Here is a 57,671-nt window from a genome sequence, read left to right on the forward strand (position 1 = left end):
GCTCTTCTCCCCATCATCCTGATGGTGGACGACCAGCGTCTTCATCCGCTCTTCCACCACGGAATCCCCGGAGATGAGGATGGGTAGGGAGGTACGGGGACGGATTAGGACGCGTTCGCCGCGCACCGCAATCTGATAGCTTGGATCCAGCCCCAATCGCGGCGTCGATTCGCCGGGTAGCCCCCGGTGAAAGGAATGGCGGAGCAGCCATTCCAGATCCGAACTCTGCAGACGCTCAGCGCCCAGTGCCGTACGGACGGATTGTGCTATAAGTGCCTCTGCGCCAAGGGCGTCCTCCAATACCCGGCGGTCCACCTCGCCGGATGGTGTGGCGAGGAACTGTTGTTCGAGAGCGCGCCCAAACCCCGTCACCCAGTCACGAATCGACATCAGGGTTTGACCGGGACCGGTGAGGCGGATGTCCGGCGGTGTAAAGCGAGAGCGGGGTAACTTCACGAGGAGAAAGAGTGAACGTCGCCAGGGATGGGTGTCTGCGACCTTTTGAATGACCGCATCTCGATACCGCTCAAACTCTTTACCTTGCGCCCCTTCCTTTGCAAAGAACCCCGTGGGGCGAATCTCGTCGGTCAGGGACAGGAGATGGCAGGCCCCGCGATACGTGTGCAGAAATTCGCGAAGACCATCGACGATCGCCCGCTTCTTGGCGGTGGATTGAAACGCGTAGGGCTGCTGAGGAATCCGGTACGCCGCCCATGTCTGAAGCCGCGCGTCGAAGACCACATTTTGCTCATAGTAGAGGACGGGACATCTCATCCGTCACCGCTCCTTTTATGCAGATGCGCGGCCGCGTCCGATGCGTGTAGGGTGATGTCTGCTGGTGCCGTCATGGTCCACATCCACCAACCTCGTCTATGCTTGGAGCGGATGTCGTCTACGTTCGTGTGGACATGGGCGGGTAGAGGGACGAGGGAGAAACGGTGTGTGCGTTCGTGCCAGTGCAGTTTCGACGGTGGGTATACACGAAGCACGGAACCCGGCTCCAGTGTGCCGTCAAGGGATTCGGTCATGAAGAATTTGATCCGAATTCCCGTCGCGACATCGACCACGTGGTACCTGCGTACTGTGAGGGGCCAGTGAACCATCCGCCTGGTGTGCGGTGGGGAGATACGCTCGAATCGGCGAAAGTATTTCTTGTTCAACAGATACCGAAGGATGTCTCGGAGGTAGGCAGAGGTTGATTTGCCGGCAGGGTCTAATTTGTGGAGGATGTAAGCGAGTCCTGCCGGACCGAGGCTAAGCGTGAGCGCCGGACCGAAGGGGGAGAACCAGGCTAGGATCGGGATCACGTGGTAGAACACCCAAAAAAGGAGAAAGGCCTGCAGCCAGAGCAGGATGAGATCGCGGTCAATCGGCATCCAAAGTCGAATGTCCCCAATCTGGTAGAGGACCGTCTTGACTCGAAAAAGAGAGCGATAGGCGGTGTATCGCGTCTCAAGAGCGCCCGCCTTTTCCACGGTGTATCACACTCCTTTCTCGATAGGCTCGATTAGCTGCCCACGTTGATGCCGAGCTTTTGTAACAGGTATGTCGCGAGAAACTCGGCGATTTTCGGGAAGAACACGAAAATGGCGAGAATGCACGAGAGGATGATGTGCGACCATAGGTGATTGTGCTCGCCCCTGGCGTACAGTTTCACGCCGCGATAGACCGCGATGCAGAGGAAGACCGCTTGAAGCACATGTTCCGCCCAATTGATCCCCGTGGTGATAAAGTCCACGAAACTCACCTCCTTGTCCTACTTCCAAGTAGCTGTCCACAAATGGGCAGGTACGTCCTATCCGTCAGTGCATACGCCAACGAGGGGTTTCAATCGGTTGAGAACGCCTGCGGTGAGGTTGCTTCACTCTTGAAATTTCTGATAACGGTTTCTGCGGGATTCAGGGCGCAAGCGAGGAGATAAACCACTTGCCGCTGTTCTGGATCATGCTCAGGGCGTACGTCTGTGAGATCTCCACCTTTGCGGCCGGGTCCAACACTTCGATGCTGACGATCGCGGTATACGGGCCGTGGCCAAGCACCTGCAGGTCCGTGAGTGACTTCCATGTGAAGAGGCCACCCAAGGGTTCGATGTTTGTGCCGGGTGCGACGAAATTCGTGAGATCTGCAGACGTTTGGCCAGACAGATACGCCTGCAGAAAAGAGACGACGACAGGGCGAAGTGCGGCCGACACGGCATCCGGTGCGGAAGACGCAGTTGGTGCTGTGTTGATCGCGCCCGCGTGGGACACGGGTTTTACAATCGGGGGATTGATGACGGCCGGATGCCCGGCAGTGTCAAAACTGACGGGTACGGTGAGGTGGATGAGCGGGTGCAGGTTGGTTTCGGCGTAGACGTCGACGAGAAATTCCTTCGGGCCGCGCCTGGTCAGTCGAATTGGAAACACGGCTTCCACTACTTGCGTTGTCTTTCCTTGGGACACCGGCCCCGGAAAACTACTGCCAAGCACGGAGGAGGCGACAAAAGGCTGCATTTGCGATTGCCACTCTTGGGCTGTTTCGCCAACAGGCCACGTCAGCCAGGCGCGGGTAAATGCAGCGGCGAATTCCGATGCGCTCTGATCCTGCAACACAGTGGATTCACGAAGTCCTGGACGGCTCGGTTTCGGGTGAACGGGATGGGTCAGAAAGCCGATAGAACCCATGGTCGACACGATCAGCATGGGCCAGAGGAGCGCGCGGGTCAGGAGGATGCGTGCCTGGATCATCGTTCCGTGCCGCCTTTTACTCGGTTTGGAAACGGTCGCTCACGTATCTGTTTGCCGAGTGGGACCGGACCATCTTGGTTTCCTTTCAGCCGCGGAAAATCACGCCATGCAACCAGTCCGTCTTCTATCCCGCTCCAGACCGGTGCGAACACGCCATGTCGTTCAAGGTCGGCTTCAGTGGCCGTCCACATCGTGGGGATCGGTTGGTGACGGAGCGCGTCCGAGCGCAGGTCTTCCCAAAGTTCAAGAATGCGTGAGGAGCGGTGTTCATCTCTCGTCACAAACAGCACATTGGCCAGCGTCATGTCCGTCCAAAACTTGGCGAGGACATCGGTGTATTGCCAAAGCTTGTGGTGTAGAACCCAGATATGCTCGCTCCCCGTGTCGTACTCGACGTGGAACACAAGCTCGCCGCCCTCCGCGAAACGGTAGGTGCCAAGGCCATCTGGACGCAAGGGAATGCTGCGTTTCCCTTTCGAGTCCACGAGCGCGTATCGTTCACCCGCGTCGCGCATGCCAATCCATTCAATGAGCCCTTCCCGCATGGGTCGAGAGAGGCTTTCGCGAATGAGAGCGGCAAAGAAACGATGGACGCCGTAGAGGTGGGGAACCTGACCTGCTAGGACGCCCTTTTGCCGAAGCAGCCCGGCGTGATACTCCTTGGTCAGCCCGAAGGCTACCTCGATCCCGTCCTTCGTCAGGACCCACCCCCTGGCATTGCGACGGATGAAGTCAAGCGATAGGGATTCCATCCAGCCTTTGGCACGAAGAGATTGAAATGCCTTGTAGAGGGTATCGGTTTCGTAGTTTAGGAGCAGACTGATTTGTTCTGTCGTCAGCATACTGTAACGATACAGTGAGATGAGGATCTCGCTTTCAATGTGGCGAGGTACGTGCATATGAGGACTCCTCCTTTCTCTCGGGGGGCGGATGTGGAACTATGTCCCGCTTCAGCGATCCCGGCGAGCCGCGCCGGACGCGGGATCTGAGGCGCGCAACGGGAGTGACGGTGGGACGCAACCTTGTGCGAAATCCTGTTCGAAACGGTGTGCGTAACCCTGTGCGACGCCTGGAAGGCTTCAGATGCGGTAATCGAAGGGATCCTCCTGAAACGACGCCCTGCCCACCTTCACCTGTCCGGGTTTCGAGACAGCGGGTGACCCACCGTACATGGCCTCGATTTCCCGATCCACGTCCTCGGCGAGGCGGCCGTCGACGCGATCGGAGCGCTCAAGGATTTGTCGCGCCCAATCGGGGTGACCGCTTTGAGCCAAAGGATTCTTCAGGGTAAAGAGCTCCGTGACGCCGCCGTCAAGTTTCGCGCGCACGAGTGCGTTCAGTTCGGGTAGGGTCATCAGCTCGCGGGACGTCACATCGGGCTTCAGCCAGCGCGTTAAACGGTCCGCATCCGGACCGCCGAGTTGCAGCAGCATGAGCGTACCGACATTACCCAGGATCCCGGCCAACACGGGATCGGGCAGTTGGTCGAGGTACTGCGTAGCAAGAAACAGGGAGAGGCCGAATTTGCGGTCTTCAGCGAGAATCTTCTGTAGCACATTGACCGCGTACAAATGACTCTCATCGCCGAAAAACACGTGTAGCCGCGAACGGTGTTCTGGTCGGCGCTTGCAGGTGAAGTGGAGGTCAATCAGGTAGAGTCCGGCGATGATTTTGACGGCGTCCGCAGTGCAACCGGATCCATCGATGAGCACGATGTGTCCTTCGTCCATCACGGTACGCGTGTCGATGGCACTCTTTGTCTGGCCGAGGATACGCCGGAGGGATGGGTAGGTGGTCAGTGCACCGAGCTTGTTCCAGATGGGCCCTAGGTGGTCAGCGATGTTTCGGATTTCTGCAAATTCGCCTGTCCAGAACTGCTGCAAATGCGGTGGGAGTTTGGGCAACAGTTTCTTACGGAACCGTTCGTTTGCAAACAGGTACGAAATCCCGAGCACCGTTTGTGGCGGGTTTTGCAGCAGGGACAGGACGTTGTTTCGCAAGTAGTGCTCGGAACGTGGCCGGGACCCTGGCCACAGTTCCTGCAGCGTGTTGATGAATTCCCCGGTAATCGCTTCGGCATCCGTTTGGTGGTCCATCCGAAACAAGTTGAGACCGCGCGGATAATCGGTTGGACCGAGCGGGATTACGTGCACCTTCTCGTGCAGGCTTGGCGGAATGTGGGCGAGCAGGCGCTCGACCGCGCCGCCGTGTGGGTCAAAAAACGTGAAACCGGACGCGGTGTCAGGGCGCTTCTGCATCTCGTCGATGAGCCCAAGCATGATCTGCAAAAGGGCGGTCGTTTTCCCAGAGCCAGTTGCCCCGGCGAGGAACGTATGCTTCGCGGCTTGGTTCAGCGGAATGCGAATCTCCTCATCTTCCGAGCCTGGGAAGTTGGACCACCCGAGTCGAATCCCATCCCGGGATGAGGCCGGCGGTGGGAGGATGAGTCCGGTCGTTGCCACCACATGACGGAAGCAGGGCTGCCCGCTGTCCGGCAGATGAACGAGGGAGCAGAGTTCCCCGGACGTCCACCACATGGGACGGGTTGGCGTCCCGCGCTCGATTGCCTTCGCAAGTCTGCGCTTGGAAATATGGATTGGGGTGAGCCACCCCTGCTTACGGAGTTGACCCATGGCGGCAAGGACCGCCGGAAGGTGCGCTCTCGCTACGGTGGAACCGTCTGCGAATAAACGGACAGATACCTGAAACGGGCGCTGATTGGGGGCAAGTCGGGATCGAATGGACTGTTTGTGTTCATGGTCTCGTTCACCTAGGGTTTGCATTGGTGAGTTTGGGGGTGCCTGTTTGCCGAATACCCCGGCCAAAATCTCGGCTGGTGAGAAATACTCAGACCTCTTCCTTTCTCCAGACACACGGGATTTTTGCAGGAGCGTACGCCGGAACCGTGCATCCCGGAGTGGCTTCATCCAGACCTCGAACACCCATCGACTGTGATGATCCGATCCGATGGTGGTGAGGATTCCGCTGAGAGGGTCATCCATGTTGCTAACGTGTTCTGGGGCAAGTGGCAGCCACGGTTCGAGTCCGTGTCCCCCTTTGCGCATCGAGAGGGCAACGGTTGGGCGGGTGGTCGAAAGATGGGCAGTGGGCGCATCGGCTGCCGGGATTAGGTGGACATTCGGATACGTCGAAGCAAAGGCAGAACGAAACGCAGGGGCACGGTCTCTCGCGACCCCAAAATAGAGACGGACGTTCGTTTGCTTGACTTCTTTCACCGCCAGGAACCGGATTGGGAGTGCCGTTCGCCATCCCCATTTATGTCGGTGCCAACCGAGGGTAGCTAAGGACTGTACCAACGTGTACGCCTGTGTCGGTGTGAAAGAACAGTCCGTCGGGAGGGCGACTCGGAAGTAGGTGAGGGAATGGCGCGGTGGACGCTTGCATGTTGGTTGTGGAAGGTCGTTGTTCATTCGGTACGTACCTCGTCGCCGAGTGTGTAATTTCGAATGAGGAGTTCGCCGGACTTTTTTCCGGTTTTCTGTCGGCTGATGGAGTAGTGAACGTCGATGGATTCCATGTGAAAGTCGATGTACCATGCTCGGACATCCGGATGGTCGTTGATGCTAAGCAGCCACTTGCCTTCGATAGAGGCGAGCGTATCTCGCAGCTTCAGGTGATCTTCGCGCGTGAATGGATGTTGGTGGTACCCGGTCAGATTGTAGTACGGGGGATCGCAGTAGAAAAACGTGTCCGGACCATCATATCGGGGAATCACGTCATCAAAGGGGCGATTTTCGATATACACTCCGCAAAGCCGTTTGTGGGCCGCTTCGATTCGGGGGCGGATGGCCGAGAAATCAAACGCCGGTTTGCCGCGGCCGTAGCCCCAGTCATAGGAATCGTTGTACTTGCCACCGAAATGTGACTGCACCCGGTAGTAAAAGTCGTATGCTCGGAGTAGCGGGTCGCGCTCGGTGTGTCGTCGGTCCATGATGCGAACGAACTCTTCCCGGGAATAGAGCGTCCAGTCGAACTGGTGCAAAAAGCCCTCCAGGTCATGTTTCACAACTTGGTAGAAATTGACGAGTTCCGTGTTGACGTCTGCAATCACCTCCGCTTTGGACCTTGGCTTCGCGAAAAAGACCCATCCGGCACCGAAGAATGGTTCCACATAACAGGTATGCTCGGGAATGAGCGGGAGGATGACCCGACGCAACCGAGCCTTACCCCCTTGCCATTTGATTGGGCTTTGGAGCATGAACACACCTCCTTGTTAGCGACAAAAAAGACAGCGATGGGATCGCTGCCTGTACGTCTGAGCTTTCTTTCTGTGATAGCAGAATAACTCTTGAAAACAGGGGCTTGGGTGCGCGACGAGTGCCACCAGTGTCTTCAGGGCTTATTATCCTGACACAAGGTGGTGAATGGGTAGGGCATGACAACACGACACAAACGCGTGCTCTATCGGTCTATCTCATCAGTATCACCTGCTTTCGTTCGAAACAGTGTGCAGGGCGTAAATTCGCGTTCGATGAGAGGTTGGATTTGTGTACTTGCATGATACCTCGGGAAGTCGGGGGTTGCGGTGCCGTGAGGGTGCCGAAACTGGATCAGATATGACTTGCTGACGTTTGAAACAAGAGGTAATCTTGGACAAACCTAAGCGGGAGATGGTGTCCATGTGTGAACTCGCAAGCCGACTTTTGGGCGAGAAACTGATCGATGACTTCTATGAAGCAGATGGTACGAGGATTCAGGTAGAGCCGACAACAGATAGTCTGACCGAAGAGTTGAAAATACTTCTTCCAACAGACGCACATGCACTTTTGTTTCGGTGGGAAGCGCAGTGTACCGAGGCATGCGAGGCAGAGCTACGGCGGTTTGCTCGGTTTGTGGCGGATACCCTATTGGCAGGCAGCGACTACATGGCGGGTGTTCGATCTCGATCTGAATCGCCCGGTGGAGAGTGATGCGTTCCAGACATCATGTTGGGCGCTGGGGGCCTCGTGCACCCGGCGCCAAATCGCAAGTAATGTGCGAATTCCCGGGCCTCCGCTTCCCACACGGAAGGGCCGGGTTCGTCGAGTTCAATGAACAGTGAACTGTATTGCCGGTGCAAGAGGTAGTGACCGAGCCCGTGTGCAATGTATTCGCTCTGCTGGGTTGCGGAGGCGGTGATGTCGTAACTGAAGAAAGCCTCCTCTGCATAACAGACAAAAACACCCCATAACCCGGACGGCGTTCGGCTTGGTATGAGATGAAGATTGAGTTTCTGACTGAGTTGATATGGATCACTCGTTCCGTATGTATGGACAATGTGAGCCACAATTTGTTGAATATCCCCCATTTTCACCATCACCCATCCCACAAGGTAATCTCTGAATCGGTGTCGGTTTTCTATGTTCTCTCTATCGACTGATGGTTCGGAAGCGGTTATCTGATATTTCGAACAGCGAATGGTATAAAAAGTATATCACTTGCAGCCGAATTTGAACCTTAAGATTCATGAAGGTATGAACCCTCAGCCGTCTGTTTGGGTCCTTGTTGGTTGCACGAGTCTTCGCACCAATACCTCGTTGCATAGCTACATGCGGCGGCGCTGCTAAAGTTGTTCAAATTGACAGGATATTTCCAATGGACGGCGAATATGAAAACTAAAATGGGTTGTTCGACAGGGGGTATAGCTAAAGTGTTTATCTACCCTGATCTAACAGAATCACTACAGCAACTGTGGGCGTTAGGTTTGGTGATCAGTCCTTGGTTGGCCGACGTCGATGGGGATGGTCGGTTCGACCCGCTCATCCACGAACTGCTAAACCTCCGGGCCAGGGAATGCGCATACACGTACTGGACGGAGAACGAACGGGCATACGTCTTGAACGATTTGGCGGCGCCGGAGCGGATGGCGCAAGTAGCCGTTTATGAAATTGCGGCATCGACAGCCGTATATATGGCCCATGAAACCACCGGCCAATTGGAGGTCGATAAAACGCTGGTACTAGAAGCCATGAATCGCGTGGAATCCTTTATCGAGCAACATCGATTCGGGACTCTTTTGCAACTCTATATGCTGGTGACGAGTTGGGAAAACCACAATGCCCTACGCTATTATGGCGAAATACCCGAACGCGATTTTGTTCGTGGTACCTGGCATCGACCGTGGGTGGACTACAGTCTTGGTGAGGAACTGATGTTTGCGACGCTCGTCGGTAATATCCGTCTTGAACGCCGCGGTGATCGGCGGTTTGTACGAATGACAGACGAAGGACAGGAAGTGTTGGAACGAACGACAGCGATATTGGAAACGGCCGGTTATTTTCGTCAGCGTCTGAATATGCTTCGCGTTTCGCAGTTCAACTTGTTCGACAGATATGAACAGTTGGCCCATGAAATCTGGCCCTATGCTATGAAACAGCGTCAAGAGTTCTTGCAATGGGTAGGGATACAGCCGGACATGCAGGTGCTCGAACTTGGCTGTGCAAACGGTGTACTTACTTTCGATGGAGGACTCGTGGCTAGAGTGGGGCCGTCCGGTTTTGTGGTGGCGGTCGATCCTGCGGTGGGTATGTTGGCCCGTGCACGGTTGAAGCAGAAGCAACTTGGGGTAGGGTGGGTATCTTTTCGTCAAGGAAGGGCTGAGGAACTGCCGATCGAGGGCGAACAATTCGACGTAGCAGTTGGAACTGGTTTTTTACATTTCACGGATCGACGACAAGCGCTGTCGGAAATGAAGCGAGGGGTACGTCCGGGGGGGACCATTGCCAGCATGCATCCTCTCAAAGCCAGCCTGAATGCTCCATTTTTTCAGGAGTGGTTCAAACCCATTTTGGAACTGGCAGCAAAACGCCAGGATCAACCAAAGGATTATCTGCTCGACTCGGAGATGGTCCGTAAGGACTTTGCGGATGCTGGACTGACGGATATAGAAGAACTAGAATTGCAGCTCGAGTCCGTTTTTTTCGATCCTGTAAAAGTCGTTGAACACTTCATCCGTGGAGTCGGCTGGTTCGGAGAGGAACTATCGCCTCTACCTTGGCAGGCGAGAGAAGACCTCATTCAAGAACTCATCGACCGTGGTCAGTCCGTCTGTGAACGATATTCCAAGAGTGAACGGATTTTTCGTTTTCCCATGCAGGCAATTAAGGCTCGGGTTCCGACGGGCGGATCCAACACAACCTGAACATCGTCGGAGCTAAAGACTAATTGAATAAAAGATGGGCAAACCCTGCGAAAGTAGGGGACGCAAAGCTACAGGGACTAAGGGACCGGAATCGGTCTACTGTCAGCCAGTTGCCACATTATTATCCGTGAAGCCTTGCCTCCCCGGTTCACTGTTACAGAAACGAGGGGGGCTTGGGTGATGAATCGCGAAATGGAAAGTCGCATCTCACTTGGCGACGATTGCTATCTGAATTTAAACGGTGCAGTGCTTGTCAAAGACGGAGAGGTCAGGTACCTGACTCCGATTGCATTTCGCTTGCTTCGTCATTTGGCCGAGCACATCGGGGAAGTCGTCTCCAGCGACGAGTTGTTTCTTCGGGGGTGGGGAGAGAATAGTATGGCCCAGCGAGACGAACTATATGTTTTTATCCGGCAGATTCGGATGCAACTTGAGGACAATCCCAATACACCGACATGCCTGAAAACGCTTCGGCGACGCGGTTACATACTATGCGCACGCCAATTACAAGGGAGTTCTTGTGCGCCATAGTCATATAATCATTGGAATGGGACGATGTGACGGTGTTACTTTGGGGCGGCGTATGCGTGAAATTTGAATGATGAGCTTCTTGAATATCCGCCCCTGGTTTGTCCTGTAAAAAGACAACGATTGCTGCCAGAGTGCCGAACTATATTGTGGTTCACCGGTGAAGATCCCGCTAAAGGTGGTTATATCTAAGTTGGTCCGCATCTACTTGGACTCCAAGTCCAAAGCAGATGACCTTACGGAGGGTCTACCACCTTCTTACACCCACTCCACATCCGCTTGTCGCGCCACTAGTGGCGTGCTAGCCACTGCCATATGCGCGACAGTAGACCACTTTTTTTCCGCTCAGCCACCGACTGGTCTGGGACATCCACCTGTTCTCTGGTTCGCCCCTCGTAGTAGGCTCTGAGTGCGCCGGAATCGCGCTCTCGGCCTGCCTCAATCTCCTCTTGCGTCCATTTCTCCGCCCAACGAATTTCATTGTTCCGAATCCAGTAGTGAGATCGGCAAGGAAATTGCCAACTTCCAACTGAGGGCGATAGCGAGACCGAATCCCCGTCGAAACAGAGGTGCCACCGAGCCGATTTAATTGGTGTGACAACCTTGTTTCCGCACCCGCAAGGGCATTGGTGGACAGCCGTTCTATATCGAATGGAAATATACAGAATTCCTTCATCAGGATTAGCAGGGATTACATCGACAAACTGGTGCGTGACAAAGGATCGCCTCATTCTGTGCACTCCCCGCTAAGCATCTGGTTACGGCCGATCGTGTATGTACTATGATACTCATCTTTACGATCAGCATAAAAGCCGAATAGTTTCTTCCACTTTAGAACGACCATGGCAGCATTCAGCATGTTTAGGTCTGCGGTTTGAATATTCCAGTCGTATTCGTCTTCGTCCTGGTCGGCAAACGAAACCCGCCGGTCGATATGTGAACTATGCCCACTTGTACCAGTCGTAACGCGGACAATACCGCCAAGTGAATCTCCCGTCCGATAGATTCCGACTCCGCTATCTATGAATGGGACTCCATATAACTGGAGGCCCTCAATGATGTGCTGCTTCGCCGGACCACTGTCTATTGCGATGAAGACGAAGCTCATGTCCCGTAGCTGCTCAACATTGGTTTGGCCGATTCTTACAGGGTGCACAAAGATGTTGCGGCGCATTGAGTCGTATTTCTGAAAGAGATAATCGACCTTCCTGGGCATCTGCTCCAACTCCACGATGGACGCAGCGCCTGGGGTGCGGAACGCATTGTGCGCATACAGAGTGTCGTCGTCATATAGATGAATCTCTTGAACTGGAGTCTTGGCCACGAGGTCCAATATGTAGGATCCAGTTCCACCTAGCCCAATAATAGCTATCTTGTCGAGCCTCAGCTTTGCCGTTATGGCGCTGATTCCTGCACGACTCGAGGCAGCATCAAGGTAGCGGAAGACCGACTCGTCAATGGTCGTCTCATGAGATGGATAGACTCTTGCTGTGATTGTGGGGTCAATGGCCTTGGCAAATCCAGAAAGAATACGGACATACGACGCCATTTTGTCGTAGTAGTTCTCGTAAAAACCCGACAATGGCTTACTCGAAAACGAGCAACTAGCAACGAGGCCGTCACCGAAGTTCATTTGTGTCCTCTGATGGATAATACTGTTTAGTTCCTGCCCGTGGTTGTCACAAGGGTAGTTGCCCACAAACCATACCACGTGGTTTCGCGGTCGAATGGTAACCGTCCCGTTCGTTGAGAGCTCCGACACGAGAGTTCCATAGGCAAGAGTGCTTTGAGCCGTCACGTACGGGACATGCTTAATTAGCAGGTTGCTATCACGGATTTCTAAGTGATAGCCCTCTGCCTCAAGTCGATTCAAGTCAACGCTATGATTTAGTAGTGGGTGTGACATCGAACTCCGTTCCTTCCTTGATTGTCACGGACTGACCCGCCACCAGTTCTCCCTCGTGCGGATCCTTGGCTTTCTCATAGCTAACGGTATATATCGTATTGGGGGCAGGGGGAGTCGGGTACGCGAGCAGAACCACGGCGTCATACGAGATCACATCCGATTCTACAATCTTTTTTTCTCCATTAACGATGATTCGATAATCGTGGTCGTGCTTTTCATTGTTGCGGGCTGGGTTATTTAGTTGGTCACTCATGAAAGCTTTCCTCCTTTTGCTATTAGTTTTTTACCGATTTGTTTGATTATACCATGGACAGCCCTAAGTTTATATGAAACAATAGTTCGCACTTCAGTCCGCTGTCGGGCTTCCGGACCACGCATCCGTCCAGTAATCGGTGGATGGACAATGGTTAATGCTGCTACCCGTTTATGACAGGCGCATAACATACGGCGAACGATTAACAGCGAGCAACGTTCAAAATCGCAGGCCGGAATAGTATCGTTGAAATTGAGTACGGTCGACAAGAGAACTCAGGTGGTCTCTTTGTCCTGGTTTGAATCAGAAGACGATGGGGTTGAAGCGGAAAGATGCAGGACTTTACGGATGAGGTCATGAACAAAGTCTCTCTGGTCTGGCGTCAGAGGAATACCGTTGTAAGATACGTTTTCTTGCTCCAGCAGTGCTCCAAGATCCAATGCGGCGACCTCTGGGCGATCCACTAATCCAAGCAGGTAATCGGGCGTAACCTGAAGGTGAGTCGCCAAGCGTTCAAGAGACTTGCGACTGGGGAGTTGGTCGGGGCCGGTTTCCCATCGCTGAATGGTCTTTGGGGTCAATCCACACGCAGCCGCCAACTCCGCTATATCCATCTCGCGCTCCATACGGACGCTCCGCAGTCGATGGGCAAACAGAAGGTTACGATCGTCCAAATACCCCGCTGCTCGCAACATTTCGCCGTATGGCACACCGATCGCCAAGGCCAAGGGAGTGAGCGACTCCACCTTGGGCTTTCGTTTCCCGTTCTCCAGTAGCGAAAGGTGGCCAATCCCCATCTTCGCTCGTGCTGCGACGGTGCGCAGCGTTAAGCGTTTCTCTTTTCGCTGTTCACGCAGCCATGCTCCAAACCCCTGGTCCATCGTAGCTCGTCCACACCCTTCATGTTCTGTGCCGATGATACCACCCCTCGTGAAGAAAGTACACTATAAAGTTATCAAAAGTGAACAAAGTTGTGATTGCCAATGGGAAGATTCAGGAATTATGATGGGGTTACACAAATGTAGATGGGGAGGCGGTATCGTGTCGAAACGGATCGGGCGCATTCGGGTGAAATCGCTTGCATTTACACGTGCTCGTGTCTTGAAAGGATTGTCTCAACGAGATCTCGCCGAAGCCGTGGATTACAGTGTCGGATATGTCAGTCAAGTGGAACGAGGCATCAGTCATCCGAGTCCACAAGCAGCCCAACAGTTTTGTCGTGCGTTGGACAAGCCGTTTGACGCTCTTTTTTATCTCGATAATGTTTACAAAAGTGAACATGCGAGAACGGAGGTGTTGAGTGATGGAGAAGAAGAAACCGTATCCAAACACGGATGATGCGAAGAAAGAGGTTGAAGCGAAGCGACGCTATCCGACAGAGCAATACGAATACGAGAAACTCATGCGTCAAGACTCATTTCGACGGGTGCATCGGCGATTGCGCCAGACAAAGTGGGCGGATCGTACATGATGAAGGTGCAAATGCAGGAAATCGAAACGTGGTTGTATGCCTATCCCATGTGGCAGCGGAAACTGAGTAGCCTGCGCGTTCAACTGAAGGATTATCCACACATGCGCTATGAGTTTGTGGCGGTGGCCTCGTTCGCGAAAGGTAAACAAAGCGATACCACCTACGACGCCGTCGAGAGACGGATGGAGATTGAGGAGGAGAAAATTCAGCCGCTTGAGTTCAAGATCCGCCTGCTCGAGAACGCCCTATCTGTATTGACCGAGGAAGAGATGGCCTTCGTACGGCTCAAATACTTTGAAAAGAAGAACAACGCCATTGCATGGGAAACCCTTTTCCTCTCTCGGCGGGCGTTCTTTCGCAAACGGGTGACTGTGCTTGAAAAAGTGTACGAAGCGCTTGGGGGAGACGGGGCACCGATCTGGGACACAGGAACACAAGTCACGATGCATCACTGAGGAGACACTTCGGTTTCGTTCTTGGCTTCTGACGAATCATCCAGTAAGTTCAGGAGAATTTCATGCAAGGTATTTGTGAAATTCTCGACGGCAGTAGTCGAGGGGCGGTTGCAAGAAACTGAAAGTACGACGGAATCAAGATGCATCGTGAAGGTTTTGGTAGGACTGGAACCATCGTCCTCCCGTTGCCGCGGTTGTGCTGATGGGGGAAGCAGAATCATTGGGGGTTCACCTCCTTGTCGAGGGGATGATAACGAAATGAATATTGGCTCCGGGTCCGCATTATGGATGGGCTTTCCTTACTGAAAGCGTGGAGGGAATCTCTTCCTAACGGATGAGGAGCATCTTGGTAATTCCATCATATGGACTGGACTGATGCACATGGTGCCGTGGGCGTGACAAACGAGTGCCGACAGTGAAAGATGGCCGTAGTGGGAAGAGGAACTCGGGGCATATACGTGGCACTCAGATGGCACTTGAGGGCTCGATTTACATGCTAGGCTTGCCATAACGAAAATGGGAGGTGAAGGAGTTGAAAAAACAGAAATCAGAGGAGGCATCATGCAAAATGAAGCGACTGCCAACCGCAGTCCTGATTCTGTTTCTTAGCGTGGGGCTTTTAACGGCATGTGATTCAGCAAGTACGAATCATGCGCTTGTAGATTCTACGACGCCTGCAAATGTGACCAACAGGACCACGAATAGGACGGACTCGGTTATCCCGAGTTGGAACACAACAGCGATGGAAAGCAGGTCTTCCGAGGCGGGCCAACCGAGCTCTAGAACTGGCAACCAGTTGAAAAAAGATAGTCATTCAAGCCATACCAATTCGTCCACGAAGGGCCTCACGACGGGCGGTGCGTCGACGTCCAAAGGCAAAACGTCCAAGGCAAATGCGACGAGTACGAATTCGAAAAGTCACAATGGCGTCCATGGAATTACATCCACGGCGCCTTCATCAACATCCAGCACTGCGTCTGCCCAGCATTCGACAAGTTCGGGAAGTAGTCATGCGCTAACGACCTCGACACGTCCGTCGGGAATGGACACGACCTGGACCGATCGTCTGAACAGCCCGTATGCGGATCAGAATTATACCGGACCGAATCGTTCCTTGTTTGATGGCCTTGTCGAACAGGTCGCAGAAGGCAAAGTAACGCCCGGTGCTGCGAAAGCGAGCATTCTGGATTTGCCACCCTGGAACGCGGTGTGGACGACGGCGAACAACGGGGACGGCAAGACGTACTCGTATCACGTAAACGACGTTGGCGTATTTGCATTTCAAACAAAGGTGCTGAGCGATGACGTGATAGCCCGGGAATGGCAAGCGCATGGCCAAGCGGTCTTAGACGACAGTTTCTATAGCCGATGGGCGGTTACCTGGGACACCTCAACGGAAGGCTACACTGTCGCGTTTCTGGACGTTGGTTTTCAACTTTACTCAAACCCCGCTTCTTAAAACACCTGAAAAGGAGGCAGGGCACATCATTCCACGCGCTCTGAGCGTGGTTTTTTTGTGTCCGCAATCCAGTGGACATGACGAAACGCATCCTCAAGTGCCTTTTCATCGTCGCCACAGTTGCAGCAACGATGGTCGCGCCCAACAGTGGCCTGATCGCCAGCGCGAGCACCACCAAAACCGTCACGCTCACCAGCTACAGTACCGAGGAGTGGGTTCCATCGGCATCGGAGACCCATTTCCCGGCCACCACAACTGTCACTTATTACGATTCTGCCTCAGGCCAGACCTATACCTTCAGCATACCGAAACACGGTTCACCCCAACCTATTGCATCCCAAGTGCAGACGATTACTTCCATTTCCAACGGGGCCAACGTCAATTATGATCCGGTGGATCATACGCGGCTCGGCTACATGTCGAACAACACCACAACCTACTGGAATGGCGCGTATGGATACGCGGACCCACCGCGCAGGCCGTCGGACTACTATGGACCGAATCCGGACAAGACGGGATGGACGTTGGTCGCGATTCATTGGGCGGACAGTCATCCCCAGCCAGCGTCGGATTATCCGTGGTTAACCAAAACACCAAGAGGATACTACTGGGTATCGGATGGAACGGACGGGCAGCCCGTGGAGTACAACATTGATCGGAAGGGTGTGTGGTTGGAGTATAAGAAAACCGTTAAAACGTTTGAGTGGCAACAGGAATACCAAGGCACCGTGCACATCCCCACGGGTAAGACCCCACCCCCTCCACCGCCACCTCCACCCCCAGGGGGCTCAACGTGTCCGCCGCCGACCATTCCACCAAAGCCACCGAACTGGGTTCTCTCGTACAACTGGTCTCCGGATGGTTCGGGCGGCCAGATGCTCACGTGGACGGATACCAACTGGGTATTACAACAAGGCACCGATGGAAACGGGTGTACAACAGAGACGTGGGTCGATGAACCCAGGACCTATACACACGACTATCCCCTCCATCTGAGCCGCTTTCAGGTCACCGGTCTCTTTTACGATCCAGGCCAACCAGGGAATGTCTGGTCCCCGACGAACCCCTCGGCTTCCCAAGGGAATAACGATGCGGGTGTGGACGGATCCACCGTGGGTGGAAACCCGGCCTTGCCCACGTTTGGGAATCCGGCTCGCTCACCTGCGGTGTATGTTCGCGTAGGTGGGGGGCTCTCCTTTCGGCTGCAATGGACAGGGTCGCCACACGACATGCCAGCGGATGCCGTGGTTGCCTTCGAACTGACCAACCCGAACCGGGAAGTGAACACATGGACAAAAGGGTTTGCCTTGTTGCCAGCGACGGTTTTCAACCAGGGAGATGTACCGGTCTGGGATCCCTCGGGGCACGGATACCCGCCGCCCGCCACGGAGTACGGTTTTGTCTACACATCCATTCCGAAGTACGCCACGACCGGCACACCGGATTCCTTTTCGCAACTGACAGCATGGAACCTGACGGGGGACCCGGCAACCGCCGCAAGGCTAGCCGCTACGGTTACCTTTACAACGTCAAGTGGTTCCTTGGTTACGTGGACAAACTCGGATCTCGCCCAAATGCTCGGCAATCCGACGTGGTACTTTCTTCACCAGATCCCGGATGCCTCCGCCAGCTACGAACAAACACAGCCAAATTGGAATGAACCCTATACAGTTGCGCCTCTTCCGCAGCTTGGCTCGAATGGACAAATCACTTTGCAAACCGTGATTCCCAGATCGTAGCGCGGTGTAGAAGAACAGGGGAGCGTTCCGGGCGATGATCCGGTGCTGGCACTCGCGTGGCACCAAGCGTCCTCTTTGCCGTGATACCTTGGCCGTAATAGGAGGTGGGTACTTCATCAACGAGCTCATATTGTTGGACCCTCGTCAATCCAAGCAGGAAAGGAGAATGGACTTTGCTGTATTTAGCTTTTCCTATCGATCTCAGGGATCGCTTCAAAGCCAGCGTTTGGCTCGCATACGTGGGCAAGATTCAGGAAACTGAGTTTCGCACCGACGATACCCTCGTCGTAGGCGAGTGGATGTTTCCACAGCGCGATACGCTTTTACAAACGCTGGGGCGTGTGCGTCAATCGGGTGCGCGTGTTGTGTTCATCGGGCAGGTGGAACACGAATCGGACGATTTTAAGCGGGAGCTTTGCCTTCTGGGTATCTACGACTTTTTGTTTGTTGGAGACGAGTTGGTGCTACAAGAACTCGACACATTGCTCGCACATGGCCGGTCAGAGGGGGACGTGGCGGCGTATCTGCACCGTGATGAAGGCCCAATTGGAGATCCACCTAAGCTCATTGATGTGTTCGAGGGAGCAGATGAACCGATTGTCTGGCAACCCCTCGTAGAAGGTGACGATGCGAAACTGGCCCGTTTTGATACCTTTCTCCAGCCGGGTGTGAGCGGAACCTCACAAACGGACCGAGCCGATAACCGGTATTCTCGTCCTGTGCGCCGGTTTGTTTGGCCGGATCCCATGCCGCTGCGGGTCCGTATCCTCGGTGATCCGGGATGCGGGAAGAGTTTTGTCGCCTTGCAACTGGCGAGTCTTTGCCATGGTCGGGAACTTCCTGCAGCGGTGGTGGAGGACAATGTGGCCACCATCAAGCGCTGGTGCGAGGAGTCCCTATCCTCCCACATCTTTGCAATCGATCCTCCGAAGGGTTATCGCGTGATTCTCGACACGAGGCTAGACGGGGACACGCCACTGTCAGACATTGATCTCATCCTGGTCGTAACATGGCCTGATGCGGATCGCATCGCGGAAACCCTGCGACCCCTGCAAAACCAGGCCGGTCTCCTCGACCGTGTGCTGTGTATCGTGAATCACGACTCGGCGGGCGTCGTTCCTACCCATGTTTCTCCGCTGCCGATGGTCCGCATTCCCCATGAACCACGCCAGTTTCACGCCATGCGGATGCGCACTTCGCTCGTGGATCTCGATCCATATTTCGCAAACCTGTTTCTTCCGATGGTCGAGCGGATCTCGACGAGCTTCATGGACCCGAACCGGCAGAGAGTGGATGGAGGTGATCGGCATGATCTTGTTGCTGGAGCTTGATCGCATCAAACAGGCGGCGTCCCGTTCGGCAGCCGAACGAGCGGGTCTTTTGCTCCATGCGGTGGATCACGAGGACCAATTGGCGCAGGTGGATCTGAGTGCGGTGAACCTGGTGGTTGTCGGCCGCGATTGGCCCGAATATCTACTGAACCAGTTGCGGGCGTCCGGTCTTCACTGCCCCTGCATTTACGCGACTTCCACAGCAGAGCACGATTCCGCATACCGGATCGCGAAGGAACGGGGCTGGGTGGATGTGGTTACGTACCCCCTTCCCATGGAATACCTGAGACGATGGATTCGAGCCGAAGAACCAGAAGGGACACAGGTCGATCCATCTCCGCCGTTGACCCCTCTAGAGGCGATTCTCAAGCGGAACGGTCCCCGAAAACAGGATGTCGAAGTGGTACAAAAGGAGTCCGACCAACCTCCTGACGACCCGGAAGCGGCGATGCGTGGACGGGTCGTTTGCATTCATAGTGCACGGGGCGGTGTGGGCAAGTCCACCTTGACGGCGCTCTTGGCCCGATCCCTGTCCAAGCAAGGCGTGTCGGTCGGTGTGATCGATCTCGATCCGAAAGGGAATCTGCTCGCCATTCATCACCAGTCAGCCACGATGACCACGGATGATTTCACCCGACTGCCCGCGCAAATGGATGAGACCGCGTTCAAGGAATCCCTCGTTGCGGTCGAGGACTGGTATCTACTGCCGAGTGGTCGGGTGCGGGATGGACTAGATGACAGGACGCTTCGTCAGGTGGTTCACCAGTTTTGTCGGTACTTCGATTTCACGCTCATCGATACCAGTCCATCCGCCGTTTCTACTTACACGGCGCTCGGACTCGCAGACCGTGCCGTGTTTGTCATGACACCGGAGTGGATGGCGTTCAAACGATTCCTGGAGGAGTACGAGTTGGTCCGGCACATGAAGACGCCGGAGCGCGTGGTCGTGGCAGTAAACCGGATCCGGAAAAAGGTTTCCGAACACAGGCGTGCGATTCGGTTGCTCGACGAAGCGCACCTTCCGTCGGATCGGGTATACATTCCGGAAGACCACAGATTGTACCGCGACCTGATGACCGCATCGCCGCTTGCCGGGAGCAAGAAGGTATCCGATGCGATGGACCATCTGCTCGGTGCGCTCCGGATTTCCCCGACACCAAAACGTCCGCGGCCAAAGTTGAGGATCGGTCAGATCCGGGAGGTGATGTCAAAGTGAGAAAAAGTACGTTTTCGTTCGGGCTCGGGGTGCTGTGCGCGGTGCTGGCCGGTGTCATTGGATCGCTGGCGCTTCACCGTGCACTGAACACGGAAACGGTCGTGGTCGCGACCCAAACGTTATACCCGTATACACGGATTTCAAAGGCCGATGTCACGACCGTGACGGTGCCGAAAACCAGTGGCATCGCAGGACTGGCCACCCACGAATCGACGGTGGTCGGCCACTACCTTTCCTATTCCGTCCCGAAAGGCGATCCGGTCACGGCCGGGGACCTAAACCCATCTGGCGGCAGTTTTTCGACCTTTTTGACGCAGTACACCGAGCGTACTGGCCAGACGGGCATGCTGATGTCGCTCCCTGTCCAGACGCCATTGGCGTCGGTGGTCAATCCTGGGGAGCAGATTGCGCTCTTGGTGCCAGAGCAAAACGGGGATTCGAAAACACTGACGACGATCGAACCGGTCCCTGTGCTGAACGTCCTTGTGCCCGCCAAAGGGGGAACGCCGACGGCACTGCTCATCTTTGTCAGTGAAAAGAACTACCGGATACTGGCTCCAGCGGTTCTGAACAACAGCGTGCAGGTGGCCCTGATTCCGCAAAACGACTCGTTCTCGGCACCCGGTTCCATCCCGCTCTCCGCGCCCCTTTCACTCCCTGATTCACCCACGTCCGGCACCTCGACTCCCGCCACGTACGTGACCACATCCCCGCCTAAGACCAGTGCCTCGAACGGCGCGGCCAAGACGCAACAAGGGGGTGGTCATTGATGCATGACACAGTGGATCGATACATCGAACAGTTGAAGACCGTTGTAGTGCACCATTCAAGGCTGCGACAACCAGGCATGACGCGCACGGACATGTACGCGTTTTTGTATCGCCTGTGCGCCGAACCAGATACGTTTGTGCCGGTGGAATCTCGGGAAAAGGTCATTACGATTTTACTCAATACCTGGTTTCGGTTTGATGTCCTGCAGTCGGTGATGGAGGACCCGCTGGTCACGGATGTGCATGTCATCGGCACAACGACCCTGGTGCAGCGAAACGGTCGCAAGTTTGAAGTTCCGGATGCGCACTTTGCATCAGAATTCTCACTCGGCGAATTCATCGACCGACAATTGGACGGTACGCCGTACCTGTATTCACAATCCGATCCGCTCACGGATGCCATTCTTCGTGGGGGCTACCGCATGAACGTCGTGGGTGGCCCGGGTACGCGTTATACCATCCGGGACGATGAAGGTCGGATCGTGACGGTACCACGAACGATTGTGAGTATCCGAAAGCCCATTTATCCATTCAACTTGGATGATCTCGTGAGCCTTGGCCTGTTGAATGCGGACACGCGGGCCTTCGTCCGACTGATGATGCAACTCGGGGACAGCTTCATTGTATCTGGCGGTGTGGGATCCGGAAAGACAACCTTGATGAACGCGATGACGGGCGACATCCCGAACGGGCAATTGAACCTGATCATCGAGGAACTCCCGGAAATGGCGCCGCTTTGCGAATGGGCCATCCGGCTTACTGACCGTGCGGAGAACCACGAGGGGAAGGGCCGGATCGATATGGCCCGAAACCTCATCAACTCACTGCGAATGAACGCGGACAACGAGTATATCGGGGAAGTGCGCTACGCCGACATTGCGTATCTGTTCCTGCGCATGAGCCTGATTGTTCGTAGGCAAACAGGGACGACGTTTCACAGTCACGTGGGATTGCACTCGGGGGTCGAAGGTGTCTTGACCCGGTTCCTGCTAGAGGCGGCAGATGGTGCCAAATCCCGGGCGTCGTATCTCAACATGGCTGGCATGATGGGCGATAAGATCCGGTTCGTGTTCACGCTCCGAGACACGCGCTTTGGCAAACGCATCACAGAGATCGGTGAAATTCTCGGGTTCGATTTTACGGAGCGCGCGCTGCGTTGGCAGCCGATCATGACCTATGATGCGACGACCGACACATTCCACTTTCACGGTGTTACGGACGCGATGCGGGAACGGGCGGGTGTGGAGGGCATCGAAGTAACGTTACCCAGAAACCAGGAAGCGGTGCGTTTGTATCGCATCGCTTCGTAAAGAGGTGGTATTTATGAACGGGCTACTCTATACCCGACTGTTTGGGTTATCCGTGGCGCTCGCTGTCGTGTTCTGGCTGTTCGGGCGGGAACTACGAAACGTGGAATGGCGGGCGCGATTCAGGGATGTGATGGCGGACGGCGCCACGAAACGCAAGAAGCGAAGCCTCTTAGAGGGGTATTTCAACCGGATTGTCGCGTATTACCGGATCCTCGACAAATCGTATACGGAACGAACCGCGCTTGTCCATGTCGCGGTTCTTTTTTTGGCCTGTTTCGCGATCACTTGGTTGCTCCATTACTTCATCCTGTTCGCGGTCTCGCTGAGTATCGGTGTTTCCCTGTTCTTGTATGAACGCTACTGGGCACGCTTGGCACGTCGCCGTCGGGAAGAAATCCTGAACGCGTTTCTTCGCCAGGGGGTGGAGCGCGGGGTGCATGTCCTCTCCGCAACTGGTCGTCTGGACGATGCGCTGGCACGGATGGCTGAAGCGGTTCGTTATGCGCCCCTTCGTACCCGGCTCATGAACCTTTGTCACCTGATGGCATCGCCTCAGTTCGCGACACCCGAAGACGCGTTCGTCCACTGGGCAAATGGACTTGGCATCGAGGACATCGCGCATTTTGCACTCGCAACACGTGAAGCAAAAAAGTACAACGTACCAATCGACCAACTCTGGCTCGACATGGCGGAGATCCAGGGAAAAGAACTTGAATATCTCCGCCGCATCCGGGCGGAGACGGCCCATCAACGAACAGGTGGGTATTGGTTCTATGGCATGTTGGCGGGCAGTTTTCTTGTGGCGTATCCGTTTGCCGCACCGTACATGAACGAGGTTACACGGTTTTTCTTCTGGGTCACGCTCGCGGTGATGACGACGGGGCTGTACCTCATCACCAGCCGTAGCCAGGTTATCGAAGCATAGGAGGGGAGGATGAATGAATCTGACTTGGATGTCTGCCGGGTTCGGCACACTCGTCACCCTATCGTGGTTTTGTTTTTGGCAGTGGCGCACCCGCGCCTGGCAGGAATTTCGTCAGCGCGTTCTGCGCGACGCTCCAGTGAAATCAAGGCGCACAAGGGCACGTTCCTATAGGACGTTGCTCACGAGAGAGGCGGCAGCGCTCGGCACCCCCGATCAGGCCGTACTCTGGCAACGGGTGGTCATCCTCACCTCGGCCGTCGTCACTGCCGGCGCGCTTCTCTTGCGAGTGTGGGCCCTCTTGTTTCTCATCCCGGCCATATTTGCGACTCCACTACTCTACTCCCGGTTATCCGCTCGTGCCCATATTCGCAAATTGACGAAGCAAACGCGGGTCACGGAGATGCTGATCGCCTTTCTCATGCGGGCGGGAGCGACCCTGTCCGACACTTTCGCGACCTTGGCAGAGCGCCTCGACGCACCCATACGGGACAAGCTCCGTGAGGTGAATGCCCAGAAACGAGTGGCCACCTTGCCGGGCGCGCTCGAAGCGTTGGCCGATTCAACGGGTGTGTCGCAACTCCGTGAACTGTCCTCTTTGGTCTCGGAATCGGAACGAAACGGCACTCCGGTCGCCGACGCGCTCTTTCGCAGCATTCAACTCGATATGAAAATGCGGGACGCAATTGCTGCCGAACGCTACGGAAAGGTGCAACTCGAGGTCGCCATGTACGCCACCCTACTTATTGCGATGCCGGGCTTTGGATTTGCGATCTACGCCATGCTCACGTTTGCTCTGCACCTGTTTAGCGCATGGAGCCTTGGCTAATCGCTGGCACCCGCCTGGCACCCACGCGGTGTGTCTGTGAGCGATGCTTGGAGGGGAGGTGATTTGCGTGTGACAAACGTCCTGAGGCAGGTTTGGCGTTTTCTGCAGGTAGATGATGGAGGCATCATGGACGAATACGTGACCATGGTCGGGTTCTGGATCTTTTCAACGGTCGTGGTACTCGTTGCGGCAGGGCTCATTTGGGCAGCGCTGTCCGGGGACTTGCAAGCCATGGTCAAAGACTTAACCAACCTTTTTTGAATCATCGGGAGGCGAATTGTCGATGAACAAGTGGAAACGAGCGATAACGTGGATGATGGCCACAGACGCCAATACGGCGGAAGAGAATACGAACCGTGGTCTGTGGTGGCTGGTCGGCATCATTGCCGTGACGCTCATCGCGGGGATTGCCTATTTCATGATCGGGCACCTGTTGACACAGGCCCAAGGCGGGGTCACGACAGCCTCGACCAGCCTGTCCTCGCAAAGTGGCTTGACCCAACTGGCGCAACAAGCGGAGAGCGGAACACTCCAAGTGGGAACGTCTTCCGTGGGAAGCGGCGGTTACAAGGCACCTTAATGTAAAACAGTGATTTTGGGGGCAGGCGAAAATGGTCTGCCCCTCAGTTCTCTTCTTGGGGGTGAATCTCTTTGCCGAGCAACCTGATTACCACACTGTTTGCCATCTGCGTCAGTTTTGCTGTGGCCGTCATGGTGATGCTCGCGCCGCCTCTTGTCAGTACCAAGCTGAAAATGGACGCCATCGCACAAGACGTGGCCCGGGTGTACGCCATTACGGGAAGTATCAACGCGGTACAAAACGAAGTTAATGCAGACCTGGCTGCAGAACACGTCCCGACTTCGTGGAACGGGCAAACCCTCGTGTCAGTTTCCGTGACCCCAGACGGGAGTCAGCAAGTCGGGGTAGCGATCAATGCGACGCCGACGTCCTCAAACTCCGATGTGGTGATTCAATACAACGCCCCTGTCCCTTTTGATCGGGCACTCACTTTGTTCGGCGGGCCGGTGCTTCAGGCAACCATCCCCATGACCGCATCGGCATCCTTATGGAATGAAGTACAGTACACGGGGGTGGGATCCGGATGAAGGCTACGGGTCGAGTTTCGACATGGTTGTCGCGAGAAGACGCCTACACGTTCAGTCTCAATTTTGCGTTTCTAACCGTGACGGTGGGCATGATCCTGCTTCTCATCCTCGCTTGGATCGCGTCCGGCCTTGCAGCCGGGACGGAACTTCGCAGAGCCACGACCGCCGCTGCACTTGCTGCACAGGACAACGTGACGCAGTCTGTCACCGCCTCAGGAACGGGCTTTTTGACGTCCGCGGGATGGACATTCGATGGGTCCTATGCATCTGCGGCAGAGCAGACGTTTGCCATGGAAGTAGCGGATATGCACCTGAACAACGTGTTCGAGAACCTCAATTGCCAGACATCTGTGACAGGAAACCGCGTGACAGTGATCGGGACAGGATTGTTTCTGCCGGTTTTTCTAGAGGGCGCGGCGGAGCGCGTTCCGGGTCTACAGGCAGTCTCTGTACCCATGAGTGTCACGGTGCCAGTGGAATACAAGGTTGTGGGAGAGGGGGGATCTTGAGATGGAAAGGGAAACACGCATGCTACTTTGGGCACTGTTTGGCATTGGGGTTCTGACGGTCGCATTTCTTCCGGCGGCGTGGACAAGCCTCAATCACAATACGTCAACCGGGGTCAAATCAAATGCCAAGATGGCGCAGGTGCTATGGGGACAGTCGCCGTCCGTCACACCGTACGTTTCAGGATGGGCGAATGATACGAACGTCCCGATTATTCCTGGTGCAGTCGATCCGCATATCACGTCTTTGTCTTGGAAGACGTCAACGTGGGGTCCGCAGCTCGTCATCTCCGGGTATGGATTCGGCAACCCACCGGCGCCCGGGAACGCATCAACCACGATTGCGGATGCCATGCGCGGATGGGTCGCAGGCGACGCCAGTCAATACGGCGTACAGCCCATCGTCTCGCTCTGGCGCAATGACCGGATTGAGATCAGTGGGTTTGCCGGATATGGGCAGTCGGATGTGAGTCATTGGTCGGATGGAAACGGGAGCTGGGTATTTGCGTCAGGCGACGCGTTAACGATCCAGGTGACCAACCCACAAACCGGTGATACAGGAAACTATCAGGTCCTTTATCCACCGAGTGCTCCGTTGCCATCGTTGACGCTGAACCCGCTCTCGGACCTTGTCGCAGGTGCACAGACAACGATCACCGGACAAGTCACCTTTACCGGACAGCCGCTGGCCAATCAAGCGGTGAATGTCTCCGTGACCTCTGGTCAGCTCGGTGGCACAGCGTATACGGACAACCCGAACGAACATGTGGTGTACACAGACCCAACGGGGCATTTCTCCATTCCCTGTACGGCAAACACAAGTGGCATCGTGTCGGTTACCGTCATGGCAGATGGCGTAACTGAACACATGACGTTCACAGTGGAAAACCCGCACTTGGTACTCCAGGTGAACGTACCGACGCCAAACTTGAGTTTACCAAGTGGCGCGGTGAACCCATGGAATGGCGATGTGACAGACTTTCCGTTCTACGCCTTCTCCCAGCTTCCCATCAACATGAACTTCCCTTACCCGGCGCAAGCTGTGTCCGGTGGCACACACACGCTTTGGAACAAAGACTCGGCGATGAATTTTTGGGTGGGGCAAAACCCGGACTTTCCAAACGGCGTGCAGTTTGACCACACCACGGTCACCGTACCCACTTCGGAAACCGCCCAAATCAGCCTTCCGGACGCTGTATCTGACGGATGGGTGGATGATTTTGAAGTCATCTACGTGAACGGCAGACCTGTCGCGATGTCCAACGGGTCTTACGGGGCGAGCGCTTCCGAGTTTGCAGGGGTTCCAATGTTTTCAAGTAACACCGAACAGATCCCGGTTCAACTGAAACCTGGGCAAAACGACGTCGTGATCGAAGGCCTGAACACGGATGGATTTGCTGGGGCTGGCTTGCAACCCGCGTTTATGGACCTGAAGATGACAGATCCGAGTGGGAAGGTCCTTGCGTCTACAGCGGATCCGTCAGCGTGGCAGAGTACAGGGTATATAGAGTCCACTCCCTCATCGTGGAACACGGCTGCAACGGAATACATCCTACAAGAGGGAACTGCAGAACCCGTTTATGAGCAACAGACGAGTGCAGCACTTGTCGGTCAGCATTATCCGGTACAGGGTCGGCTCACCTCGAACGGACAGCCGGTGGCGGATCAAACGGTGAGGCTTACGGTAACGGGAGGTACGATACAGCCTACGGTGGTCCAAACCGACGCGTCGGGGAACTTTACCGCAACCTTTACAGCACCGGGTACTCCCGGTATCTACAAGATCACCGCAACGGGAGCAGGGTCATCCACGACGACGACCGTACCTGTCGTAAGCAACCAATTGGTGAGCGGTCCCATCATGAACGGCATGCCCTCACAGTGGAGTGGGGATTGGGCTTCGCATATGTATCTCACCTCTCTTCCGCAAAACGCGCAGATTCTGGCCAGTAATGGTTCACAGCCAACGGCAGCCTATTTCCGGTATGGAGACGGACAGGTACTGGTCGACACGCAGACGGTCGAGTTTTATTACGGCACGGATAGTTGGGCAACAACAGAGTGGAACAACATGATCCACGATTTTCTCGAACCTGCCAAAAAGCCGATCTTACTACTCTACGACGGCGTAAATTGGGGCAGCAACGCACAGGCGGTGAACGCCATCAAACAGGCGGTGCCAAGTGCGGCGGTGAGTACCCTTTCCACACCGAATATCCCGGATATGAACCAGTATGGAACGATTGTGGTGGATGCGGTGCAGGCAGGTTGGTTTGAGCAGAACCTCGAACAGGTCATGCCGCAGATCGATACCTGGATTCAGAACGGTGGGACGCTCATCTTTGACTCGACAGAACAGCAGAACATTCAGTGGAGTGCAGGGCCAGACGGAATATCTAATGTTTGGGATCTCTCACCGGTGAATGACCTCGTGGGCAATCTGCAGTAGACGCAACATTGACGCGCCGCAGCGATGAACACCGTCGAATCGATACGTCTTAGCGGCACCACAAGGGAGGTGGGAGCTTGGTCTCGAAGATTGTTTTGCAGGCACTGTTCGGTAGTTCGACGATGATAGAGAATCCATGGACACTTCACGCTCAGGTGATTTGGCTGACGCTGCTTGTCTTCACGGTTCTCGCTGCATGGTTTGACATAAGAGAACGCCGCATCCCCAACACGTGGAATCTCGCGGGTTTGGTGGTTTTGCTAGGATTACAAGTTTGGTTTTGGGCATACATCAGTGCATTTGTTGCCGTGTTTCTCACGGGACTCGTGATGCTCTTGCCCACAGTCTATCAGGCATGGGGACAGGGCGACTGGAAAATGGCAATGGTCTATGGGGCAGCACTGGGCGTGCTGCCCACGCTTGTGATTTGGTGGCTGGCCATGCTGGTGGCCAAGGTCTACAGCACCATCATAAAGAAGATCGGGGTTCGGCGGCTACAAATGGATGCCAAAGCGGGCCTGCCCGTGGCTGTCTTCGTTCTGATGGCGTCGATTCTCTTCTTTGCTGCCTTGTCTCTCATATAAAGGAACAATGCGGCCTATCGTTGATTGCGTCTCTGAAGGAGGCTTCTTCTCGATTGTCTGATGCGTCAAGCCGCTATCTAGCCCTCCGCGCACAGGAGGGTTTTTTGCCCTACACCATCCGGGCTTACCAGGTTCAACACAATCTATTGATTCGAGACATCGGCGATGTCGAAGATGGACCTCATCACATTAGAACGTCTACGGGGACATGAACAGGAGCACATGCATATGAAGCCAAGCAGTCTCCGGCATAAGGTACGGGCCATTAAGATCCTATTCAAGTGACCGTTAGAAGAGGATCTCCTTGTGCGCGATCCAACGGTGAAGCTGAAGGAATCAAAGCTTGGCAAGCATGTACCAAAGGCGCTCATGATGGATGAACTTGAACTGCTGCGGGATTCCTGCACCAGTATCTTGAAGCAGGCGCTGATGGAGTTTTTCTTTACCATAGGATGTCGGGTGGGGAAGGTCCAAAAGCTGAATCGCAGTGCCATCGACGGGCAGCGCGGCTGTGTGAACGTCATCGGGAAGGGCAACAAGGAGCGGGAGGTGTACTTTGGCTCAAAGGCCCACATATGGCTACAGAGGTATCTCAATTTTCGAGGCGATATGGATGCGGCCCTGTTTGTCACCGAACGTTACTCGGTTTGGCAGCCTTTCGCATTTGTCATAGATAATGTCTGAAGGGTTCCTTCATAATGATGGGGCCGCGATCTAATTCTTCTGTATTCATATAACTTACTTTTCGTACCTCCTTCTTGACACTACATATTTAAATATTAAAATATTAAAATATGTAACAGAGGAGTGATATTCAGTGAAACCATCGCAAGAAGAGCAGACCGGTCTCGGAACCTGGTTGGTGCTGGGTATACCGGCTTTTCTATTGATTGCATGTTGTGCCCTGCCGGTGCTCTTGATTGGAATCGGTCTAACCGCGACGGGAGCATTTTTGATCGGCATGAAAGATTGGATTATCGGGATTATCATCGTTGCAGCAGGGGTATTTTTACTCGTACGAACCAATCTTCGAAAAAAGAGCGACTCTGAGAAGTCTTGCTGTATGACTTCGACACTAGATCGGAAAGGGTGACCCTCTTGCAACTTTTTCTTTCAGGGGATGAGAATCTTCAAACAGAACTTTACGCGAAGTTCTTTCATGGATTATCCAATGCAATTCGGTATAAGATCACGGAAATTCTCTTGGATGGAGAACGTAGTGTTGGAGAATTGGTTGAACTACTGGGGATTTCTCAAGGACAAGTTTCAAACCATTTAGCCTGTCTAAAGTGGTGCGGGTATGTTTCCTCTCGGCAGGACGGCAAGCATGTCATCTATCGAGTTTCGGACGAACGGGTAAGAACCTTGATGGAATTAGCAAAATCTATTGTAGCTGATAATGCAGAGCGAATCCGCAGTTGTACACGGATGTAAGGAGTGATTCGTTTGAGTAAGTTTCGTTTAGGGCTTCTGGCCACTGCTCTGGTTGCACTTTTGTCCGGGTGTGGTGCTCCCTCTCCACAGTCGCCCCAACCTAAAGCAACTACCCCTATTTCTACAGGTACATCTTCCAGTCATTTGAACTTGATGACGATTACAGGAAAGCCGATTGCGATTAACCCCAATCAGAAGACGCTTCTGTATTTTATGGCGCTTGGCTGTTCGTCTTGTGTCACAGGGGAGATGAAGCTCGTCAAAAACCTACCACACATTCATGCCAACGTTATCTCTGTGGATGTGCAGCCTCAAGATACTCCGTCGGAATTAGAAGGATTTATGAAACAGACCGGCGCAACTTGGCCACATGTGATCGACAAAAATCAGTCACTGATTCAAAAATACCAGATATCCTACTTGGATACGGTAGTGATTCTCTTTCACAACAAGGTAATTTATAAAGGAATCGCCCCCTCCGCACAAACGATTGAGACGGAGCTATCCTCATGAGCGGCCTTCCTTTAGTGTTGACAGCGGGAGTGCTTGCGGCATTTAATCCATGTGGAGTTGCGATGCTCCCTTCGTATGTAGTGTATCTGCTCGGAGGAGAGAAACGACGTTCCGTGGATGGTCTATGGGCCGGACTACTCATGACCTTAGGATTCCTAATGATTTTCACCGTTGCTGGTCTTGTTTCCATGGTGTTCGCGAATGTTCTTGGACAGGCCATTGCTTGGATTGCCTTTTTTGTCGGGATCTTTTTTACGGTGGTAGGCATTTTAATGATGTTCGGGAAGAACCTCCTCGCATTTCATCTCGGAGGCAACCGGCAGCTACGTAAGGGATCAAAGGTCTCCTTTGTGCTGTATGGCATCCTCTTCGCACTTGGTTCCTTAGGATGTGCTTTACCTCTATTTGCGATATTGGTGCTCTCGTCTTTCCATGCGGGTGGATTTGGGAAAGGTATGTGGGATTTTATCCTTTACGCCCTGGGTATGGGAATCGTCGTGACGGCGATTTCGATTGGTGCGACCCTATCCCAGCAAGTGGTGATGAAATGGGTGCGCTCCGGAGCACGGTGGATGGGACGACTCAGTGGTCTCATTACGTTGGCTACTGGGATTTACTTGATTGCGTATTGGTTTCCGTTTTTATCAAACTAAGGGGGGTTCATCTTGACACACTATCGTATGAAGATCGAAGGCATGACGTGTACGAGTTGTGAACGCCATGTAGAGAATGAGTTGAAATCGGTGGGTGCCCGCGATGTGAGCGCAGATTTTCGGAAAAATCAAGCGGTGCTTGAAGCACCCGATGCTCTTCAGCTGGATGTTTTGTTTCAGGGGGTTCGGGACGCAGGATATCGCCCCGTGGGCATTGAAATTCTCTCTGAAGAGAATTCCTCGGAGTTATACGCCACTCCTACGGATGAATCCGTCGATTACGATCTGGTCGTTCTAGGTTCCGGAAGTGCCGCCTTCTCAGCTGCCATCCAGGCCGTTTCATATGGAGCTAAAGTGGCCATGGTGGAACGAGGCACGATTGGCGGTACGTGCGTGAATATCGGCTGCGTACCATCGAAAGCCCTGCTCAGAGCCGGAGAGATTTATCACCTGACGAAAGAGAACCCGTTTCCAGGTCTGCAGACATCGGTCGGTTCGGTGGATTTATCGGGACTTGTTACGCAGAAAAACCGGCTAGTGGCCAAGTTGCGGCAACAGAAATACGTTGATTTGATTGAGGAATATGGTTTTGAACTGATTTCCGGCGAAGCCAGGTTCATTGACGAGAAAACAGTAGAAGTCGGAAGTCGTAGAATTACGGCTAGGAACTTCCTCATTGCAACCGGAGCCTCACCTGCCATCCCGGATATTCCAGGATTACGTGACGTGGATTATCTCACGAGTACTATGGCGCTTGAGCTTTCAAAGCTACCCAAACGCCTCGCAGTCATTGGTTCTGGCTATATTGCCATGGAATTGGGGCAATTCTTTCACAATCTCGGGGCCGAAGTCACCTTGATGCAGCGAAGTGCTCGGCTGCTCAAGAACTCGGATCCAGAGATTTCGGAGGCGGTGACACAGGCGCTGACGGAACAAGGGATTCAACTGGTTACAGGAGCAATGTTCCACAAAATCGAACAAGACAGTAGTAGTACGAAACGAGTCTATGTGACAATCGATGGAGAGGAACAGGTGTTCCTGGCCGAAGAACTACTCATTGCCACTGGACGTCAGCCGAACACAAGCTCACTTCATCTCGAAACGGCCAACGTAAAACTTGGAGCACATGGGGAGGTACTCGTTGACGAATATCTTCGAACTTCCAATCCAAGGATATATGCGGCGGGCGATGTGACGATGGGGCCGCAGTTTGTTTATGTCGCGGCGCATGAAGGATGGGTCGTTGCAGAGAATGCGGTGGGCGGTGCCAACCAGAAACGTGACTTAAGTGTTGTACCCGGCGTTACCTTTACCAACCCATCCATTGCAACGGTCGGTCTGACGGAAGAACAGGCCAAGGCACAAGGATACGACGTGATTTCTTCCGTACTGCCTCTGGATGTCGTTCCACGCGCCCTTGTGAACCGAGAGACAACCGGTGTGTTCAAACTGGTTGCAGATGCAAAGACCCGCAAAATTCTTGGCGCACATCTTGTGGCGGAAAATGCGGGTGACGTGATTTATGCAGCCGTACTCGCCATCAAATTCGATCTAACCATTGAAGACCTCCGTGGGACCTTGGCCCCTTACCTCACCATGGCGGAAGGTCTCAAATTGACTGCCTTGACGTTCGATAAGGATGTATTCAAGTTTTCATGCTGCGCAGGTTGAGACCGGACAGATGAATAAGGAGAATGTTCAACGATCATTTCGGAGTATCACGGGGGTGGGGTGGCCGGAACTTGATGAGGCTATCCCGATATTTCCATGTCGTTCTTCTGGGAACTGAAAAAAGGTAAGCATTATGGCGTTTCGTGATCCGTGATGTTCCAAATTGAGGGTATTACGTACAAATGAAGGTGAAACGACGACCGATGATATCCTGGTTGGGACAACAGAGACTGTCATTGGAGGATGGGCCATCTAATCTTTGTTCCAGCGGACCACCATAAATCCAGATCCAGGTTCCTGTTGAGTTGGATTACGTTGTTTTTCCAAGGCCCATGCAGAACTTTCATCTTTGAACTCGTCGGGAGACACGTACAGCCCGAATTGGACCTCGTATGGAGGATTCGGTCCAATCTGTTTGATGTCATCATAAGAAAAGAATCTTGCGCTATGATAAACGCTGGTTGGGGCTTCCTGACCCCGTTTCGAATATTTCACGGCCCATGGACCGAGCTTTGCAATCAGTCCCACCACAAGTCGACCTCCGGGTTTTAGAACTCGTATTCCTTCTTTCAAAACGGCTGTGGGGTCTTGGACAAACTCCAGCGTCACATTGCAAATGGCGAAATCAAACTGTCCAGAGGGAAAGGGCAGATGCGATAAATCGGCCCGGATGAACTTGACTCGGTCGGATGCTTTACGACGCGCTACTGCGAGCATCTTTTCGGAGAGGTCAACTCCAGTGACAGACAAACCTTGTTCCTGTAACCAGACGGAGTAGGCCCCCGTTCCGCAGCCAAGGTCCACTGCGATTTCCCCTGAACGAGGTTGCGCCACTTTGCCTAGAATATCGTGTTCCACCATATCGATGAAATGACCCAATGGGGTCCTACAAAAATCATCGTACGTTTCCGCCTTCGCGTCAAACAAAGCCATATTGATTTCCCCTCGCAATGAAAAGTTATTCTATAAGTTCATTATAGGCTTCCATTGTGTGTTTTCATCTTGACAAATTTCCAACGCTGAAGCAAAGTATAAACATCTGACAATCAACATATCCGCATTTATGGATTTATAAATTTAAAGCTCGTGGAAAGGGGAATGCTTATGGGACCAACCATTCAAACGCGTTTGCGTAACGTGATCGACTTGGATCTCGTGTTTAAAGCTCTCGCAGATCCATTGAGACGCTCTTTGTTGGAAACGTTAAGTCAGAAGCAATATTTTTGCACGCTCGACGGAGAAGCGGTAGATGGAATCTGTGTTCAAGACCTGACGTCCATTTTAGACGTACCGCAATCCACCATTTCAAGACACCTAGCTTTGCTGCGTCAAGCCGGATTGGTCGGCCACCAGCAACGCGGGCCGTGGCATTACTACTTTTGTAATCCGGACGCACTTCAAGCGGTCAATAGCTGGATTGACTCACTTCAAAGCACGGTGGCCGAAAAAACATGTTAAGAACAATTTCTGCGGATGAATTAAAGAGTATGCATGAAAAGGATGCCGATCTGGAGTTGTTAGACCTGCGTCCTGTGTCCGAATTCATGCAAGGCTCCATTGAGGGGGCGCTAGATTTACCCCAAGATGAACCTGACTTCTTGACCAATCTCAAAAAAATATGGCCTAATCCGGGACCCGTGGTCCTGATTCCCGCAACCCATGACGTTCCGGGAGCTATTCTTTCCGCCATCGGTGCAATAGGTGGGAATGTGATGGGAACCGTACAGATCCACGAATGGGTGGCAAAGAACTATCCGGTGACGAAGATCACCCCGATCAGTCTCAATGAGGCTTTGCAGGACAATGACGAATTCAGATTGGTGGATGTCCGAACTCCAGAAGAATGGCAAAAGCGCCATATCCCGGGTTCCGTGAATCTATCCCTATCAGAGATGGGGATGGCTCCCCCTATTCTGGATCCGAATCGAGAGAACGTGGTTTTTTGTGCCGGAGTATACCGGGGTCTCGCTGGTACCGCAAAGTTCGCATCCATGGGGTTTCCGTGAGATACCTTGCTGCGGGAGTGAGCGCTTGGTACGAGCAGGTGTCACAAATTGAAATTCAGAGCCATGACGTGGACGAAAGGGGGATATAGGTGTTGGCCTTGATTTAGCTTCCATGGGTACCCTTGTTGCGGTGTATCCTGGTAGATAGGTTTGCAACTAGTTACCGGTCCCTTAAAAGGTCGTTTCCACAATTGGATTTGAACGCCGCTTTAATCTGGCCGTGCAACCCAGATCAAAAGAAGAATTCGTCCGATTCATGCTCGAAGACTTACCGAGCAAACCGATGAACTTCGATTTGATCCGAGCCTACAACCTCGGAACCATACATGAAAAACCTGCGGTTGAATGAAGAGATACATGGTTTGGGGAACAGCTCTCGTTCCCCACCGCACTTTTTGAGGAAGGTGGAGCAGCATGAAGGAAAGACAGCTGGTCCTGGGTCTTAGGCCCAATTTGGGTCAATTTATTCTGTTAGCTATAAACAATGCGTTTGTCGGAACGATGGTGGGGCTGGAAAGAACGGTACTCCCCATGTTGGGAAAACAAACCTTTCATCTTGCTTCGCTATCGCTGTTACTCTCTTTTATCGTTTCGTTTGGTGTGGTCAAAGGTACTTTGAACCTCGTGGCTGGAAAATTGGCCGATCATTGGGGGAGGAAACCAGTTTTACTCCTGGGTTGGGTGTTAGGCGTTCCCGTTCCACTTCTGGTCATCTACGCGCCGAATTGGGCTTGGATTGTGGTCGCGAATGTTCTACTCGGGGCCAATCAGGGGTTTGCTTGGTCGATGACCGTCAGTAGTAAAGTGGATCTCGTGGGGCCTCAAAAACGCGGGTTAGCTCTTGGAATCAACGAGTTTTCCGGCTACATTGGGGTCGCCCTGACGAGTGTCTTCACGGGCTACCTGGCAAGTCGGTTTGGACCTCGCCCGGTTCCGTTTTGGTTCGGAGAAGCGGTGGCCATTGTCGGACTGTTCATGGCGTGGTTCATGATTCGAGAGACCCTTCCGTATGCGAAACTGGAAGCCTCGTTATCCAAGCCCTCAAGTCAGAACTCATTGCTTGAGGAGAAGTTGACCCTAAGACAAGTCTTTGCCAAAGTGAGCTTTCACGATCGAACGTTGTTGAGTTGCAGCCAAGCGGGGCTGATTAACAAGTTGAGTGATACGGCGGTATGGGGACTAGTTCCGATTCTGATGGCCGAAGAACATTTCTCCATCGCGACCATCGGATTCGTTGGGAGTATCTACGCCACCTCGTGGGGAGTGTTGCAGCTGGTGTCAGGTGCGTGGAGCGACCGAGTGGGTCGAAAGTTACCGATTGCCCTCGGTCAATGGATAAATGGCTTAGGCGTCGCGCTTATCTTGTTCTCTCATTCTCTTTGGTTGTGGATCCTGTCTGCGTTTCTCATGGGGATGGGAACGGCGTTCATTTATCCAGTTCTCCTATCCGCTGTAGGGGATGCTGCTCATCCTGGGTGGAGAAGTTCTGCCCTTGGCGTGTATCGGATGTGGAGAGACGGCGGATACGCCATTGGGGGCATTCTGCTCGGGTTTGGGGCCGATTTTTTCGGACTACGTCAGGTTTTTGGCGTCTTGGCCATGCTCGTGATGTTATCAGGACTCCTCGTAACCTTTTTGATGCGGGAAACGTTGCGTCGAGCTTGAGTGATTTTTTACTCACGCTGATCTACTCAAGCCTAGGATGAGATGCACAAAAAATGTTCGAAAAATGGTTTGTCGATTGGAGAACGTTCAGACATAGGACGTTACATCGCCTCATTGACCGCCGTCATTAATGTCTGTTCGACTTCCTCCGCCACGGCTTTCAGGGACGGATCCTGAATGACTTCCATCAGCATCGAGGGTCTGGGGAAGCCCATCCTAACGGTTCCGTCTTCCTCATAAACGACGATTTTGCAAGGTAAGAAAGTACCCCACCGATGAATTTTGTCCAAGAACCTCCTTGGCTTTGGATGGATTGCAGACTCCAAGAACCCGGTAGGGTTGTGAAAAATCCACGCCCTTACTTTGTAAAGTTGAAGGAATATCCAAGTCCCACAGAATTCCAAGTTATGGGTTTTTAAACTCTTGGATAGAGATTCGATGGCCTCGTCGAGGGTCTTTTTCGTTTCTACCGTGTAATGAAACACTGTCCACACTCCCCTTTGTATAAATGACGTCTCCATGAATGCTCGTCACAAATGACTTGCAAAATAGGGAGAATTAGTCATAGTATTCAATCGAGCGTTGGTTTATCAGGTTGGAAAGGTATGACTCGTCGCATTAAGCGTAAAATTCTTCGTCCTGCAGATAAGCTCTTTCTGTCTTGTGCTGTGTTTGCAGGAGTGGTATGTATCGCCGAAGTCCCACTTGGAATTTGGGCACTTGTCCATTCCGTAAGAATCCCCCTTTGGGAACACGCGATTCAAATTGAAGTTTGGGCTTTTAGCGATGTCTTTGTGATTGGAGCCGTTTTTGGTTGGGGGAAGCGTTCTTTGAAGAGGATTCTATCCCTTCAACGATTTTCAAAAAGAGAACCATCCATGAAAATACCATGGTTCATGTTAAGCTTTTGGTTCGTCTTGCAACTTGCCGTAGGTCTTGGGTTGATTCCTTGACGGTCCTGTCCAGCGCGCCTCGTGTATCTAAAGTACAGGTGGGTGTGGGGACAGGAGGGGCCCGTCAAGGAAACATGTTATTTAGCGTTGGAAGGTGAATGGCATTCCCCAAGCATTGGAAAACAGGAGATCCTCCAGATTTTGACGTCGACCCCAGCCGACGCTTTCCAAAACGGGTTTATCTTGAAATGCAGCGGTGTACCCCATGGAAATGAGTGCAACAGGGTCAATGTGGGCGGGGATGCCAAGAAGCTGACGAACATTTTCTTTTTTATAAAAGGAAACCCATCCGACTCCCAATCCTTCGGCACGAGCGGCTAACCAGAGATTTTCAATCGCACAAACCACAGAATAAACATCCGTTTCGGGAATCGTATTGCGACCTAAAACATGAGTTTCATCGCGGGTCGGATCATTCGTCACGCATAGCGTAATCGGGGCTTCCAAGATCCCTTGAACTTTGAGTTTGGGATAGAGTTCAGCGCGATGTCCCTCAAAATAGGTTCCCGCGATTTGGACCTCTTTCGCAACCATGTCGTGCAGTTGTTGTTTGATGGAATCCGACTGTACAAGGATAAAGTTCCAAGGTTGCATAAACCCAACGGAAGGGGCATGGTGTGCGGCATCCAGGATTCTGCGCAGTTTTTCCTCCTCGATGGGATGTTTTAAAAAGGAACGGATGTCCCTGCGTTCATAGATGGCCTTATAGACCCCTTCCTTATGGAACGATTGAAATTCGTGACGTTTTGGCACGGGAGGTACGGACGAGATCGACTGAAGTTCGGCAGAGGCCCCCTGAACACTTCCATCGAGCGCCCCCGAAATCTGTGCGCTTTCAAACGTGGACATTTCTTTTGGAATCAAAGTGGCCGCACGAAGAATGGGTAACGCCAAAGCCGCGCCACTCCCTTCACCGAGTCGCAAATGGAGACGAAGGAGGGGGCGAATTCCGAGTAAACGATTGACGATCTTGTGACCGGGTTCTACGGATTCATGTGAACCGATTAAATACTGCGCAGAGAGAGGTGCCAGTTTGGTGGCAATCAGCGCAGCCACGGCGGTGATAAATCCATCTACGAGGACAGGCACACGTGAAGCTGCCGCCTCCAAAACAATCCCAGTCAAACCCGCGATCTCGAATCCGCCAACTTTTGATAGTACATCGATGGGGTCGAAGGCATTCGGTTGATTGACGGCAATGGCTTTTTTTATGATAGAAATTTTGCGTTCCCGAATGTTGTCACTGATCCCAGTCCCGACTCCAACCACATCTTCGACGGGAATTTGTCCGAGTACAGCTAAAATGGCGCTGCTGGCTGTGGTATTTCCGATTCCCATTTCTCCTAAGGCCAACAATTTGGCTCCCTGGGTAACCGCATCGTGGGCAATTTCGATTCCAGTTTCGATGGCGCGAATCGCTTCATCGTAAGACATGGCCGGTCCATTTGTCATGTTGCTCGTTCCCATCAGTATCTTGCGGGAAATCAGCCCGGGGATCGACAAGTCTGCGTTAATACCCATGTCGATCACTTGAACTCGGGCTAGAGAGGCCCGAGAGAGAACATTGATGGCTGCACCTTGGGATAGGAAGTTTTGTACCATCTGTTGAGTCACGTCCGCAGGAAAGGCAGAAACCCCCTCAGCAGTTACCCCATGGTCTGCGGCCAGCAGGAGAACCACTGCCGGATCGATGGTGGGTTCCGTCGAGCCGGTCATGCCTGCAAGTTGCACCGCGAGGTCCTCGACATCCCCTAAACTGCCAAGGGGTTTGGTCAACGAGTTGAGTTTTCTTTCCATTTGCCGTTGTGCGGACCGGTTGGCCTCTGAAATACGATGGATGACGCTCGATAATAACATAAAGCTTCCTCCTTTTGTGGGATACCCGCCCACGGAAACACCCCCAACTCAAATGAGTTGAGGGTTAGCCATTCCTCAAGTTTGTGTATGAAACTCTTCAGGCAGGTCTCCTGGCTCCGATTCCTCGCGTACTACAGCCTTCCCAGTTTCCCAGTGGCTTTGTAGCTGCTCCTCGATTACAGTGGCGGGTACCGCGTTCTTTTTGGATTGAACTTCCCTATTCTCCCAAACGGGCACCTGAAGAGATGATAGATTGATAGCAGTGAATATAGCATAAGTTTTGGCTGTTGTCACGGGGGCCAGCGGTTGGACGCCAAATGTCCATAGGTTGAGCGTCACCATCTTTGAAGCTTGGTATAGCCGTTTCTGTGGCTATTCGCGGAGTCAGGGAAACTACCATCACAGACGGGAGGAACGGAAAAATTCTTGAAAAATGTAGAATAATGTAGCATTATGTAGGCAAGGAGATTTTGAAAATCGAGTAGAGCAAAGTGTCTCAGGGCAAACCAGTGGAAACACTGGGACGCAAAGCTACGGGTCTAAGGGTACGGAAGTACCTAGGATCGCCGGGTTGCCACAAGAGATGTTGGTATAACGAGGGCGGCCCGATAAATCAAAGGGCCGCCTTTGTGCTATTTTGGGGAGAAAGGGAGAGAAACAATGAGGCAGGCAAAGACAAATTATACAAAAATGGAAAAAATCACCTCTGGGGGTATTATTACCCTAATTACCCAATAATTACCAATTTACTACAAACTTTCGCAGATAGGCTGGAACGACTGGATGTCGTGTATCAACCCATTGTCAATCATACGGAAAACTCCATTTTTGCCTTCGAAGCCTTGAGTCGCCCTCAGCACCAAGGAAGATTGGTTCCCCCCGACCTTTGGTTTCGTACGGCCTATGAAAGCAACCTATCCGCTCAAGCCGATCTACTCGTTCTATTTTCTAGTACAAAACACTTCCGACGGACTCTACAAGGTGCGACGAGTCCTGCCGCACTCTTTGTCAATGTGATGCCGAGTAGTGTTGTGGAGAAGTCATTTCGAGAAGGAATTGAGTTGCTATTTGAGGCAGGGCATTGTCGGCCTCAAGAACTCGTTTTAGAACTCATAGAATACATTTCATAGATCCGTCCTCGATCGCGAAAATCCTCGAACCCCTGCGCGGGCTGGGTGTCCGTATTGCCTTGGACGATGTGGGTGTCGGGAGCACAAATCTTCTGGCGCTCGTAGAACTGGAGCCTGATTTTATCAAGGTCGATCGCTCCTTGATACAGGGGATTTCCACCTCTGGCGCTAAGCAACGACTATTAAAGCATTTAACGCAATTTATGCAATCTGAGAATGCAGTGATCGCGGAGGGCGTGGAATATCGTGAGGATCTATTAGCGATTCGTGAATCTGGTGTCAGTTTGAGTCAAGGGTACTATTGGGCTCCTCCCGTAACGATGGATAACGACATGTTACTGACAGCAGAGATTGAGACAAAGAGAGAAGCGCTCATCAAGCTGGTGGATAAAAAAGACGGCGTCTTGACGGACGACGACGTGGTGACGAAGAGTCAAGAACTCGATCTCTTAATCACACAACACTGTCGCTTACAACAACGATGGTAACGCTTGTATGGTGCTATTCCGGTCTGTAGTTGACATGGCGGAAAGGAGGAGCATTTCACATGCAAGTGTTCAATATCATCAAACAGTGGCTCTTCAAGTCTCGAGTGTCGGTGTCGCGAAAACCAGAAACACAACCGGAGTTACCGATGGACTCTGATAGAGAGGTGCAGCCTGTCAAACATGGAACCGTGTCGGTCCTGGACAATCAGATCTCGATCACGGATCCGGACGATGAGGGGGCCTTTGCTACCATGACGATCCCAAAAGATGGGCGGTTGGTCGTCGTTGTGGATGGGCAGCCCACTGTTGGGCGGGTGATTGTTCACGGGGAGCAGGACATCCAACTTGCTCTTAGCCACATTCCGCCCTCCCAAAAGTTTTTATCGAGGGTATCCAAGAATGCTATGGAGGTCATCGGGCGAGTCGAGGTCACACTGGGCGAGGAGTATCGTTTAAAGGACCTGCATCGCGTCCGCCATGCTGTGTTTGAACTTGAAATGAATCCGGTATATCCCGCACCTCTTGAAATCGATGAAATCACGACACAACTGACGTCCGCCGGTTACCAGGGGGCCCTTGATATCAAGGAACTGAAACAACTGTGTCATGCGGGTCAGACGAGTGAGGCCATTGTCTTGCGAGGCGTCCCCATGATTCCGGGTAAGCCAGCACGCTACAGGCCGGTCACGCTCCCAAAGGTGTATGACCCGATTCACCGCCGCATGAGGATAACGACCATTTCCATGGGGACGACGGTGGCCGTACTCGAACCGGAAATACCGGGTATTCCAGGAAGAGACGTCCTCGGTGAAGAAATTCCTTGTCCCAAACATCGGTCTTTGCCCACACTGGGTCCAGGGGTGGTGGAAGTCAACGGGAGGATTGTTGCCATCCGCAACGGGCGATTTCTTTATACGAGGAGTCGGATAGATGTCGTCCCAGAACTTGTTATTTCTCATGACTTATCGAGTAAGGACGGAAAAATCGAATTTGATGGGAATGTCGTCGTCTTGGGTTCGGTCTTGGACGGGAGTTTCATTCAAGCCACGGGAAGTGTAGAGGTTCACGGTGGGGTCCTTCGCTCGACTGTCATGGGGGAACGTGGTGTATTCGTTGCCGATGCCATCGTCGGTTCCCAGGTGGTTGCAGGTCAATCGAAGTTTCTTTACATGAAGCTCTACTCCGACATGAAACAATGTGCGGACGAATTTGGTCATTTCCGTTTGGAATACAGAGAATTGATTGAACATGCCAAAAAGCAGTTAAACAATGATGAGCGTCTACCGTTACTCGCGGATGTACTCTTGGTCCATCGGCATCCCAAACTTGAGCGTATACTTGTACATTTCTCGGAAGATACGAATCAACTACAAGAACTTGATGACCGATATCGACAGATTGTGCTTGAACTGCGCTCGAAGTGGAGTGGGATTGGACGAACGAATGTTTCTGAAATGAGTAGAGAGTTATCTGAAAGTCGAGCACGAAAAATCGGCTCCTCCACAGGATGAAGCCGACTTTGAGATAACTCTATTGGACGGAACTGCGGTCACTGGTCGCTATGGGGAAATAAAAAAGCCCATGGTTTTAAAATAGAGCAATGTTTTTACCATCATGCGGGCTATTCTTGGAAAGTCGAGGAAAAATGTATGCTTGGTATAGCACAATGGATACAATTCCCCCCTCCCCAATGAAGAGGCAGTAGGCAGACATTATGCAGTTGTCCGGCGAAGCTCTTGTGAGATGACCTATACCACAACAGGGGCAAAGAGTGAAGTCTCGCCCAGTTAACTTCTCGAAGAGTTCCACGGTAGATAACTTGGCTGTGAACTTCTCCCTCATGGTCGTCTTTGTGAGCTTTTTACACAATGCCAACTTAACTGACTTGTTTCTGGGACTGAGCAATCCATAGTGCCGAATCCTCATAAATCCTGTGGGGAGAACATGCACCAGAAAGCGACGAATAAATTCATCCGTCTTTAGGCTCATCAGCTTCTGCCGGTTATGGTCTTTGTAATCCCGCCACTTAAACGTCACCATCCCATTGTGCACGCGAACAATACGGTTGTTTGAAATGGCGACACGGTGGGTATATCGGCCTAGATATTCCACTACATGTCCAGGGTCTTTGAAGGGCGGTTTGCAGTAGACCACCCATTCTTTTTGGTACAAAGAAGATATCCACTGCTGGAACTGATTCTGGTCGTGCAAATGCACTATGGAACCGTAAAATTCAAGCTTCGCCTGCTTCAAGTAGTTAAGAAATTTTCCTCTGAACTTTCGGGATAGAACCTTCACTGGAATGAAAAACTTTTTTCTTGAGTTTACCCACTTACCACAGGAGTTAAGTCCACCACCAGGAACAATACAGTGTAGATGGGGATGATGCATCAGGTTTTGTCCCCAAGTGTGAAGAACCGCCGTGAGTCCGATTTGTCCACCCAGGTATTTCGGGTCACTTGCGAGTTCGGACAGAGTTTCTGCGGCAGCCTTAAATAAGATGCTATAGACCACCTTGGGGTTTTGGTAGGCGACCGGGTTTAGTAGGTCCGGCAACGTAAAGACCACATGAAAATAACCGACATTCAGCAAATCGGCCTTTCTGGCCTCAATCCACCGTTCTTTCGTGAGCGTTTGGCACTTTGGACAATGACGATTACGACAGGAATTGTAGGAAACCCGTATAAAGCCGCACTCGTCGCATTCATCTACATGCCCACCTAGTACAGCCGTTCTGCAGCTTTGAATGGCTTGAACGACTTTTCGTTTCTCCAGGGAAAGGCCATGGGCAAGTTGATAGGGCCCACCATACTGCAGAAAAATATCCTGTAGTTCAGGCATGTAAAGGAGTCTCCTGACGAAGGTTTGCGGGGAAGGTATCAAGTGGACTTCTGACACCTGCCGTAACGTTCGCCAGATGCAGGTAGACTGTCGTGGACTTAATGCTGGCGTGGCCCAGCAAGTCCTTAATCTGCAGCAGCGAGGCTCCGTCCTCCAACAAGTGCGTTGCAAATGAATGTCGAAGTGTGTGGATGGACACGTTCTTGGTGATGTGGGCTCTCTTCACAGCTTCATTAAAAGCATAAGCGATACCAGTGGGCGTTATATGGCGTACATTGTATGTGCCCAGAAATAGCCAGCCCTCGGGATGCCGCGGACGGTACGCCTTCCAGTACTCGCGTAATACGCTCAGGCAACCCTCCGAGAGTAAAGTGTAGCGGTCTTTGCCACCTTTTCCGTTTCGCACGAACACACGCATGTTTTTCGAGTCGATATGCTGAATTTTAAGCGCTGCAGCTTCGCTGACCCGCAGCCCCGAACTATATACTGTCATCAGCATGGCTTTATGCTTGATGTTTTCGCAGCTTTGCAGAATGGAAGAGACTTCTTCTTTGGTTAACACTTCAGGTAGGGCCTTACGTTCCTTCTGACGTGGAATCTGCAGGTAATTCAACGCACGATTCAAAGTGACGGCAAATAGGAAACGGATAGAAGCGCCATAGATGTTTACAGTTTTGGCTGACAGGTTTTTCTCGCGGATCAAATGTGTCAGGAATCTGCGGATATCTTCTGTATCGAGGTCGTCTACGGGGCGGTGGCAATAATCTAGAAAGATCCGTGCGTGTGAGACATAGACTTCCAAGGTCTTGGGTGACAGCCCCCTAAGCTGAATATCCTCTTCCATCCGTCGCAGCACTTGTTCATTGTCACTCATGTGGCACTCTCCTCAAGATTCATTTGCGGTGACTACGGACACCGCATAGCGCGAATGTTAAGGGAATCCCAGCATTATGAGAAGTAACATAAATAGGAAACTAGTGATGGAGGGGACGATCTTTTACCACCGCGTAGCGGTTTCGTCCAAAGGATGTTATGCGCTTACATCAACTACTCGGGGATTATGTATCCTTTGTGGAATCTATGGTGTCGCTTGAACCAGCTGAAGTAAAAGCCGCAACGGTGACCTCCAGTTCTGTGCGAGCGACCGGAAAAATGGCCATCACGGGAGCGGGGATCTATGCCAGTTCACTCGAATCCAGGGATTCCATTTTGGTCAATGGAACCGTACGAGGCGGTTTCTTGGTTGCGGAGAACACGGTTCGGATTCACGAACTGGGGACTCCTTCTGGGACAGAAACCAGCGTGAAGGTATTACATGCATCCGGAAGAATAGGGGTTCGTATCCGGCACCCGAATACCCTCCTGCAGGTCGGGACAAATCGGAACCGAAATTTGGTTGAGGAATACAATGCTGTAGTCAAGGGGGAACGACATGCAAATTCGAACACTTCTCGTCGACGACTCGCCTGAGACGCTGGAGGCTTTGGCACTTTTGTATGGGTCGAACCAAGAGATCGAGGTGGTTGGGACGGTGCAAACCGCTTCTGAGGCGCTCACTTTTTTAGAGTCGACTTCCATTGATCTCATCTCCGTTGATATTCATCTTGGGGCGGATAATGGGTTTCATTTATGTTCTGAGATTCATGAGTCTTACCCGGACGTATTCGTAGCGATGTGTTCGCTGGAAGACGATGACTCCTATCGGCACATGGCGCAGCAAACGGGCGCACAATACTACATGGGAAAACCGATTACACAAGCGGACATTTGGGGTCTCGTGCATCATCTGCGAAGACGTCAAGGTGTAGATTTGGAGCACTCGGATTCGCGTGAGGATGACGTAAGAGATCTCGACTGGGTCGTTCGTTTTCTTGGGACTCGATGATAAAACGTGCTTGTATTGAACTGTGACATGAAGATACATAAAGAGAAAATTCGTGTGTCATGAAACAACCGGGTTCGGCACACAGAGGACCCGTACTTCTCTCTACGTGATTTATATAGACATTGGCTGAGTTTACCTGTACTATTAATTTAGTTCCTTGCATAACTTAGCTTCATAGGACAACTGTATATTTCGGGAAAGGCGTTCACTTACGGGTGAACTTAATAGGGAAACCGGTGCAAGTCCGGTGCGGTCCCGCCACTGTAAGGGCGAGCTGAGGTCAAAAACCACTGAGTCGAAAGACTTGGGAAGGAGACCATCGGTGTTGAACCCAAGCCAGGAGACCTGCCTTTTTCCAGCACACTGATTGAACCTACGGTCGATAGGGAGGTGTGGAGGCAGACTCTTTTTATCATTTTTATGTGTCTACCAACCACAACTCCCTTTCCAGGGAGTTTTTCTTTTGGGTGAAATTCTTTCCCGCTCGACCCTGGCCGAAAAATGAATGGTATCAGAAGGGAAGAATGCGTGTGAAAACAGCGGTGTTGCTCATTGGACACGGCAGCCGGGATGAGGAAGGGAACGAGGAATTTCTGCGGTTTGTGGACGAACTGCAATCGCACATGGCAGGGCAAACGGTGGTGGGTTGTTTTCTTGAATTTGCAGACCCGGATATACCCGCCGGGATCGAGGTGTGTATGGCGCTCGGAGCGAAGCGCATTGTGGCCGTTCCTGTGATTTTGTTGGCAGCTTCTCATGTGAAGTTGGAAATCCCCGAATTTTTGGACGAAGCCCGTCGCCGTCATCCTGAGATTGAGATTGTCTATGGGCGAAACATTGGTCTGCATGAACGGCTGCTCGACTTGCTGGTTGAACGCTTTGCCGAGGTGCAGGACGCCTGTGGGCAAGAAGGGAACACACCATCGGCCGTTGAACAAGCCGCGCCAAACGATACTGCCTTAAATGATACTGCGATCGTGCTGATGGGACGCGGCAGCAGCGATCCGGATGCAAACGGCGACGTGTACAAAATCGCCCGGATCCTGTGGGAGCGCACGGGGGTGAGTACGGTAGAAACCTGCTTTACAGGCATCACCGACCCGCGTCTTCCAGAAGGCGTATTCCGGGCGGTGCGCTTGGGGGCGAAACGAATCTTCGTGATCCCGTACTTTTTGTTCACGGGAGTTCTCATCAAACGCATGAAAAACCTCGTGAAGGAGTTGCAGCAGCAGTTTTCGCAAGTCTCCATCCAGATGTCTCCGTACTTCGGGCTTCACGACCTCTTGCGCGAAGTGGTGCTCGACCGGATCAAAGAGGCGGACCAGGAGCAGTCGCGGATGAATTGTGACTTCTGTCAGTACCGCAAAAAGTTCCAACAACAGCAGAATCACTCCGTTTCGGATGACCGACACAAACACGGCGAGCATGCACATCGCATTCCGCATCTGGACGCAGGGGAGGTGCTGGCATGAACCGGACGGGGCGAGTGTTTTTAGTTGGCGCCGGCCCGGGCGACCCGGGACTTTTGACCCTGCGCGGGAAGCAGTGCCTCGAACGTGCGGATGTCGTGCTGTACGACCGTCTCGTCTCTTCAGCCGTTCTCAGCTTGTCGCCCCCAAATGCCGAAAAACTGTACGTGGGAAAAGAGCGGGAGAACCATGCGGTTCGCCAGGACGAAATCAACGAACTGATGGTCGAACGGGCGCTCGCGGGGCAGACCGTAGTCCGGCTCAAAGGCGGCGATCCGTTCGTGTTTGGCCGCGGAGGCGAAGAGGCCGAGGTGTTGCGCCGGCAGGGTATTGAGTTCGAAGTGGTGCCAGGGGTGTCTTCCGCGATTGCGGCACCCGCCTACGCCGGCATTCCCATCACGTACCGGGAAGTGGCTACCGGGTTTCACGTGGTCACAGGTCACGAGTGTGTGGCTTCCCCAAAGACGCCGTGGCCGCTGTTTGCCGCCAAAACGCAGACCTTGGTGATTTTGATGGGGTTGTCCCATCTTACCGAGATCGTCGCGAATTTGCTCCAGCACGGCCGTTCTCCAAAAACGCCGGTTGCCTTGATCCGCTGGGGGACGACCGCGAGACAGGAAACCGTGTTCGGAACGCTGGCGGATATCGCGGGCACGGCCCAAGCAACGGGTATTGAGCCGCCGGTTGTCATTGTCGTGGGCGAAGTCGTGCACAAGGCGCAGGACCTGGCTTGGTTTAGCCCGGATGGGGCGGCTTTGGATAGTATGAGAGTTTGAGGAGGGAGCTACGTTGGCACAAAAGATTTTCATCGTGGGTTTTGGCCCGGGCCACCGGGAACACATCACGGAACGTGCGCGCCAGGCCATGGTCGAAAGCGAAGTCATTCTGGGTTACAACACATACGTCGATTTGGTGAAAGAACTTTTGACCGACCAGGTCATTGTTCGCACGGGCATGACGGAGGAGGTCAGCCGGGCGCAAAAGGCGGTCGAACTCGCGCGCGGCGGCCAAACGGTGGCGGTGGTTTCCAGCGGCGATGCCGGAGTGTACGGCATGGCGGGACTGATTTACGAGGTGCTGCTGGAGCAAGGCTGGCACCCGTCCGAACCGCCTGAGGTGGAGGTGGTGCCCGGCATTTCGGCCATTAACTCCTGCGCTTCGCTGCTCGGCGCCCCGATTATGCACGACGCGTGCACCATCAGCTTAAGCGATCACCTCACTCCCTGGGCGGTCATTGAACGCCGCCTGGAAGCGGCGGCCTCTGCCGACTTTGTGATCGCCTTGTACAACCCAAAGAGCGGCCGGAGGACCCGGCAAATTGCTGAGGCCCAGCGCATTTTGCTGAAGCACCGGTCGCCTGAGACTCCCGTTGGGCTCGTCAAGAGCGCCTACCGGGACCGTCAAACCGTGGTACGCACAGATTTAGCTCACATGCTCGATTACGAAATTGGCATGTTGACCACCGTGATTGTCGGAAATTCGGCGACGTTTATGCACGACGACCTCATGATCACGCCTCGGGGGTACCAACGTAAGTATCAGTTGGACACAGTGGAGCAGGCACTTCGCCCGGGTGAACGGCTGCATGTGGAAAACGAGCCGTGGTCGTTGCGCGCTAAGGAGACAACGGGGGCACCCATGCACTGGACGAACGACACTTTGGCACAAGCGGACGTTCGGGTGCGCGAGGTGGGCGCATCCTCTGCGCGGGACTTGGCTGAAGAGGCGCTGACATGCATTCTTGCGGCACAGGATCCTGATGCCACAGCAACCGGGCCGGAGTTCGAACCGGGGAGCGGCATGGGAGCGGCGGGCAGCCCTACGCTGCTTGAGGTGGCGTTGTCGCCAGGAGTGGCCAACAAAAAGTTCACTCCGGGCCAACTCACGGGTCTCACAGAAATCGTCGGGGAAACGGGAGAACTACAGTACACGACCGCCCACCAGCTGGTGCTGCGCGTTTTGACAACACAGCCGAAGCAACTCGTGGAACAGCTGCGACAGCTTGGGTTCTGGGTCTTTCCGGTCGGCAACGTGGTCAAGATTAAAGCTTGTGATTTTTGTGACGGGGACAAAGCGGAAGGCATCCCCTTTGCCGAGGATTTGACGACCCGCATTGGGGGCTTGCCCGTGCCCAAGGAATTGTGCATCGGCTACAACGGCTGTGCCATGTCCTGTTACGGGGCGGTCCACGAGGACATTGCCCTCGTGTTTCGCAAAGGCAAGGTGGATTTGTTTCTCGGCGGGAAGACCACGGGCCGCAATGCCCAACCGGCCCGGCGCGTGGCGGAAGGCATTCCCGCCAAAGAAGCGGTGGATTTGGTAGAGCAAATTGTGCGCGACTACCAACGCGACGCGTTCCCGGACGAACGGTTTCACAAGTATTTCAAGCGCGTGGGCAGTGTTGCAGGATTCCAGTACCAGGAAACGGCGCCGCTGCCGGCAGCGGATGCAGTGTGCGGGGTCTGAAACAAGATGAGGAGGAACGAGTCCCATGGTCTTTTTTATGGCGGGGACAAGTGACGCGCGCGACCTTGCCATCCAGTTGAAGCAGCAAGGACACTCTTTGCTGGCAAGCGTCGTGACGGAAAGTGCGGCCCGTAGCTTGCAGGAGGCTGGAATTGAAGTGCGCACAGGCCGCCTCAATGCAACGGAGATGAGCGAACTGTTGCGAACGACGGGGGCGCCGGTGTTGGTGGATGCCAGCCATCCGTTTGCGGAAGAGGCACACCGAACGGCCATGCAGGCTGCCGAATGTGAAGGGATTCCTTATGTTCGCTATGAACGGGCGCCCAAAACGTATGACCATCCGCGCGTTCTGTGGGTCGATACCTATCAAGAGGCGGCGGAGGCAGCGTGCGCCCGCCCGGGCAGCATCATGCTGACGACTGGCAGCAAAACCCTGCAGGTATTCACCCAAGTTTTACTGGGGCTTCCCGACGTCCGGCTGGTCGCGCGCTTGTTGCCAAACGTCGAGAACATGGAAAAGTGTGCGCGGCTTGGTTTGGAAGCCAAGAACATAGTCGGCATGCAAGGGCCGTTTTCAAAGGAATTCAACCAAGCGTTGTATCGACAGTACAACACTGCGTTGATGGTGACCAAGGAAAGCGGAGGTCCGGGCTCCATGGATGAAAAGGTCGAGGCCGCCCTCGACATGGGCATTGACGTGATTGTCATTCGCCGCCCAAAGCTTGCGTACGGGACTTGCTACACCACGTTTGAAGGAGTCGTCGCACAAGTGGAACGACTCACCCGGCCGAACGCCGGCGATGTCTTGTCAAAATCCGTTGAAGGATGAAGGGGAGGCGAAGGCTCTTTTTGCCCATGCGTCCATCCACGGGTAAAAGGGATCAAGCAGGTCACAATTTCTGGATTGGAGGGAGTTTGCATGGATTTTGGCACCGAATTTCAACCCCAAATCATCGAGCCGCAAAAAATTGAGGATAGAAGCTTTGAAATCATTACTGAGGAACTTGGCGAACACTCGTTCACGCCGGCACAGTTCAAAGTGGTGCAGCGGGTTATTCACGCCTCGGCAGACTTTGAATTAGGGCGGTCTCTGGTGTTTCACGAGCTCGCCGTAGATAGCGGCATTGCCGCAATCCGGTCGGGACGCACGATTGTGGCAGACGTACAAATGGTCCAGGCGGGCATCAGCAAACCGAGAATCGCAAAGTTCGGCGGAGACGTAAAGGTTTATATCTCGGACGAGGATGTGCTGGTCCAGGCGAAGCAAGAGGGCATCACGCGGGCCATCGCTGCCATTCGCAAAGCGGCCAAAGAAGCGCCAGACGGCATTTACGTGGTCGGCAACGCCCCCACTGCCTTGCTCGAAGTCATCCGGCTGGTAAAGGCTGGGCAGCTATGGCCAAGCATGGTCGTCGGGGTCCCGGTCGGATTTGTCTCGGCCGCCGAATCCAAGGCCGAACTGGAGAAATTGGACATTCCGTTCATCGCCAACCGCGGCCGCAAGGGCGGCAGTCCGGTTGCTGTGGCAGCCGTGAACGCACTCTCCTTGTTGGCTGACTCGCAATACCTGGCAAACCCGACGGGTCCGGCAGCGGCGCAGCATCCGGCCAGCCCGCAAAACGCTTAGTGTGGGGGCTGTACCATGGGGGAAATGCTCGAGGTGCCAGAAGGGCCGCTGCGCCACGGCTACACCACCGGAGCTTGTGCCACGGCCTGTACGAAGGGAGCACTGTTAAGCCTGATTGAACAAACGACCGTGGAGTCCGTCGTGATCAAAATTCCGGCAGGGGAGACAGTCCCTTTTGCCCTGCACGATGTCGCGTTTTCCGAAGTTCAGGCCTCTGCCTCCACCATCAAGGACGGCGGTGACGACCCGGACGCCACGCACGGAGCAACCATCATTGCTGCTGTATCCTGGACGGACGTCGAGGGTGAAGTGGAGATTGACGGCGGAGTGGGCGTTGGCCGCGTGACTAAACCGGGGCTGCCGATTCCCGTCGGGCTGGCTGCCATTAACCCCGTCCCGCGCAAAATGATCCGCGAAGTGGTCGAAGAGGTGCTTTGGCAGTACAACCTGACGCGGGGGGTGCGCGTGGTGATCTCCGTTCCGGCGGGCGAGGAAATCGCCAAAAAAACCTTGAACGGACGATTGGGGATTATCGGCGGGATCTCGATTCTCGGCACACGCGGGATTGTGGTGCCCTTCTCCACGTCCTCGTACAAGGCAAGTATTGCGTACGGATTGTCGGTGGCGAAGGAACAAGGGCTGCGCACCGTCGTCTTGACGACGGGCGGGCGGAGTGAAAACTACGCGATGAAAATGTATCCGGACCTGCCCATCGAGGCGTTTATCGAGATGGGGGACTTTGTCGGCTTTACGGCCAACCACGCCAAGCGTACAGAAATGCGAGAAATCCGGTTTGTCGGCATGATGGGAAAGTTTTCGAAAGTGGCTCAGGGCGTGATGATGGTGCACGCGCGCAGCGCACCCATCGACTTTGGCTTTCTCGCTAAAGTGGCGGCCGAAGTCGGAGTCCCGGCTGACCTGCGCGCACAGATTTTGGAGGCCAACACGGCCAATCAGGTTGCGGAATGGATGGTCGAATGGGGGTATCGGGAGTTTTTCGATCGCGTCAGTTGGCACTGCTGCAGACAGGTTGCGAACCAAATCGGCGGGGGGCTGCGGATTGATACGCGCTTGACCACCCTGCAGGGAGAATACTTAGGAGGAGCGGTGCTCGATGCCGAGTGAAGTCATCGTAGTTGGGATTGGCGACGACGGAGCCGTCGGACTAATGGGGGATGCGCGCACGCTCGTGGAGCAGGCGGACCTGCTCGTCGGCGGGGAGCGTCAACTGAATTTCTTCCCAAATTATATAGGAGAACAGCGCGTTATTAAAGGTAAGTTGACTGCACTTTTGGATGACTTGCAAGACCTGCCCGATACGCAGTCTGTGGTCGTGCTTGCCTCTGGGGATCCGCTGTTTTACGGAATCGGTTCTCTACTGATCAAACGTCTGGGACGCGAACGAGTACGCATTATCCCGCACCTGAGTTCCGTCCAACTGGCGTTCGCGCGCTGTGGGGAATCGTGGCAGGACGCGAGCGTCATTTCTTTGCATGGGCGTCCAATCGCAGGACTGGCTCAGCGCATTGGAAATGCGCAGACTGTGGCGCTGCTGACCGACGCAGACAATTCTCCGGCGCGCATTGCGCGCTACCTGCTGGATTTTGACATGACGGAGTATGCGATGTTTGTAGCCGAAAACCTTGGTGGACCCACGGAGCGAACTGGCCGCTACAGTCTGCAGGCAGCGGCTGGCGTGGAGTTTGCACCGCTCAATGTGGTGATTTTGCTACGGAACGAGGATGCCCCGGCGGCTTGGCCGCTTGGCATCGAGGACAGCGAGTTCTCGCAGCGCAAACCGGATCGGGGACTCATTACAAAAAAGGAGATTCGCGTCCTGAGTCTGGCGGAACTGGCGCTTCGGCCCGGCGACGTGCTATGGGACATTGGGGCCTGCACGGGATCGGTATCGATTGAGGCCGTTTTGCACACCCCCGGGCTGCAGGCGTTTGCGATTGAGAAAAACGAGGGCGATTTGGAAAATCTGCGCGAAAACCAGGTCAAGTTCCGGACGGATTTTGTCGCGGTTCACGGGAAGGCTCCAGCTGGGCTGGAAGGGTTCCCGGACCCGGACGCGGTGTTTGTTGGCGGCAGCGGCGGCGAACTGGCCGAGCTGCTGCAAGTTTGCGCAAAGCGGATGCGCCCCAGGGGGCGCATCGTGATCAATGCGGCCACCCTGGAGACGTTAACGACGGCTTCTCAAACCCTGAAACAGCTCGGTTTCGAGGTCGCGATTGCACTGGTGCAAACGGCGCGCAGCAAGCCGATTTTGAACCTTACTCGCTTTGAAGGCATGAACCCTGTGTACATTGTGACAGCCAGGCACGGGAACGAGGGGGATGAGAAGAGTGATGAATGAACAGCAAAGAACTGGTCAAGCGGCCGGTCCGGCAGACACACAGGAAGGTACGCGGTCCTGCCCTGCGCAATTGGGCCGCCTGTTTGGGGTGGGGGTCGGTCCGGGAGACCCGGAGTTGATTACCATCAAGGCGTACCGCACCCTTAAACAAGCGCCCGTGATCGCGTATCCGAAAAAGCGTTCCGGGAGCAAAAGCTACGCGCTTGAGATTGTGGAGTTGTATGTCGATGCGGCAGAAAAATCGATGCTCGGACTGGTCTTCCCGATGACCCGGGACCCGGCGGAGCTGGCAGCTAAGTGGCAGCAAACAGCAGATGACGTATGGGCGGCACTGGTTGAGGGACGGGACGTAGCCTTTGTTACCGAGGGCGACCCGATGCTGTACAGCACCTTCATCCACCTGGCGCGGATGTTGCAAGAGCAGCACCCGGATGTGGACATCCACTCCATCCCAGGGATCTCGTCGGTCAACGCCGCTGCGTCCCGGTTCGGACAGGCACTGGCGGACGGAGACGAGTCGGTGGCGATTGTGCCGGCGCGCGACGACCCAGAGGCCATGCGCCAGGTCCTGCTCTCGCACGATTGTGTGGTGTTTATCAAGGTGGCAAAAGTGCTTGACATGATGCTGGACGTGCTGGCTGAGCTGCATTTGACTCAGTGTGCGACCGTGGCGACGAAGCTGACTTCCGGGGACGAGCGCATCTGGCGCAATGTGGAAGAACTGCGCGGCAGTGAACTGAACTACTTAACACTGATGGTGGTGAGAAAATGAACTTGTTGCCCAAGGTATACATTGTAGGTGCAGGTCCTGGGGATCCCGAACTCATTACAGTCAAGGGAATGCGCATTCTGCAAACGGCCGACGTGGTGCTCTTTACCGACAGCCTGGTGCGCGACGAATTGCTCGCCATGGCGGACGTGCAGGGGGAAGTGCACCGCACGTCCGGGATGAGTTTGGAGCAAATGGTGGACATCATGGTCAGCCGTGTTCGTCAGGGCAAGAGCGTGGCGCGTGTGCACACAGGCGATCCGGCCGTCTTTGGCGCCGTTTTGGAACAACTGGCGCTGCTCAAGGCGGCAGGGGTGGAGGTTGAAATCGTGCCCGGCGTCAGTTCCGTGTTTGCCGCGGCCGCCGTGCTTGGGACGGAGCTGACGGTCCCTGACCTGACGCAAACGGTCATCCTGACGCGCGCCGAGGGCCGGACGCCGGTGCCGGAGCGAGAGAACCTGCGCGCTTTGGCCGGGCATCACTGCACCATCGCGCTTTATCTCAGTGCCACGCGCGCCAAGACGGTGGTGGACGAACTGCTGGCGGCGGGGTGGTCGGTGGATACGCCGGTCGCGGTGGTACAAAAGGCAACCTGGCCCGAGCAAAAGGTCGTGCGCACGACCTTGCACGGCTTGGTGCGGGCCATGGGCGACGCGCACATCTCAAACCACGCCATGATTCTGGCGGGATGGGCGCTCGACCCGGAATTGGCGAATCGCACCGACTTGCGCTCGAAGCTTTACGATGAAACATTCACGCACCGCTACCGCAAAGGAGTGACGACGAGTGAGTAAACCGTACGCTGTTGTGGCGATTACCAAACACGGCGTGGAGATTGCTCGTCGTTTGCAGGTTGGATTGGCGGGAATGGACGTATATTACCCGGCGAAGTTTGCCCGCGGCGATGAAACGGCCCGGGGGATTTACGCGTACGACGGTTCCGTCACCCAGTACGTCCCGGACCTGTTTGCGCACTACGAAGGGTTAATTGGCATCTTTTCCCTGGGTGCCATGGTGCGCCTGGTGGCTCCCTTGTTAAAGGATAAAAAAACCGACCCGGCCGTGGTGGTGATCGACGACCGAGCCCAACACGTCATCAGCGTGCTGTCCGGACACCTCGGTGGTGCGAATCAACTAACACAGCAGGTGGCGCATTGTCTGGGGGCGGAACCGGTCATTACGACCGCTTCGGATGTAAGCGAAACGCTGGCTGTGGACCTGCTTGGCAGGGAATTTGGCTGGGAAATTGAGAACTTTGAAAAAGTCACGGCGGTGAGCGCTGCGGTGGTGAACGAGCAGCAGGTTCACATCGTGCAGGAAGCTGGAGAGCGCAACTGGTGGCCCTATTCAAAACCGCTGCCGCCGTGGCTCCGCGTGGTTTCTTCCACCCAAGCGGCCATGCACGACCCGTTCGACGCGGCGCTGGTGATTACGCCGCGGCTGTTGACACTGCCTGAGCAAGAGCATTTTTTGACCAACGGGGTATTGTACCGGCCCAAGGTCATTGTCCTTGGAGTGGGCTGCAACCGCGGCACGAAGGCGGAGGAAATTGAGTCTGTACTGGTGCAAACGCTGCACGACCTGGGCTTGTCCGAGCGCAGCGTCCGCAACCTCGCGACCATCGATGTCAAACAGGACGAACCCGGACTGTTGGAGGTGTGCGAACGACGCGCATGGCCTCTCGTCACGTATACGGCCGCAGAGCTGAACCAGGTTTCGCCCGCCCATCCGTCGGAGACGGTGTACCGCTATGTCGGAGCATGGGGTGTGTGCGAGCCTGCGTCCAGGTTGTCTTCCGGCGCGAAAGACTGGCTGCTTGAGAAAGTCAAGTCTGGCAATGTCACCGTCTCGGTGTGCATGGTGACTGCCGATGCATAGCGGGGATGTGAGGTATTTGCGCACCAACGACACGTCAGAGGATCAGCGCCTGTTGCGACGTCCACGCTTCGTCCTTGCGGGGACCAACAGCGGCGTCGGGAAGACGACGTTCACCCTCGGTTTAATGGCCGCCCTGCAACAGCGTAGACTCAGGGTACAGGGGTACAAAGCAGGGCCGGATTACATCGATCCCAGTTACCACACCGCTGTCACAGGACGCGTTTCGCGCAACCTCGACACATGGATGCTGTCCAAAGAGGCCGTTATGGAGATTTACCTGCGAAGCAGCGCGGATGCGGACGTCAGTGTGATCGAAGGGGTCATGGGGTTTTACGATGGTAAGGACCCAAAATCTAACGCCGGCAGTACGGCGGAACTGAGCACAGTGCTGCAGGCTCCGGTCGTCTTGATTGTCAACGTCGGCCAGATGGCGCGCAGTGCGGCCGCGATCGTCAAGGGATTCCAGCGCCTGGACGAAACGGTTCACATCGCAGGTGTACTGGCCAACCATGTGGGCAGCTACAATCACTTTGAATTGGTAAAAGAGGCGATCGAGCAGGAATGTACGGTGCCGGTGTTTGGTTACCTGCCGAAGAGAACGGATATTCAGATTCCGGACCGCCATCTCGGGCTTATTCCCGCTATCGAGCGCGGTGAACTGCGTCCATTGTTCGATTCGCTTGCCGACGCGATGGAGCAAACCGTAGACTTGGACGGATTGCTGGCGGCTGCGCGAAGCGCACCAGACTTGATGGACCGTTCACCCGTTTTATTCAGGGCGCCAAAAACTGAGGTGGCAGGTGCCGGTGGTTCTCTCCATTGTCATCATGCAGATAAGCCGATCAAAATTGCGATTGCCAAGGACACCGCGTTTAACTTCTATTACCCAGAAAACCTCGAGTTGTTGGAGCATTATGGCGCACAGTTGCTCTACTTTAGTCCGCTGGCAGGTGAACTGATTCCAGACGAGGCCGACGGTCTGTACCTGGGAGGGGGATTCCCCGAAGAATTTGCCGGACGGTTGAGTGAATCTCAGACGCTGCTGGAACAGGTGCACCATCACATTGCGGAGGGTCTGCCCACGTTTGCCGAGTGCGGTGGTTATATGTTTCTTAGCCAGTCCATCACCGACCTTGGCGGTAATACCTACTCCATGGTTGGATTGGTTCCGGTGAAGGTCACGATGCAACCTCGTCTCGCAGCTCTTGGTTACCGAGAAGTCACAGCTTTAACCGAATCCATCCTATTTGAGGCGGGAGAAAAGGCACGAGGTCACGAGTTTCATTACTCCGCAGCGGAACCTGC

General features: G+C 54.0%; 60 protein-coding genes, 2 pseudogenes and 4 riboswitches (2 of these 66 only partly in view). Of the genes and pseudogenes, 46 read left to right on the forward strand and 16 right to left on the reverse strand.

Going from position 1 to position 57,671, the window contains the following annotated elements; all coding sequences use genetic code 11:
• From JC200_RS19535 to JC200_RS19565, 7 genes are all read right to left on the reverse strand, one after another.
• A protein-coding gene (locus tag JC200_RS19535; protein ID WP_206652329.1) for an ATP-binding protein crosses the window boundary here: on the reverse strand, positions 1-774 show its start. Its footprint begins 1,695 nt before the window's first position; 774 of the gene's 2,469 nt are visible here — the first part of the coding sequence; it begins with the start codon at positions 772-774; the stop codon falls past the left edge of the window.
• Positions 771-1,475: a TcpE family conjugal transfer membrane protein gene (locus tag JC200_RS19540; RefSeq protein WP_206652330.1), complete on the reverse strand. Its 705-nt coding sequence runs from the start codon at positions 1,473-1,475 to the stop codon at positions 771-773. Before JC200_RS19540 ends, JC200_RS19535 begins: the two co-directional genes overlap by 4 nt.
• A gap of 32 nt (positions 1,476-1,507) precedes the next feature.
• On the reverse strand, positions 1,508-1,738 hold the full coding sequence (locus tag JC200_RS19545; protein ID WP_206652331.1) for a hypothetical protein: 231 nt from the start codon (positions 1,736-1,738) through the stop codon (positions 1,508-1,510).
• 160 nt (positions 1,739-1,898) lie between these two features.
• Complete coding sequence (locus JC200_RS19550) at positions 1,899-2,726, reverse strand: conjugal transfer protein (RefSeq protein ID WP_274433387.1); 828 nt, start codon at positions 2,724-2,726, stop codon at positions 1,899-1,901.
• Entirely contained in the window at positions 2,723-3,625 is a 903-nt protein-coding gene (locus JC200_RS19555) for a replication-relaxation family protein (protein ID WP_206652333.1), read from the reverse strand. The genes JC200_RS19550 and JC200_RS19555 overlap by 4 nt, the downstream gene beginning before the upstream one ends.
• 180 nt (positions 3,626-3,805) lie before the next feature.
• Positions 3,806-6,157 carry a type IV secretory system conjugative DNA transfer family protein gene (locus JC200_RS19560; protein WP_274433388.1) on the reverse strand — a complete coding sequence of 784 codons (2,352 nt, stop codon included), beginning with the start codon at positions 6,155-6,157 and terminating at the stop codon, positions 3,806-3,808.
• Positions 6,154-6,945 (reverse strand): DNA adenine methylase, encoded by a 792-nt coding sequence (locus JC200_RS19565; RefSeq protein ID WP_206652334.1) that lies wholly within the window; start codon positions 6,943-6,945, stop codon positions 6,154-6,156. Before JC200_RS19565 ends, JC200_RS19560 begins: the two co-directional genes overlap by 4 nt.
• Before the next feature lie 391 nt (positions 6,946-7,336).
• Between JC200_RS19565 and JC200_RS19570 the strand changes: the two genes are divergently transcribed.
• The 3 genes from JC200_RS19570 (at position 7,337) to JC200_RS19580 (ending at position 10,398) form a co-directional block, all read left to right on the forward strand.
• Complete coding sequence (locus tag JC200_RS19570; RefSeq protein WP_206652335.1) at positions 7,337-7,657, forward strand: hypothetical protein; 321 nt, start codon at positions 7,337-7,339, stop codon at positions 7,655-7,657.
• Positions 7,658-8,376: 719 nt separating this feature from the next.
• Complete coding sequence (locus JC200_RS19575) at positions 8,377-9,867, forward strand: class I SAM-dependent methyltransferase (RefSeq protein ID WP_206652337.1); 1,491 nt, start codon at positions 8,377-8,379, stop codon at positions 9,865-9,867.
• 27 nt (positions 9,868-9,894) lie between these two features.
• A riboswitch (cyclic di-GMP riboswitch) is annotated at positions 9,895-9,985 on the forward strand.
• A 62-nt stretch (positions 9,986-10,047) separates the two neighbouring features.
• Positions 10,048-10,398 carry a winged helix-turn-helix domain-containing protein gene (locus JC200_RS19580; RefSeq protein ID WP_206652338.1) on the forward strand — a complete coding sequence of 117 codons (351 nt, stop codon included), beginning with the start codon at positions 10,048-10,050 and terminating at the stop codon, positions 10,396-10,398.
• Between the two features lie 287 nt (positions 10,399-10,685).
• Here the strand turns inward: JC200_RS19580 and JC200_RS24520 are convergent, their stop codons facing one another.
• The 4 genes from JC200_RS24520 to JC200_RS19595 all read right to left on the reverse strand — a co-directional run bounded on the left by JC200_RS24520 (position 10,686) and on the right by JC200_RS19595 (position 13,435).
• A complete protein-coding gene (locus JC200_RS24520; protein ID WP_443111838.1) occupies positions 10,686-11,126 on the reverse strand; it encodes a ubiquitination-like system serine protease family protein in 441 nt (146 codons plus the stop codon).
• Complete coding sequence (locus tag JC200_RS19585; protein ID WP_274433390.1) at positions 11,123-12,301, reverse strand: ThiF family adenylyltransferase; 1,179 nt, start codon at positions 12,299-12,301, stop codon at positions 11,123-11,125. Before JC200_RS19585 ends, JC200_RS24520 begins: the two co-directional genes overlap by 4 nt.
• Positions 12,276-12,554, reverse strand: coding sequence for a multiubiquitin domain-containing protein (locus JC200_RS19590; RefSeq protein WP_206652340.1), 279 nt, complete (start codon positions 12,552-12,554; stop codon positions 12,276-12,278). The genes JC200_RS19585 and JC200_RS19590 overlap by 26 nt, the downstream gene beginning before the upstream one ends.
• A gap of 275 nt (positions 12,555-12,829) precedes the next feature.
• A complete protein-coding gene (locus tag JC200_RS19595) occupies positions 12,830-13,435 on the reverse strand; it encodes a helix-turn-helix domain-containing protein (RefSeq protein WP_206652341.1) in 606 nt (201 codons plus the stop codon).
• Between the two features lie 160 nt (positions 13,436-13,595).
• Between JC200_RS19595 and JC200_RS19600 the strand changes: the two genes are divergently transcribed.
• The 23 genes from JC200_RS19600 to merA all read left to right on the forward strand — a co-directional run bounded on the left by JC200_RS19600 (position 13,596) and on the right by merA (position 32,973).
• On the forward strand, positions 13,596-13,892 hold the full coding sequence (locus JC200_RS19600; RefSeq protein ID WP_274433391.1) for a helix-turn-helix transcriptional regulator: 297 nt from the start codon (positions 13,596-13,598) through the stop codon (positions 13,890-13,892).
• Entirely contained in the window at positions 13,858-14,025 is a 168-nt protein-coding gene (locus JC200_RS19605; RefSeq protein WP_206652342.1) for a hypothetical protein, read from the forward strand. Before JC200_RS19600 ends, JC200_RS19605 begins: the two co-directional genes overlap by 35 nt.
• A complete protein-coding gene (locus tag JC200_RS19610) occupies positions 14,022-14,480 on the forward strand; it encodes a hypothetical protein (protein ID WP_206652343.1) in 459 nt (152 codons plus the stop codon). The genes JC200_RS19605 and JC200_RS19610 overlap by 4 nt, the downstream gene beginning before the upstream one ends.
• A gap of 1,042 nt (positions 14,481-15,522) precedes the next feature.
• On the forward strand, positions 15,523-15,939 hold the full coding sequence (locus JC200_RS19615) for a hypothetical protein (RefSeq protein WP_274433392.1): 417 nt from the start codon (positions 15,523-15,525) through the stop codon (positions 15,937-15,939).
• Between the two features lie 77 nt (positions 15,940-16,016).
• Complete coding sequence (locus JC200_RS19620) at positions 16,017-17,678, forward strand: hypothetical protein (RefSeq protein WP_206652345.1); 1,662 nt, start codon at positions 16,017-16,019, stop codon at positions 17,676-17,678.
• A gap of 173 nt (positions 17,679-17,851) precedes the next feature.
• Positions 17,852-19,009: a P-loop NTPase family protein gene (locus tag JC200_RS19625; RefSeq protein ID WP_206652346.1), complete on the forward strand. Its 1,158-nt coding sequence runs from the start codon at positions 17,852-17,854 to the stop codon at positions 19,007-19,009.
• Positions 18,987-20,225: a ParA family protein gene (locus tag JC200_RS19630; protein WP_274433393.1), complete on the forward strand. Its 1,239-nt coding sequence runs from the start codon at positions 18,987-18,989 to the stop codon at positions 20,223-20,225. The genes JC200_RS19625 and JC200_RS19630 overlap by 23 nt, the downstream gene beginning before the upstream one ends.
• Entirely contained in the window at positions 20,222-20,995 is a 774-nt protein-coding gene (locus JC200_RS19635) for an SAF domain-containing protein (RefSeq protein WP_274433394.1), read from the forward strand. Before JC200_RS19630 ends, JC200_RS19635 begins: the two co-directional genes overlap by 4 nt.
• Positions 20,995-22,305, forward strand: coding sequence for an ATPase, T2SS/T4P/T4SS family (locus JC200_RS19640; RefSeq protein ID WP_274433395.1), 1,311 nt, complete (start codon positions 20,995-20,997; stop codon positions 22,303-22,305). The genes JC200_RS19635 and JC200_RS19640 overlap by 1 nt, the downstream gene beginning before the upstream one ends.
• Positions 22,306-22,318: 13 nt before the next feature.
• Entirely contained in the window at positions 22,319-23,230 is a 912-nt protein-coding gene (locus JC200_RS19645; protein ID WP_274433396.1) for a hypothetical protein, read from the forward strand.
• Between the two features lie 13 nt (positions 23,231-23,243).
• The gene (locus JC200_RS19650) at positions 23,244-24,056 is read left to right on the forward strand and encodes a type II secretion system F family protein (protein WP_274433397.1); all 813 of its coding nucleotides are present in this window, start codon (positions 23,244-23,246) and stop codon (positions 24,054-24,056) included.
• Between the two features lie 69 nt (positions 24,057-24,125).
• The gene (locus tag JC200_RS19655; protein ID WP_274433398.1) at positions 24,126-24,317 is read left to right on the forward strand and encodes a hypothetical protein; all 192 of its coding nucleotides are present in this window, start codon (positions 24,126-24,128) and stop codon (positions 24,315-24,317) included.
• 22 nt (positions 24,318-24,339) lie between these two features.
• Positions 24,340-24,636: a hypothetical protein gene (locus JC200_RS19660; RefSeq protein ID WP_274433399.1), complete on the forward strand. Its 297-nt coding sequence runs from the start codon at positions 24,340-24,342 to the stop codon at positions 24,634-24,636.
• Positions 24,637-24,707: 71 nt separating this feature from the next.
• Positions 24,708-25,163 carry a hypothetical protein gene (locus tag JC200_RS19665; protein ID WP_274433401.1) on the forward strand — a complete coding sequence of 152 codons (456 nt, stop codon included), beginning with the start codon at positions 24,708-24,710 and terminating at the stop codon, positions 25,161-25,163.
• Positions 25,160-25,672, forward strand: coding sequence for a hypothetical protein (locus JC200_RS19670; RefSeq protein ID WP_274433402.1), 513 nt, complete (start codon positions 25,160-25,162; stop codon positions 25,670-25,672). Before JC200_RS19665 ends, JC200_RS19670 begins: the two co-directional genes overlap by 4 nt.
• 1 nt (position 25,673) lies before the next feature.
• Entirely contained in the window at positions 25,674-28,118 is a 2,445-nt protein-coding gene (locus JC200_RS19675; RefSeq protein WP_274433403.1) for a hypothetical protein, read from the forward strand.
• 77 nt (positions 28,119-28,195) lie between these two features.
• Positions 28,196-28,702: a prepilin peptidase gene (locus JC200_RS19680; RefSeq protein WP_274433404.1), complete on the forward strand. Its 507-nt coding sequence runs from the start codon at positions 28,196-28,198 to the stop codon at positions 28,700-28,702.
• 306 nt (positions 28,703-29,008) lie between these two features.
• The gene (locus tag JC200_RS19685; protein ID WP_274433405.1) at positions 29,009-29,386 is read left to right on the forward strand and encodes a tyrosine-type recombinase/integrase; all 378 of its coding nucleotides are present in this window, start codon (positions 29,009-29,011) and stop codon (positions 29,384-29,386) included.
• 133 nt (positions 29,387-29,519) lie between these two features.
• Positions 29,520-29,795, forward strand: coding sequence for a hypothetical protein (locus JC200_RS19690; RefSeq protein WP_274433406.1), 276 nt, complete (start codon positions 29,520-29,522; stop codon positions 29,793-29,795).
• Between the two features lie 5 nt (positions 29,796-29,800).
• Complete coding sequence (locus JC200_RS19695; protein WP_443111839.1) at positions 29,801-30,136, forward strand: ArsR/SmtB family transcription factor; 336 nt, start codon at positions 29,801-29,803, stop codon at positions 30,134-30,136.
• Between the two features lie 12 nt (positions 30,137-30,148).
• Positions 30,149-30,649, forward strand: coding sequence for a thioredoxin domain-containing protein (locus tag JC200_RS19700; RefSeq protein WP_274433408.1), 501 nt, complete (start codon positions 30,149-30,151; stop codon positions 30,647-30,649).
• A complete protein-coding gene (locus JC200_RS19705; protein WP_274433409.1) occupies positions 30,646-31,302 on the forward strand; it encodes a cytochrome c biogenesis CcdA family protein in 657 nt (218 codons plus the stop codon). Before JC200_RS19700 ends, JC200_RS19705 begins: the two co-directional genes overlap by 4 nt.
• Before the next feature lie 27 nt (positions 31,303-31,329).
• Positions 31,330-32,973, forward strand: coding sequence for a mercury(II) reductase (gene merA / locus JC200_RS19710; protein ID WP_274436601.1), 1,644 nt, complete (start codon positions 31,330-31,332; stop codon positions 32,971-32,973).
• A gap of 252 nt (positions 32,974-33,225) precedes the next feature.
• Here merA and JC200_RS19715 read toward each other — a convergent pair whose 3' ends face one another.
• Positions 33,226-33,906, reverse strand: a complete 681-nt coding sequence (locus JC200_RS19715) for a class I SAM-dependent methyltransferase (protein ID WP_274433410.1) — start codon at positions 33,904-33,906, stop codon at positions 33,226-33,228.
• Positions 33,907-34,077: 171 nt separating this feature from the next.
• Between JC200_RS19715 and JC200_RS19720 the strand changes: the two genes are divergently transcribed.
• The 3 genes from JC200_RS19720 to JC200_RS19730 all read left to right on the forward strand — a co-directional run bounded on the left by JC200_RS19720 (position 34,078) and on the right by JC200_RS19730 (position 36,644).
• Positions 34,078-34,431 (forward strand): ArsR/SmtB family transcription factor, encoded by a 354-nt coding sequence (locus JC200_RS19720; protein ID WP_274433411.1) that lies wholly within the window; start codon positions 34,078-34,080, stop codon positions 34,429-34,431.
• Positions 34,425-34,979, forward strand: coding sequence for a rhodanese-like domain-containing protein (locus JC200_RS19725; RefSeq protein WP_274433412.1), 555 nt, complete (start codon positions 34,425-34,427; stop codon positions 34,977-34,979). The genes JC200_RS19720 and JC200_RS19725 overlap by 7 nt, the downstream gene beginning before the upstream one ends.
• Before the next feature lie 414 nt (positions 34,980-35,393).
• Positions 35,394-36,644, forward strand: coding sequence for an MFS transporter (locus tag JC200_RS19730; protein WP_274433413.1), 1,251 nt, complete (start codon positions 35,394-35,396; stop codon positions 36,642-36,644).
• A 101-nt stretch (positions 36,645-36,745) separates the two neighbouring features.
• Here JC200_RS19730 and JC200_RS24525 read toward each other — a convergent pair whose 3' ends face one another.
• Positions 36,746-37,129, reverse strand: a complete 384-nt coding sequence (locus JC200_RS24525; RefSeq protein ID WP_443111840.1) for a DUF302 domain-containing protein — start codon at positions 37,127-37,129, stop codon at positions 36,746-36,748.
• Positions 37,130-37,249: 120 nt separating this feature from the next.
• Here JC200_RS24525 and JC200_RS19745 point away from each other — a divergent pair, with 120 nt between their 5' ends.
• Complete coding sequence (locus JC200_RS19745) at positions 37,250-37,597, forward strand: hypothetical protein (protein ID WP_274433415.1); 348 nt, start codon at positions 37,250-37,252, stop codon at positions 37,595-37,597.
• An 81-nt stretch (positions 37,598-37,678) separates the two neighbouring features.
• Here the strand turns inward: JC200_RS19745 and cobT are convergent, their stop codons facing one another.
• Positions 37,679-39,454, reverse strand: coding sequence for a nicotinate-nucleotide--dimethylbenzimidazole phosphoribosyltransferase (gene cobT / locus JC200_RS19750; RefSeq protein ID WP_274433416.1), 1,776 nt, complete (start codon positions 39,452-39,454; stop codon positions 37,679-37,681).
• A gap of 83 nt (positions 39,455-39,537) precedes the next feature.
• Positions 39,538-39,710, reverse strand: a riboswitch (cobalamin riboswitch).
• 234 nt (positions 39,711-39,944) lie between these two features.
• Positions 39,945-40,033, forward strand: a riboswitch (cyclic di-GMP riboswitch).
• Positions 40,034-40,242: 209 nt separating this feature from the next.
• Between cobT and JC200_RS24530 the strand changes: the two genes are divergently transcribed.
• The 3 genes from JC200_RS24530 to JC200_RS19760 all read left to right on the forward strand — a co-directional run bounded on the left by JC200_RS24530 (position 40,243) and on the right by JC200_RS19760 (position 42,583).
• Entirely contained in the window at positions 40,243-40,584 is a 342-nt protein-coding gene (locus tag JC200_RS24530; RefSeq protein ID WP_443111925.1) for an EAL domain-containing protein, read from the forward strand.
• Positions 40,585-40,652: 68 nt separating this feature from the next.
• Complete coding sequence (locus JC200_RS19755) at positions 40,653-41,072, forward strand: EAL domain-containing protein (protein ID WP_274436603.1); 420 nt, start codon at positions 40,653-40,655, stop codon at positions 41,070-41,072.
• A 59-nt stretch (positions 41,073-41,131) separates the two neighbouring features.
• Positions 41,132-42,583: a flagellar assembly protein A gene (locus JC200_RS19760; protein WP_274433417.1), complete on the forward strand. Its 1,452-nt coding sequence runs from the start codon at positions 41,132-41,134 to the stop codon at positions 42,581-42,583.
• Between the two features lie 214 nt (positions 42,584-42,797).
• On the opposite strand, the pseudogene JC200_RS19765 reads toward JC200_RS19760, so the two are convergent.
• Both JC200_RS19765 and JC200_RS19770 read right to left on the reverse strand, forming a co-directional pair.
• A pseudogene (locus tag JC200_RS19765) lies at positions 42,798-43,913 on the reverse strand (IS91 family transposase); the annotation flags it as partial.
• Positions 43,906-44,787: a tyrosine-type recombinase/integrase gene (locus JC200_RS19770; protein ID WP_274433419.1), complete on the reverse strand. Its 882-nt coding sequence runs from the start codon at positions 44,785-44,787 to the stop codon at positions 43,906-43,908. The gene JC200_RS19770 and the pseudogene JC200_RS19765, both read right to left, overlap by 8 nt.
• Before the next feature lie 158 nt (positions 44,788-44,945).
• On the opposite strand from JC200_RS19770, the gene JC200_RS19775 reads away from it, so the two are divergent.
• The 13 genes and pseudogenes from JC200_RS19775 to JC200_RS19835 form a co-directional block, all read left to right on the forward strand.
• Positions 44,946-45,383, forward strand: a complete 438-nt coding sequence (locus JC200_RS19775) for a hypothetical protein (protein WP_274433420.1) — start codon at positions 44,946-44,948, stop codon at positions 45,381-45,383.
• On the forward strand, positions 45,346-45,798 hold the full coding sequence (locus JC200_RS19780; RefSeq protein ID WP_274433421.1) for a response regulator transcription factor: 453 nt from the start codon (positions 45,346-45,348) through the stop codon (positions 45,796-45,798). The genes JC200_RS19775 and JC200_RS19780 overlap by 38 nt, the downstream gene beginning before the upstream one ends.
• Before the next feature lie 182 nt (positions 45,799-45,980).
• Positions 45,981-46,165, forward strand: a riboswitch (cobalamin riboswitch).
• A 157-nt stretch (positions 46,166-46,322) separates the two neighbouring features.
• Positions 46,323-47,270, forward strand: a complete 948-nt coding sequence (locus JC200_RS19785; RefSeq protein ID WP_274433422.1) for a sirohydrochlorin chelatase — start codon at positions 46,323-46,325, stop codon at positions 47,268-47,270.
• Positions 47,267-48,043, forward strand: coding sequence for a uroporphyrinogen-III C-methyltransferase (cobA, locus tag JC200_RS19790; RefSeq protein ID WP_274433423.1), 777 nt, complete (start codon positions 47,267-47,269; stop codon positions 48,041-48,043). Before JC200_RS19785 ends, cobA begins: the two co-directional genes overlap by 4 nt.
• Before the next feature lie 13 nt (positions 48,044-48,056).
• The gene (gene cobJ / locus JC200_RS19795; protein WP_274433425.1) at positions 48,057-49,733 is read left to right on the forward strand and encodes a precorrin-3B C(17)-methyltransferase; all 1,677 of its coding nucleotides are present in this window, start codon (positions 48,057-48,059) and stop codon (positions 49,731-49,733) included.
• Positions 49,734-49,758: 25 nt separating this feature from the next.
• Positions 49,759-50,562, forward strand: a complete 804-nt coding sequence (cobK, locus tag JC200_RS19800) for a precorrin-6A reductase (RefSeq protein WP_274433426.1) — start codon at positions 49,759-49,761, stop codon at positions 50,560-50,562.
• 90 nt (positions 50,563-50,652) lie between these two features.
• Positions 50,653-51,291: pseudogene (locus JC200_RS19805) on the forward strand (precorrin-8X methylmutase); the annotation flags it as partial.
• A gap of 93 nt (positions 51,292-51,384) precedes the next feature.
• Entirely contained in the window at positions 51,385-52,485 is a 1,101-nt protein-coding gene (locus JC200_RS19810) for a cobalt-precorrin-5B (C(1))-methyltransferase (RefSeq protein ID WP_274436604.1), read from the forward strand.
• The gene (gene cbiE, locus JC200_RS19815; protein ID WP_274433428.1) at positions 52,475-53,719 is read left to right on the forward strand and encodes a precorrin-6y C5,15-methyltransferase (decarboxylating) subunit CbiE; all 1,245 of its coding nucleotides are present in this window, start codon (positions 52,475-52,477) and stop codon (positions 53,717-53,719) included. The genes JC200_RS19810 and cbiE overlap by 11 nt, the downstream gene beginning before the upstream one ends.
• Entirely contained in the window at positions 53,712-54,491 is a 780-nt protein-coding gene (gene cobI, locus JC200_RS19820; protein WP_274436605.1) for a precorrin-2 C(20)-methyltransferase, read from the forward strand. Before cbiE ends, cobI begins: the two co-directional genes overlap by 8 nt.
• Positions 54,488-55,282 (forward strand): precorrin-4 C(11)-methyltransferase, encoded by a 795-nt coding sequence (gene cobM / locus JC200_RS19825; RefSeq protein ID WP_274433429.1) that lies wholly within the window; start codon positions 54,488-54,490, stop codon positions 55,280-55,282. Before cobI ends, cobM begins: the two co-directional genes overlap by 4 nt.
• Positions 55,275-56,366 carry a cobalt-precorrin 5A hydrolase gene (locus tag JC200_RS19830; RefSeq protein WP_274433430.1) on the forward strand — a complete coding sequence of 364 codons (1,092 nt, stop codon included), beginning with the start codon at positions 55,275-55,277 and terminating at the stop codon, positions 56,364-56,366. Before cobM ends, JC200_RS19830 begins: the two co-directional genes overlap by 8 nt.
• Positions 56,367-56,382: 16 nt before the next feature.
• Positions 56,383-57,671 carry the 5' portion of a cobyrinic acid a,c-diamide synthase CobB gene (locus JC200_RS19835; protein WP_274433431.1) on the forward strand. It continues 310 nt past the right edge of the window, so 1,289 of the gene's 1,599 nt are visible here — the first part of the coding sequence; its start codon is at positions 56,383-56,385; its stop codon lies off the right edge, out of view.

The organism is Alicyclobacillus sp. ALC3 (assembly GCF_028751195.1).
In the GTDB taxonomy this organism is placed as follows: domain Bacteria; phylum Bacillota; class Bacilli; order Alicyclobacillales; family Alicyclobacillaceae; genus Alicyclobacillus_L.

Bases quoted from the DNA above. Each gene is read 5' to 3' on its own strand.
- JC200_RS19550 (WP_274433387.1), bottom strand. From the start codon at position 2,726: ATGATCCAGGCACGCATCCTCCTGACCCGCGCGCTCCTCTGGCCCATG.
- JC200_RS19555 (WP_206652333.1), bottom strand. From the start codon at position 3,625: ATGCACGTACCTCGCCACATTGAAAGCGAGATCCTCATCTCACTGTAT.
- JC200_RS19560 (WP_274433388.1), bottom strand. From the start codon at position 6,157: ATGAACAACGACCTTCCACAACCAACATGCAAGCGTCCACCGCGCCAT.
- JC200_RS19565 (WP_206652334.1), bottom strand. From the start codon at position 6,945: ATGCTCCAAAGCCCAATCAAATGGCAAGGGGGTAAGGCTCGGTTGCGT.
- JC200_RS19580 (WP_206652338.1), top strand. From the start codon at position 10,048: ATGAATCGCGAAATGGAAAGTCGCATCTCACTTGGCGACGATTGCTAT.
- JC200_RS24520 (WP_443111838.1), bottom strand. From the start codon at position 11,126: ATGAGGCGATCCTTTGTCACGCACCAGTTTGTCGATGTAATCCCTGCT.
- JC200_RS19585 (WP_274433390.1), bottom strand. From the start codon at position 12,301: ATGTCACACCCACTACTAAATCATAGCGTTGACTTGAATCGACTTGAG.
- JC200_RS19590 (WP_206652340.1), bottom strand. From the start codon at position 12,554: ATGAGTGACCAACTAAATAACCCAGCCCGCAACAATGAAAAGCACGAC.
- JC200_RS19595 (WP_206652341.1), bottom strand. From the start codon at position 13,435: ATGGACCAGGGGTTTGGAGCATGGCTGCGTGAACAGCGAAAAGAGAAA.
- JC200_RS19605 (WP_206652342.1), top strand. From the start codon at position 13,858: ATGGAGAAGAAGAAACCGTATCCAAACACGGATGATGCGAAGAAAGAG.
- JC200_RS19610 (WP_206652343.1), top strand. From the start codon at position 14,022: ATGATGAAGGTGCAAATGCAGGAAATCGAAACGTGGTTGTATGCCTAT.
- JC200_RS19615 (WP_274433392.1), top strand. From the start codon at position 15,523: ATGGACACGACCTGGACCGATCGTCTGAACAGCCCGTATGCGGATCAG.
- JC200_RS19620 (WP_206652345.1), top strand. From the start codon at position 16,017: ATGACGAAACGCATCCTCAAGTGCCTTTTCATCGTCGCCACAGTTGCA.
- JC200_RS19630 (WP_274433393.1), top strand. From the start codon at position 18,987: ATGATCTTGTTGCTGGAGCTTGATCGCATCAAACAGGCGGCGTCCCGT.
- JC200_RS19640 (WP_274433395.1), top strand. From the start codon at position 20,995: ATGCATGACACAGTGGATCGATACATCGAACAGTTGAAGACCGTTGTA.
- JC200_RS19645 (WP_274433396.1), top strand. From the start codon at position 22,319: ATGAACGGGCTACTCTATACCCGACTGTTTGGGTTATCCGTGGCGCTC.
- JC200_RS19650 (WP_274433397.1), top strand. From the start codon at position 23,244: ATGAATCTGACTTGGATGTCTGCCGGGTTCGGCACACTCGTCACCCTA.
- JC200_RS19660 (WP_274433399.1), top strand. From the start codon at position 24,340: ATGAACAAGTGGAAACGAGCGATAACGTGGATGATGGCCACAGACGCC.
- JC200_RS19670 (WP_274433402.1), top strand. From the start codon at position 25,160: ATGAAGGCTACGGGTCGAGTTTCGACATGGTTGTCGCGAGAAGACGCC.
- JC200_RS19675 (WP_274433403.1), top strand. From the start codon at position 25,674: ATGGAAAGGGAAACACGCATGCTACTTTGGGCACTGTTTGGCATTGGG.
- JC200_RS19705 (WP_274433409.1), top strand. From the start codon at position 30,646: ATGAGCGGCCTTCCTTTAGTGTTGACAGCGGGAGTGCTTGCGGCATTT.
- merA (WP_274436601.1), top strand. From the start codon at position 31,330: ATGAAGATCGAAGGCATGACGTGTACGAGTTGTGAACGCCATGTAGAG.
- JC200_RS19715 (WP_274433410.1), bottom strand. From the start codon at position 33,906: ATGGCTTTGTTTGACGCGAAGGCGGAAACGTACGATGATTTTTGTAGG.
- JC200_RS19720 (WP_274433411.1), top strand. From the start codon at position 34,078: ATGGGACCAACCATTCAAACGCGTTTGCGTAACGTGATCGACTTGGAT.
- JC200_RS19725 (WP_274433412.1), top strand. From the start codon at position 34,425: ATGTTAAGAACAATTTCTGCGGATGAATTAAAGAGTATGCATGAAAAG.
- JC200_RS19730 (WP_274433413.1), top strand. From the start codon at position 35,394: ATGAAGGAAAGACAGCTGGTCCTGGGTCTTAGGCCCAATTTGGGTCAA.
- JC200_RS19745 (WP_274433415.1), top strand. From the start codon at position 37,250: ATGACTCGTCGCATTAAGCGTAAAATTCTTCGTCCTGCAGATAAGCTC.
- cobT (WP_274433416.1), bottom strand. From the start codon at position 39,454: ATGTTATTATCGAGCGTCATCCATCGTATTTCAGAGGCCAACCGGTCC.
- JC200_RS19760 (WP_274433417.1), top strand. From the start codon at position 41,132: ATGCAAGTGTTCAATATCATCAAACAGTGGCTCTTCAAGTCTCGAGTG.
- JC200_RS19770 (WP_274433419.1), bottom strand. From the start codon at position 44,787: ATGAGTGACAATGAACAAGTGCTGCGACGGATGGAAGAGGATATTCAG.
- JC200_RS19775 (WP_274433420.1), top strand. From the start codon at position 44,946: ATGCGCTTACATCAACTACTCGGGGATTATGTATCCTTTGTGGAATCT.
- JC200_RS19780 (WP_274433421.1), top strand. From the start codon at position 45,346: ATGCAAATTCGAACACTTCTCGTCGACGACTCGCCTGAGACGCTGGAG.
- JC200_RS19785 (WP_274433422.1), top strand. From the start codon at position 46,323: ATGCGTGTGAAAACAGCGGTGTTGCTCATTGGACACGGCAGCCGGGAT.
- cobA (WP_274433423.1), top strand. From the start codon at position 47,267: ATGAACCGGACGGGGCGAGTGTTTTTAGTTGGCGCCGGCCCGGGCGAC.
- cobK (WP_274433426.1), top strand. From the start codon at position 49,759: ATGGTCTTTTTTATGGCGGGGACAAGTGACGCGCGCGACCTTGCCATC.
- JC200_RS19810 (WP_274436604.1), top strand. From the start codon at position 51,385: ATGCTCGAGGTGCCAGAAGGGCCGCTGCGCCACGGCTACACCACCGGA.
- cbiE (WP_274433428.1), top strand. From the start codon at position 52,475: ATGCCGAGTGAAGTCATCGTAGTTGGGATTGGCGACGACGGAGCCGTC.
- cobI (WP_274436605.1), top strand. From the start codon at position 53,712: ATGAATGAACAGCAAAGAACTGGTCAAGCGGCCGGTCCGGCAGACACA.
- cobM (WP_274433429.1), top strand. From the start codon at position 54,488: ATGAACTTGTTGCCCAAGGTATACATTGTAGGTGCAGGTCCTGGGGAT.